Below are 57671 nucleotides of genomic sequence, written 5' to 3' on the forward strand. Positions count from 1 at the left end.
CCTCGACGCATTCGGCGCCGGAATTGGCGAAGAACGCCTTGTCGAGATAGGGAACGTATTTCAGGAGGCGCTCGGCCAGCACACCTGCGAGCGTCGAGACGTCGAATTGGACGAGGTTGGGCAGGTCGGCATCGAGCACGCTCTTGAGCGCCTCGCGCATGACCGGATGATTGCGCCCGATCGCAAACACGCCGAAGCCGGACAACAGGTCGAGATAGCGCGCGCCCTCACGGTCGTAGAGATACTGCCCATGCCCCTTCTGAAAGCCGACATCGTAGCCGATGGTCTTGAGAACCCGGACGAACTGCTCGTTCAGATACCGGTTATGCAGGGTGCTGCGCTGGGCCTGACGGTCCGCGAATAGCTGAGACATGTCTGGATTTGGGCTGTGCATCCGCTACATACTTCGGTTGAGGGCCGTCTCGTCAACTGAAAACGGACCGTTACTGAAAACGGTCTGTGCGGCCTTTTGCCCTTTTTCGGACCATCTTCGCAAGCACAGCTTTAGACCATGTTGCACTGCCAAGGAACACACATGCGTTTGGCCCTTTACACCGGACTAATACTGGCTGGCGGTTACGCCGGCCTGACGCCGGCGCTCGCCGCGGATCCGACCGGCGACTGGCGGGTCGCCGACGGCGTTGCTAACATTCGCGTCGCCCAATGCTATGGCAGCATGTGGGGCGCGGTTTCCTGGGAAAAACAGCCCGGCGGACGCGACGAGAACAATCCCGACGCCTCGAAAAAGAACAGGCCGACACTCGGCATGGCAACCCTGATCGACATGAAGAAGAAGCCCGGCGTCGATCAGTGGGAAGGACAGGTCTACAACGCCAAGGACGGCCAGCTCTACAGCGCGACCATCACGCCGGCCGGTCCCGACCAGCTCGAGATCAAGGGCTGCGTCATGGGCTTCCTCTGCGGCGGCGAAACCTGGACCCGGGTCGGCCCGCCGATCCCTTCGAGCCCTGCCAACGCCATGGCCAAGGGCGCAGCGAAATCCAGCGGCACTGCGCCGAAGCCCCAAGGGGGGCAAGCGGGGCAAGGGCCCCAAGCAGCCCAAGCCGGGAGCGGCACCACCACGCCTGCGCCCGCAGCTCCCAAGGCCGCCGGCGCAGCCAAGCCCGGTCAGAAGGGCGCCGCCGACCCGGTCGGCGACATCTGCCTACTCGCTGAGATTGCGGGGTTTGCCCATTAGGGCCGGCTGGAACAGCAGCACGGCGGCGAGCGTCGTCACCAGCGACAGTGCCAGCAGCTTGCCCATGCTGGACGTGCCGGGATGGCTCGACAGCCACAGGCTGCCGAACGCGGTCGCGGTCGTCAGCGCGCTGAAAAAGATCGCGCGCGTCAGGCTGGTCTGGAGCAGGTTCGTCCTGCCCGAGCGCCAGGCCACGACATAATAGATCTTGAAGGCGACGCCGACGCCGAGCAGCAGCGGAAGCGCGACGATGTTGGCGAAGTTGAGCGGCAGGCCGATCAACACGCAGATCTCGAGCGTCACCGCGCCGGCAACCAGCAGCGGCACCAGCGTCATCAGCACGTCGACGAAGCGGCGCAGCGTGATCCACAGCAGCAGCCCGATCACCAGCAGCGCATAGATGCCGGCGTGGATGAACGCCTTCACAACGGTGTCACCGGATTTCAGGATCGAGACCGGACCGCCGATCGCAGTCGGCTCCGCCTGGAGAACCGCCGCCGCGAATTTGCGCAGCGTATCGTTGTCGTTGGGATCGCCCTTGGGCAGCGCCTCGACGCGGATGATGCCGTCCTTGCTCTTCCAGGCGCTGACGAGATCGGGCGGCAGCGAGCTCAGGGTGACGGGACCTGCCTGCATCGCGTTCCTGAGCTGGTCGAACACGATCTTCAATGGCGCGACGAACACGTCCTGCGCCTTGTTGCGCGTGGCCTCGTCGCCGTTGGCGAGCTTCTCGAGCGCGTCGGCAAGACGGCGCGAGGCAACAGCGCCCGGGCCCTTCGCGTCGCCCGCGGTCCGGCGCAGATTGTCGACCGACGATTTCAGCGATTCGACATTCTCCTGGTCCGTCGGCGCCGCGTCGATCTGATCGGGGTTGAGCGCCGGATTCAGCACCTTGGCGCCCTGCGCGATGAGCTTCAGCTTCGGCGGCTGGTCCTGCGGCACGAAGCTGTCGAGCGACATCACCCTGAGCACCTCGGGCACCTTCTCCAGCTTCGCCTCGACCTGCCTTGCCTGCTCCTCGGACGTGGTCATCACGTTGATGGCATTGGCACCAGTATTGGGGTCCTTGCGCAGATCGAGGAAGGTGGCGATCGACTCGGCGTGCGGATTGCGCAGGTTCATCGGGTTGAAGTCGAACTTCATGAAGTAGAGCAGCGGCAGGCCGCCGAGCGCGAGCAGCAGCGTGCCGCCGACGATCAGCACCCGATGCTTTTCCAGGAAGTGATCGAGCGGCGCCAGGAAGGCGTACCCGACAGGCTCCGGCTCGCCGGGCGGGTTCAGAAGCTTGAGCAGTGCCGGCAGAACGGTGATCGACGAGATGAACGCCACCAGCATGCCGACGCCGGCGATCTGGCCGAGCTCTGCGATGCCCTTGTAGTCGGTCGGCATGAAGCAGAGGAAGCCCGCGGCCGTCGCCATCGCCGCCAGCGACAGCGGCACCGCCGAGCGCTTGGCTGCCAGCACCAGCGCGCCCGCGAGATCATCGTGCTTGTAGCGCTCCGAGCGGTAGCGGACGCTGTACTGGATGCCGAAGTCGACCCCTAAGCCGACGAACAGCACCGCGAACGCGATCGACAGCAGGTTGAACGATCCGACCATCATCAGGCCGGCCGCTGTCGTGATCGCCAGGCCGACGAACAGATTGACGAACACCGCGAAGATGATCTTCGACGAATGCAGTGCGAGCCACAGGATGACCAGCACGACGAGAATCGTGCCGACGGCGTTGACGACCGCGCCCTCCTGAACGGTGGCGTATTCCTCATTGGCGATCGGCACCGGACCGGTCAGCCGCACCCGCGCCTGGTATTTGCCGGCAAAATCCAGATCCGCAGCGGCCTTGCGGATCGCGTCAGTCGCATCCTTGCCAGGCTCCAGCGCGTTGTAGTCGAGAATCGGCTTGAACTCGATGAAGGTGCGCTTGTCGGAATCCTTGAGCGGCTCGTCGCTGACGAGTTCGCGCCAGGAGAAGCTGGCGTTGCCCTTGTTGAGCACGGTCTCGACTGTCTGCGCGATCAGGTTGAAGGGCCGCTCGGTGCTGTCGAGCTTGACCTGGCCCCGCTTGACGCCGGCAAGGCCGGTCTCCAGCGCCCCGGTCAGGCCGCGGATCGAGGGATCGCCGGCCATGATCTCGATCAGCGGCGCGGCGGCTTCGAACTGGCCGGTGATCTTGCCGACCTCCTCGGTCGGCAGGAACAACAGGCCGTTCCGCTCGAAGAACGCGCCGCTGCCGAGCTGCTGCATCGAGTGGAAGTTGGTCCTGTCGTCCTTCAGCCTGGCATAGAGCGCGTCTGCCGCGGCGCTCGCCATTTCCGGCGTCCTGGCCTCGACCACAGCGAGGATCATTTCGTTCTGATCGAACGCCTTGTCGAATTGCTGGTCACGCTGCCGCCAGTCCAGATTCTGGGCAATCAGCGAGTTGATATCGGTGTTGATGGCGAAGTGGCGCGCAGCGTAATAGCCCGCCCCCACCGACAGCAGGAGCCCGAGAACGACGACGAGGGAGGCAAACCGGGTGCAGGCCCTGACGATGGCAACGACGACGCTTTGCAGCACTTCTTTTCTTTCTGCGGTTAACAGCTTGCCGGAAACGCCCGCTGTTTATCGGAGTTCCCGGCCGAAACCTATTGCTGTTTTGGGTGGTTCTCGCCGCCAGAAGGTTCGAGGTAAACGGAGGGAGACCGTGGCAAAATCATGCGGGGCGGCCGGTATAGGCAGGGAGTTGAGGCGGGAACGTGACGAAGGACTATGCAGGAATGTCGCGCACGCAGGCACACCGCAATCCCTACTAAAATACCTCATAGACGCCTCCCTCCGCGGTTCCACCTTCCCCTACCGCCGATTTTTTGACACAAAGTATTGCGCCTCCATGCGCCGGAGCCGTCCACAGGGGTGGGTGGCTACCGCAGGCGCGAACCAATGGTGCGGATATTGCAACTCATTGGTCAGTATCGGAGTGCCGCTTGGGGACTGCAAAGAGCGGATTGGTGCAACTTGCGTGATGGGCGTCCAATGGAAGTTTATCTGGCGCAACCGCGCGGCTTCTGCGCGGGGGTGGTACGAGCAATCGAAATCGTGGAGCGGGCGCTGGAGAAGTACGGCCCGCCCGTCTACGTGCGCCATGAGATCGTGCACAACAAATACGTCGTCGAGAGCCTGAAGGCCAAAGGAGCCATCTTCGTCGAGGAACTCTCCGAGGTACCGCCGAAGGCGGTGACGGTGTTCAGCGCGCATGGCGTCGCCCGCAGCGTCGAGGAAGAGGCCGTCGCGCGCGACCTTCCGGTGCTCAATGCCACCTGCCCGCTGGTCACGAAAGTTCACAATCAGGGGAAGCGCTACATCGGCAAGGGCCGCACCCTGATCCTGATCGGCCACGCCGGCCATCCCGAGGTCGAGGGCACGATGGGCCAGGTCCCGGGGCCGGTGCAGCTTGTCCAGAGCGTTGAAGAGGTTAAGGCGCTGACCCTGCCGGCGGATACGCCAGTGGCCTACATCACCCAGACCACCCTGTCGGTCGACGACACCAAGGACATCATCGCGGCCCTTCAGGCCCGCTTTACAGACATTCAAGGTCCGGATATCCGGGATATCTGCTATGCGACACAGAACCGCCAATCTGCGGTAAGGGACTTGAGCAAGCTGGTCGACGTGATCTTGGTGGTGGGCGCTGCCAACAGCTCGAACTCGAACCGGCTCCGCGAAATCGGCACTGAGGCCGGGGTCGCGAGTTATTTGATTGCCGACGGCAGCGAGCTCAATCCGGAGTGGTTGAAGGATGCCAGGACCGTCGGCGTCACGGCCGGCGCTTCGGCGCCCGAGGTACTCGTGGATGACGTGATCGAAGCGATGCGGCGGATCGGACCGGTAAAGGTCTCGGTGTTGCCGGGCCGCGAGGAAAACATCGAATTCCGGCTCCCGGCCCAACTGGCCGCGAGCTGACCCACCCGAATTGAAAAGCCCAGAAAGAAACCTGTAATGGCTATCCCGTTCTTCAAGGAAATGCGTATCGGCGGCTATTTGCTCAAGCAGAAACTGCTTGGCCGCAAGCGCTATCCGCTCGTGCTGATGCTGGAGCCGCTGTTCCGCTGCAACCTCGCCTGCGTCGGCTGCGGCAAGATCGATTATCCCGATGCGATCCTCAACCGCCGCATGACGGCGCAGGAGTGCTGGGACGCCGCCGACGAGTGCGGCGCGCCGATGGTCGCCATTCCCGGCGGCGAGCCGCTGATCCACAAGGAGATCGGCGAGATCGTGCGCGGCCTCGTCGCGCGCAAGAAGTTCGTCTCGCTCTGCACCAACGCGCTGCTGCTGGAGAAGAAGCTCGATCTGTTCGAGCCCTCGCCCTATCTGTTCTTCTCGGTGCATCTCGACGGCCTGCGCGACCACCACGACAAGGCCGTGTCGCAGAAGGGCGTGTTCGACCGCGCGGTGTCGGCGATCAAGGCGGCCAAGGCGCGCGGCTTCACCGTCAACGTCAACGCCACCATCTTCGACGGCCACCCGGCCGAGGAGATCGCCAAATTCCTCGACCTCACCACCGAGCTCGGCGTCGGCGTCTCGATGTCCCCGGGCTACGCCTATGAGCGCGCGCCGGACCAGGAGCACTTCCTCAACCGCACCAAGACCAAGAAGCTATTCCGCGACGTCTTTGCGATGGGCAAGGGCAAGAAGTGGAATTTCATGCATTCCGGACTGTTCCTGGACTTCCTCGCCGGCAACCAGGAATACGAATGCACCCCGTGGGGCATGCCCGCGCGCAACATCTTCGGTTGGCAGAAGCCCTGCTACCTGCTCGGTGAAGGCTACGCGAAAACCTTCAAGGAGCTGATGGAGACCACAGACTGGGATTCCTACGGCACCGGCAAGTACGAGAAGTGTGCCGACTGCATGGCCCATTGCGGCTACGAGCCCACGGCCGCGACCGCAGCGCTCAACAACCCGCTGAAGGCGACGTGGGTCGCGCTGCGCGGCGTGCGGACGAGCGGCCCGATGGCGCCGGAGATCGACCTCTCCAAGCAGCGCCCGGCGCAGTACATCTTCTCCGAGCAGGTCCAGAAGAAGCTCTCGGAGATCCGCAAGGACGAAGCCGCTGCCGCACAGGCAAAGGCCGCGCAAAAGGCTTCGACGGCGGCGTAAAGCGCAGAGCCCGTAGCCCGGATGGAGCGCAAGCGAAATCCGGGATGGTCTCTCCAAGGCCCCGGATTACGCTTCGCTCCGTCCGGGCTACGAACGTCGAAACAAAAAGGCCCGGACGCCAATGGCGACCGGGCCCTTTCTTTATTCTCAGATCGAAGCCCCCGCTCACGCCGCCTTCGACACCAAGGCCTCGCTCTCGACGAACTCCGTCCCGATCAGATAATCGCGGCAGCCGCGCAACGACCGCAGGGCGCGGTTGAAGTCGATGCCGGTCGAGACCAGGGCATGCAGCGTTGCCGGATTGCGCACGATGCCGCGCAGCACGGCTCCGAGGTCGATCTGGCCGTTCGGCTTGATCGCGGCGCGGGCCAGCGCCGGCAGCGCGCGGTGGGCGGGGTCGCTGATGACGCGGACGGCGGCGAAGGGCAGCCCGGCGTCGGCGGCGTAGGCCGCGGCGATGTGGCTTTCCATGTCGACCGCGGCGGCCCCCGTCTCGGAGTGCAGGGCCGCCTTGCAGGAGCGCTTCGTGACCACTTCCTCGGCACCGGCGAGACTACCGCGCACGACGCGGCGGCGGCCGGACGTCAGGCGATCGATCAGATCGTCGCCGAGCGACAGGCCGGCGGCCCAGCGGGTGTCGCCGGAGAGCACCTCGGTCGCCAGCACGACGTCGCCGGAGCGCAAGCTCGGATCGAGCCCGCCGGCCACGCCGAACGAGATCACACCGCGAATCGTCTCAGGATCCACCACCGTCAGAAGCGCCCGCAACTGGGTCGGGCTGCTGGATGAACAGATGACCGCCATTCCGGGCCCGGCCGCGATGCGGGCCTCCTGAACCAATCCGGTCACGATCAGTATCGGCCGCGGGTCGATTGCCTGACCCGCGGTAACATAGTCCCCCGTCCCCAAAGTCACATTCCGACCCCTACCACCCTGCTGTTGGTGTTCCGCAAGTTCCGATACCGCGCCAACGCCCACAGCGGAAAGAACTTTGGGTAACCATGATAACGTAGATAGAACACGCGGGGGAAGCCTGTGGCGGTGTACCGCTGCTCGTCCCACAGTCCTTTTTTGTCTTGTGTTGCAATCAGGTACTCCACCCCGCGGGCAACGGCCGGGTGATCAACCTCGCCTGCCGCCATCAGGGCAAGCAAGGCCCATGCCGTTTGCGAGGCGGTCGAGGGGGCGGCCTCCCAGCCCTTGTAGTCGAGCCGGTAGCTGACGGCATCCTCGCCCCAGCCGCCGTCGTCGTTCTGGATCGAGGTCAGCCAGGCCGCCGCCTTGCGGATCATGGGGTCCTTGTGGTCGACGCCGGCCATGTTGAGGGCGCACAGCACCGACCAGGTTCCATAGATGAAGTTCATACCCCAGCGGCCGTACCAGGACCCCTCCGGGTGCTGGGTCTTCCGCAAATAGGCGACGCCGGCGGCCACCTGCTTGCTGGTCTTGGCGGTCTCACCGAGCTGGGCCAGCATCGAGATGCATCGCGCCGTGACGTCCTCAGTCGGCGGATCGAGCAGCGCGCCATGGTCCGAGAACGGGATGTTGTTGAGGTAATATTCGAGGTTGTTGACGTCGAAGGCGGCCCAGCCACCGTCGTCGCTCTGCATGCCCTCGATCCACTCCCGGCCGCGGGCGATCGCATCGTCATAGCCGGTCGCGCCGTGCTCCCGGCGCATGCGGTCCATCGACATCACCACCACGGCGGTGTCGTCGAGATCGGGGTAATGGGCATTGTTGTACTGGAAGGCCCAGCCGCCCGGGCGCACGTCGGGCCGCTTCACCGCCCAGTCGCCCTTCACCTCGAGCTCCTGCCTCGGAATCAGCCAGTCGAGGCCCTGCTTGGCGGCCGGCACCGCCTTGTCACCGCCGGCCTCCAGCAGCGCATGCGCGGTGAGCGTCGTGTCCCACACCGGAGAGACGCAGGGCTGGCAATAAGCTTCGTCGTCCTTGATGACGAGCAACTTGTCGATGCCCCGGCGCGTGATCGCGCGTGGCGGGAAGTTCTCGTCCTTGCCGAGGGCGTCGTACATCATGACGATGTTGGCCATGGGCGGGTAGATCGCGCCCATGCCGTCCTCGCCGTTGAGCCGTTCTTCGGTGAAGGCGAGCGCGGCGTCGATCGCGCGCTTGCGCAGACTCTTCGGAAACAGCGGCTCGATCACGCGCAGGATCGCATCGAGCGAACGAAACAACAGAAACCAGGCCATGCTCTGGTGCGGCGCCTTGGCGGTCATGCCGATCGAGCGCGGATCCTGCAGGAACAATTCGTCGATGCCGACGCCCTTCGGATTCCTCGCGCGCGGCTTCAGCGCGGCGATCACCATCAGCGGCACCATCGTGGTGCGCGCCCAGTAGGAGATCTTGTTGAGGTGGAACGGCGACCAGAAGGGCAGCAATACGATCTCGATCGGCAGCACCGGCACCGCGCGCCAGGTCACGACGCCGAAGGTTGCGAGCAGGAAGCGGGTGAAGACGTTGCTGTTGATCGCACCGCCGCGGGCGTGGATCGCCTCGCGCGCCCGCACCATGTGCGGCGCGTCGATGGAATCGCCGATCATCTTCAGCGCGAAGTACGCCTTCACGCTGGCGCTCATGTCGAACTCGCCGTCATGCACCAGCGGCCAGCCGCCATGGGCGCCCTGGATGCGGCGCAGGTAATTGCCGATCTTGGCCTCGAGGACGGTATCGACTGGCTCGGCGAGATAATGGCGCAGCAGAACGTATTCGGCCGGAATCGTGCAGTCGGCCTCGAGCTCGAACACCCAATGGCCATCGGATTGCTGGAAGCCGAGGAGGCCCTGGGTGGCCGACGCAATGCTCGATTCCAAAGCTTCGCGGCTGGTCGCGGTCACGGAATCCATGTCGCTCGATTGCTCCGATAGTCGGTTGAAAGTTGACCGGGAGAATTGCCCGTCGGGCCGCCTTTCAGGATCCTTTGGCGGCCAGAACCAGATCGGCGGCGCGGTCACCCGACCGGACCGATCCCTCGATGGTTGCTGGCAATCCCGTAGCAGTCCAGTCGCCGGCGAGGAACAGGTTTTTCAGCGCAGTGACCGGCCCGGGACGCAGGGCGTTCTGGGCCGGCGTCGCCGCAAATGTGGCGCGGCGCTCGCGCACGATCTGCCAAGGAGGCAGCTCACCGGATACACCTCCCGCCTGGCAGACCTCGTTCCAGATCGTCTGCGCCAGTTCCTCGCGCGGCATATCGACCAGGCGGTCGCCATTGCTGATGGTCACCGAGAGCCGGTTCGGGAACGCGAACAGCCATTCCACCACGCCGCCGATCACGCCGAGGATGGGCGCCGAGCCCGGCGGCGGCTCAAAGCGGAAATGCGCGTTCACAATGGCGCGGAATTCGGTCGGCGTCTTCAGCCCCGGGAGCAGGCTAGCGGCCGCGCGCGGCGGCACCGCCATCACGACGACATCGCCCGCACCGAGCTGGATCAAATCCTCGCCGCCGAAATTCAGCGCGGTCACCTTGCCGTCCGTGCTGACGAACGAGCGCAGCTCGTGGCCGAGCTGAACGCTGTGACCACGCTCCTGCAGAAACTTCACGGCGGGTTCGATCAGAACCGCGCTGAGACCGTCGCGCGCGATCAGCGGACGACAGGCCTGCCCGCCCGCAAGCAGCGTCTCCCGCACGATCGCGCCGGCGAGCCCGGCCGAGCCCTCGGGCGGATCGACGTTGAGAGCTGCCAGCAGCAGCGGCTGCACCAGGCGCTGATAGAGGATGCCCTCGGTCGGAATCGACTTGCCGACCAGCGTCTCCTCCGACGCCCAGATCAGTGGCGCCAGCTTGAGATAATCGGAAAGGCCGGTGTCGGGCACGCGGCGGCTTTCGTCGAGCACCCAGGTCGGCCACCGGCCATCGCCGAGATCGATCTGCCAGCGCTGCCCGGTTTTGACATCGACGAACGGAAATTGCGCCCGCTCGGGGCCGACCAGGCCCGCCTCGGTGCCGATCGCGCGCGCATAGGCGCGCGCATGGCTGTTGCCCGACAGCAGCAGATGATTGCCGTTGTCGATGGTGAGATTGGTGGCGCCGTCGAAATAGGACCGGCAGCGGCCGCCGGCCTGGTGCGTCGCCTCGTGCACGGCGACCTTGAAGCCGGCATTGGCGAGCCGCACGGCGGCGGAGAGGCCGGAAATTCCAGCGCCGATGATGTGAGCTGTGTTTTGCATCAGATGAAAGCGTAACGGAGCAGGATCAGGATGCGCGTGATCTTCGACACACGGACCGGCTCGCGCGGCGCGGTGAAGCCGCGCGCGATCAGGAGGTCCAGAATGGAATGGTAGTATTTCGACATGATCCGCGGCGCGCGCACGGCGCGGCGCCTGTTGCGGTTCATGATCTCGTCCGACTTCTCGAAGTGCACCTTGGCGCGCTGCGCCAGCGGCATGCAGACCTTCGGCAGCGCGCGCTCGGCGATCACGCGGTTCGGATCATCAGAGGTGATGCCGGCATGCAGCAGCGCCTCGCGCGGCAGATAGAGCCGGCCAAGGCCGGCGTCCTCGTCGATGTCGCGCAGGATGTTGGTGAGCTGCAGCGCGCGGCCGAGGTGGTGCGCGAGCAGGATGCCGTCTTCCTCGGGCATGCCGAACACGCGCACCGACAGCCGCCCCACGGCGCTGGCGACGCGGTCGCAATACAGATCCAGCGTCGCCATGTCGGGCGCACGGATGTCCTGCGGCACGTCCATCTCCATGCCGTCGACGATGGCGAGGAAATCCTCGCGCTTGAGCCCGAAGGTCTTCACCGAGGCGACGTAGTCCTTCAGCCGCGGCGGCGGATGGCCCTGATAGAGCGCGTCAATATCGTTGCGCCATTCCTGAAGTGCGGCGAGCCGCTCGTCGCGCGGGCCGTCGGAATCGGCGATGTCGTCGACCTGGCGGCAGAAGCTGTAGATCTGAAACATCGCTTCGCGCTGATCACGCGGCAGGATGCGCATCGCGGCATAGAACGAGCTGCCGGATGCGGTCGAGCCGTAATTGGCGCCGGGCGTGGTCGCCTCAAGCGTCATGGGCAGTCCCCGGTCTGGAAATGGCCTTGCGACGGATCGCACGGCGGCCAACTTCGCCGATGATCCCGGCGAGGCTGAAGGCGAGCAGCTCGAATTTGTTCAGATGCACGCGCTCCCGCAAGGGATCGCGTACCTTGAGCAAGCGCACGATGCGGTCGGCATAGGCCTGGATGACGGAGACGTCGACGCCGAGACGGAAATCCCGGATCTCGGCTGCGAGCGACCTGCCCTCTCCGAGCAGCACCTCGTTGCGTGCGGCGAGCGACTGCAGGCAGGCCAGCATCGCCGGCGGCGACTGCGCGAGACCGAGTTGCTCGACGGAGGCGCCGTGCGCTGCCAGCGCATCGCGCGGCAGATAGACGCGGTTGAGCTCGCGATAATCCTTGCCGCAATCCTGCAGGTGATTGTTGATCTGAAGGCCCGCGCAGAGCGCGTCCGAGGCGGCCCATGTCGAGGTGCTCTCGCCGTGAACGTCGAGCATGAAGCGGCCGACCGGCATCGCCGAGTAGCGGCAATAATGGATGACCTCGTCCCAGGTCTCATAGCGCAGCTTGGTCACGTCCATGCGGAAGGCGATCAGCACGTCGAGCGCATGACGTGGCGCCATGCCGCGCTCGGCCAGCGCGCGGCGCAAGCTCACGGCCTCAGGCTGGGTGTCACCCTTGCCGAGCAGTTCCGCCTCGAGCAGATCGAGATAAGCGAGCTTCTGGTCGGGGGGGAGCGTGGCGTGATCGGCGATGTCGTCCGCGGTGCGGACGAAATTGTAATAGGCCAGGATCAGGGCGCGATGACGCGGATGAATGATCCAGGACGCGACGGGAAAATTCTCGTCGCGGTCACCCTTGCCGGATCGCAATTCGCTCGCAGAGGTCATCGAGGGCTGGTTTACAATCGTTTGGACAGGAAGGGCTTTTTCGCTCGGGCGGGCTCACGCCGGCGACGCCGCCGCGGCCCCCATATAGGGGAATACGGCCGCAAAACCAATCCTGTCCGTCGATGGCTGCCCCTTCGAATTGGGCCCGGAAAAGCGGCCGAGGGCCGCCTTTCTAGGCCAATGGCCGAGTTTATTGATTGTGGTTCTTCAGCACCTGGTCGCAGGCCTGCGAGATCTTGGCCCGGTTCTCCTTGAGGCAGGCCAGGATGGTGAAATCGCCCTGGTCGATGACCGGGCGGCAGAACTTCTGCACATCGCGGGTGCAGGCCTTCTGCTCGGCGTCCGTGCCACGCCCTTGTTGGGCGAACGCCGCCGTCGAAAGGGAGGCCGACAGCAGGGTGAGAGCGACGAGAAGATTGCGCATTGTATTCCTTCATTCTGACGGCAGAATCGCACCGATCCCGGACTGCGCAGGGCGGATGGCCGGAACGGATTGGTTCTGATGGCAAGTCGCCGCTTGTAGCGGCCTCAGGGAAGGCACAAGCACTGGCAAATGCGGCCAAATTGGCGCCGCCCCACCGAATCAGGTCTTCCCCGCGCCTTCATTGACAGATGTAAGGGCTTGATACTACATCGCAATTCGGGAGCATTGCGCTTTAATGCAGACCTGTTGCCGCGCTGCATCTCTTCGCCCGTCCTCGGCTGCCGGAAACATGACGAAGCGCGGCAAATCGCGGCCCCTGGAAGCACGGCGCGGCCGCGTGAACCGCCGTCTCTGGCCGCCGGGCTTTGAACCTGCGACTTGCTCGGAGCACTAAACTTTCGATGTGGCGAGACGTTCTCGATCGAAGCGAACGTCGTTCCAAAGCGGGATATTCGAGATGACATTCTTTTGGCGATCTGGACTGGCAATCAGGGCGGCCGGCATCGGGGTGGCGCTGCTCTTCTCGGCATCGGCAAGCCACGCGCAGTCGTCCGGACCGTTTGCCGGTTTCGACGGCGCGTGGACCGGAACCGGCACGGTGTCGCTGTCCGACGGCTCCACCGAGCGCATTCGCTGCAAAGCGGACTATAAGGTCGCCGGCAGCGGCCTCAACCTGAAGCAGGCGCTGAGCTGCGCCTCCGACAGCTACAAGTTCAACCTCACCAGCGACGTGACGAGCCAGGGCGACCGCATCTCCGGCAACTGGAGCGAGTCCAGCCGCAACATCTTCGGCAATCTCCAGGGCACCGCCGGCGGCGGCCAGATCGAGGTCTTCGTCGAGGCCAACGGCTTTGCCGCCAACCTGTCGCTGCGCACCAACGGCACCAAGCAGACGGTGCAGATCTCGTCCAAGGGCGAGATCCGCGGCGTCAACATCACGATGACGAAGGGCTGAAGGCCTTTCGCACGCAATGAGGAACATGCCCCCGGTTCTCGCGAGCCGGGGGCTTTTTGCTGACACGAACTGACCGGCTGGATTTGCTGAGATGGACCCGATCCGCAGACATCTGCTGAAGGCCGCCGGGCTCTTCGTGGCCAGCCGCGCCTTCGCCAGCGATCAGCAGGGAGCGAACATGCAGCCTTCGTCCGTGAAGCCGCGTCACGTGCTCTGCTTCCTCGGCAAGAATGAAATCCTGCTGCATCCGCCCAAGGCGGTGGCGAAGACGATCGCCGATTTCGGCTTCGAGATCGACCGCACCTATTCGCAAGCCAAACCCGATCCGCACATGGAGCGCTCTTTCGGTGTGTGCTGGGACCGCGTCTTTCCGAAAGCGTGGTCCGAGGCGGACGAAATGGCCGTACTCAATCACAAAGCGGTCCTCTACGTGCTGAGCCCGCCGATGGAGCAGCACAAGACGGTCGCCTATTCAGCTGCCGCCTTGCGAATTGTCGAGGAGATGATCGAGGCCGGCGCCACGGCCGTGAAAGGAGAAAGCGCGGGCGTTGCCCACGGACTCACGCGATGGCGGCAACTGGCCCGCGAGTGCAAGGCCGCCGCAAACACGAACCAGGGCCTTACCGTCACGCCAGCGATGGGCCGATCCTGTCGCCTCGCCTTCGCCAAGCGTCCGCTTGCCGGCGACACCTACAACGAAAGCGTCGGCTTCCACCTCGTCGGACTGCCGGAAATCTATGTCGCGCGATCGCGCGGCAGCGACCGGAACGCAGCGAATCTGATGGACGAAATCGCGGACGCAATGGCCGAGCGCGGCATCGAGGCAACGCTGCGCGACCGCAAGCTCGCGCTGTCGCGGGAGCAGGACTACGCCGAGGGCGACTTCAAGTTCAATCCTTACGGAATCGTTCGTATCGGCGCGTGAGGGCGGTCCGGCGCCGGCCCCTCAGATCGCCTGCTTGTCCGCGCCATGCAGCTTGGCGTGCAGATTGATCAGCCACATCGCCGTCGGCCGGAGGATGAAAAGATCAGCGACCAATGCCATCACCATCGAGAAGGCGCTGAGCCAGCCGAACAGACGCAGCGATGGCAGGTCGGAGAACACGGTGACGACGAGGCCGCAGGCCAGCACCACCGTGGTCAGGATCAGCGCAGGTCCCACCAGCACGGTGGCCCGCTCCACCGCGAGCGCCGAGCCGACACCCGGCTTGTTCTCGAGCCGCAGGCGGTTGAGGAAGTGGATGGTAGCGGAAAGGCCGAGGCCGAACGAGACCGTGAGCGCAACGACGCTGGCGAATTGCAGCCCCTCGCCCATCGCCCACAGCACCGTGCCCGACATCACCACCGGGAAGATGCCCGGCAGGATGCAGGCGAGTGTCACCACCCAGGAGCGGAAGGCGAGGCCGATGAAGATCGCGACCAGCGCGAATTCGATCGTGAGGCCGTGGTTCAGCTTCTCGATCATGTTGGCCGAGTTACGCGCGGCGATAGCGGCGAGACCCGTCACGGCGATCTCATAGCCCGGATGCTTCTTGCGGACGGCGTCGAGCTCCGAATCGAGCTTGTCGACGATCGGCAGGAGCTGGCTGGAATCCTTGTCCGGCACGCGGCCGGCCACCACGACAGCGTCCTGCTCGGCGTCGATGAAGCGGCGCACCAGGTGCTCGGGGATGACGCTGACATATTCCTTCAGCGTCGCGACGTCGGCACTGCCGGCCTTCTCCGCCAGCCAGCGGCGCAGCGTCTCCAGCGACCACACGTTGCCGACCCCTGCGGATTTCTCGACTGTCGCGTGCACCTCGGCGATCGTCTGGAGCGTCTGCGGCGAATAAAGCGATTCACCCTTCGGGAACACGATCAGCACGTTGACGGGATTGGCGCCGGTCAGCTTGGCGTCTAACCGGTCGCTGGCGGCAACCGCCTGGCGCTTGTCCGGCACCTGGTCGGCGAGCCGGTAGCGCGGCTCCAGATTGGCATAGATGACGCCGAGGCCGCCGACGAACAGCACCGCCAGCAGGCTGAACAGGCCGGGCCGGCCGACCATGCGCACCGCAATCCAGTAGCAGAAATTGCGCAGCGCCTGTACGCCGGCATCAGCGCCCTGGAACTTGACCGCGAAGACCTTCTCGTTGCGCACGAACAGCACGCCGAAGACAGGCACCAGCGACAGCACCGCGACCAGCGCGATGATGGTGGCGGCAAGGCCCGCCTCGCCGAACTTGCGGATCAGATCGGAGTCGGAGAATTGCAGCGCGATGAAGGAGATGCCGGCGGTGCCATGCGTCAGCACGCAGGCCGGGCCCACCACCAGCACCGCGTTCTTGAACGCGGTGAACTTGTCCTGGCCCGCGATCAGCCTATCGCGCGCGGCGAAGGTCAGCTGCATCGAGTCGGAGAAGCTGATCACCATGATGAGCGGCGTCATCACGTTCAGGAACATGTTGAGGTTGAAATTGGCCCAGCCGAGCGCGCCTAGCGCCAGCAGGATAGCGATCATCGGCGGGAATGCCGCCGCGATCATGAACGAGATCTTGCGGAAGAAGATGATGGCGATGATGCAGCCGGCGAGGATGCCGAGGATGTTGTAGGTCAGCCCGTCGCGCTCAACCGCGTTGCGGATCTCGAGCTGCATCACCGGGACGCCGGAGAGCTGCACGTTGAGGCCGGTGTCCCCGAGCGTCTCCTTCATCAGCGCACGGATGTCGGCGACGGTCTTGGTCAACTTGTTGGAAGCGACCACCTCCGGATCGAGCGACAGCACGACCAGCGCCAATGTGCCGTCCTCCGACAGCAGCTTGCCGCGGATGATCTCGTTGTTCTTGACGGTCTCGATGAACTTGTCATAGGCCGCGCCCTCCGGTAGCTCGGGCGGGAACAGGGCCGCCGGCAGCTTGCCGGGGGCCGGCGCCTGGCGCGCCGAGAACAGCGAGACCAGCCCGCGCGTGCCTTCGACCAGCTGCAGGTCGGTGACGAAGTCGCGCAGCTTCTCGAGGTTGCTGCGTTCCAGGAGGGTCTTGCCCTCGACCACGACGAGGACGTCGAACTCCTCCGCCGGGAATTTCTTGGTGACCTCTTCGTACTGGCGGAACTCGCGGGTGTCGGAGCGGAACAGCTGCGACAGCGAATCGTCGATCTTGATCCGGTAGATGCCGAACACCGCGCCGACGATCAGCGCGAGCAGGACGATGCAGGAGACGATCGGGGCCCGAACGGCGATCAGCCCGAGACGCTCCAGCCCGAAGGCGATGGAGGACGTAGATCCCTGCTCGACCTTGTCGACATGAACCTCACTCTCGCTGTGCTTTTCGAGCATGCCTTGTCCAGTTCCTAAATCGGCTCGGGCTGTGAGCTTATCGCGCCGCGCGAACGGCTTGAAAACGCCATACCAATGGGAGGCTTGCCCTTTGAAAATGCGCGGAAAATCGCCGGCAGCGGTTTAGCAGGTCAACAGGTCTTTTCGCAAGCAGGCCCGGCGCGGCCGAATCGATCAGAAAAGTGGCGATCCGGGCGTGGAATGACCGTCATCCCGGCGAGGATGTGCCAATCTGGCGCGGCGCGCGGTCCGCGCTCTCGTCCTTCAGCGCCACGCCGGTGATCTCCCGGGCCAGCCCCTCGCGGACCAGCCAGGCGATCTTGAACGCCGCCTCCTCGTGGCTCAACCCGGCGTGGTGGATGTTGGAGACGCAATTGCGCTCGGCATCGGCGCGGCCGGGCCTCGGCGCAAAGGTCAGATAGGCGCCGAGGCTGTCGGGCGCGGACAGGCCGGGCCGCTCGCCGATCAGCATCACGACCATGCGCGCACCGAGAATGGCGCCGATCTCGTCGCCGAGCGCGACGCGCGCGCCCGAGGCGACGACGACATGGCGAACCGCGACAGCATCCCCCTGTGCAAGCGATTGCAACAGGCGCCTTACCACGATCGCCGCATGGCTATGGACCGCCGCCGCGGACAGGCCGTCTCCGATCACGACCGCCAGCTGGCACGGCGCCGAGATGCTTCGTGCCAGACGCTGAGCCGAGCCGGGGTCGAGCTGTCGTCCCAGATCCGGCCGCCGCAGATAGTCGCCGCGATCGACCGCCCGGCTCCTGACCTCGGTCACCGCAACACCGAGTGCGTCGAGATCGGCGATAAGACGCGGCGTGTCGAAGGCCGCATGCACAGCATCGCGCGCGCGGGCATGGTCCAGCGTGAAATCGAGCAACGCTCTCGTCGGCAGGCTCGCGGCGCTGCGCCCCAGCGCGACGCGCGCAGGCGTAAACGAGCGCAAATCGAGGGTCGGACGGCGCGGCAGGGCCGGGTCAGACATGTGGCATCATTCGGCGGGCACGGCGGCCTCGCGCAGCCGGATCGAATAGTTCGAGGCGTTCTGCTTGCCGCTGGAGGCCGCGCGCGCAAAGGTGATGAGATGGTGCGCGACCAGCGTGCAGCCGATCAGGCCTTCGATGTCGCCGCGCTTGATGCGGCCCAGCGCGAACTTCCAGAACACGCGCCTATAATCGCCGAGCACGCCGACCTTCCAGAAGATGTTGCGCAGCATGACGAGGCCGCGCCGGATGCTGCGCCAGGTCTTCATCTCGTCCGGCACCGGTACCTTGAGCCGGTTCACATAGACGTGGTCGCATTGGTGCTGATAGCGCGCGTAGACCTTGTCGGGCGCGTAAGCGACTGCCATGGCGTGCTTCCAGGACGCGACGACCTCGTCATAGGGCAGCAGGAAGTCGACGTTGGAATCGCGGCCATCGTCCTCGACCAGCCGCCCCTCGCGCTCAAGCCGGTCCCATAGCGGCGTCTTCGGCAGCGCCTGCAGCAGATTGATGGTGAGCAGCGGAATCCGGGACTCCTCGACGAAGGCGAGCAGCGCCTCCGAGGTGTTCGGCTTGTCGGTGTCGAGCCCCATGATGATGCCCGAGACCACCTCCATGCCGTAGGAGTTAATGGTGCGCACGCCCTCCAGGATCGGGACCATCATGTTGTGGTCCTTCTGCATCGCCTTCAACGCGTCGGGATCCGGCGTCTCGATGCCGCAGAAGATGGTGATGAAATAGGCCTCGCGCATCTTCTCGAGGATCTCGGGGCGCTTGGCGATGTTGAGCGTCGCCTCGCAGGCGAGCCGCACCACGTAGCCGGTCCGCTTCTGCCACTCGATCAGGTGCGGCAGCAGGTCCATGGCCGCCTTGCGGTTGCCGATGAAATTGTCGTCGACGAAATAGACCGTGTCGGTCATGCCGCATTCGCGCAGGCGGTCGAGCTCGGCGATGATCTGCTGCGGCGTCTTGATGCGCGGATTGCGGCCGTAAAGGCCGGGGATGTCGCAGAACTCGCACTGGTAGGGACAGCCGCTGGAATATTGGATGCTGCCGAGGAAGTACTTCTTCACGTCGGCGAGCTCGTAGGCCGGGATCGGAAACTCCGTCATCGGCACGCGGTCCTTGGTCGTGAGCACGACCTGCTGTTCGGGCCGCGAGGTGCCGCGCGACAGGATCTCGATCAGCTGGTTGGTGGCATCGCCGAGCTCGCCGACATGCAGATAATCGAAGGACGGGTAATAGTCGGGACAGGCGCTGACAGAAGGCCCGCCGAGCGCGACCGGCAGATCGAACTCATGGGCGCGGCGGCAGATGTCGTTCATCTGCTGGCGCTGGATGTGCATGCCGCTGACGAAGACGGCTTCCGCCCATTCGAACTCCTCCCTCGTCGTGCGGCGCAGGTTCTCGTCGACGAATTTGACCTGCCATTCCTTCGGAAGATAGGCGGAGATCAGCAGCAGCCCTTGCGGCGGCATGAAGGCGCGGACGCCATCGGTCAGGGGATAGGAATGCTCGAACGTGCCGAAGGACGAGGTGTAGCGCGGAAACACGCAGAGAATCCGCCGGGACGTTCCGTTACTTTCAGCTCGCATCAAAGCTCCCCCGCCACACTCAACCGATGGTGCGGAAATTGCCAGCCCGACACATAGCGTAATGCTGTCGGCGGAATTTCTCAATATTGTGGCGTAAGCATAATTCCGAGAGGCGCCGATGGTTTCCCAACCGAGTTGACCTTCCGCCTCATGCGATCAGCCGCGCGGCAAAATCGGGCAGCAGGCCTGCATCGCCGGCAATCCGGAAATCGGCACCTGCAATGCCCGAGCGCGCCAGCCAGTCGTCGAATTCCGGCGCGCGGCGCAGCGCGAAGACGTCCCTGACATAGAGCGCGTCGTGAAAAGACGTCGACTGGTAGTTCAGCATGACGTCGTCGGCACCGGGAACACCCATGATGAAGGTGACGCCGGCGGCGGCGAGCAGCGTCAGGAGATTGTCCATGTCGTCCTGATCTGCCTCGGCGTGGTTGGTGTAGCAGATGTCGACCCCGAGCGGCAGGCCGAGCAGCTTGCCACAGAAATGATCCTCCAGCCCCGCGCGGATGATTTCCTTGCCGTCATAGAGATATTCCGGGCCGATGAAGCCGACCACGCTGTTGACCAGCAGCGGAGCGAAGGCGCGGGCGACCGCATAGGCGCGCGCCTCGCAGGTCTGCTGGTCGACGCCGTGATGGGCGCCCGCCGACAGCGCCGAGCCCTGGCCGGTCTCGAAATACATCAGGTTCCGCCCGACCGTGCCGCGCGACTGCGACAGCCCGGCCTCTTGCGCCTCCTTCAACAGTGCGAGGTCGATGCCGAAGCTGCGGTTGGCGGCCTCGGTGCCCGCGACCGACTGGAAGACGAGGTCGACCGGCACGCCCTGCCCGATCAGCGACAGCGTCGTCGTGACATGGGTCAGGACGCAGCCTTGCGTCGGGATCTGCAGCCGCGCGATGATCTCGTCGAGCAGCCGCAGCAATTGCGCGATGACGGCGGGGTCGTCGCTGGCGGGATTGATGCCGATGCAGGCATCGCCCGCCCCCAGCAGGATGCCGTCGAGGATTGAGGCGGTGATGCCCCTTGCATCGTCGAAGGGATGGTTCGGCTGCAGGCGTGTGCTCATCCGCCCCCTCAGGCCGATAGTGTTGCGAAAGGCGGTGGTGACCTCGCATTTCCGCGCCGCCAGGATCAGATCCTGGTTGCGCATCAGCTTCGACACCGCGGCCGCCATCTCCGGCGTGATGCCGGGCGCCAGCTTGCGCAGGATCTCGGGCGTTGCGGCGTCCGACAGCAGCCAGTCGCGGAAGGCGCCGACCGTCAGCGATGCCACCGGCGCGAACGCCCTGGCGTCATGGCTGTCGATGACGAGGCGGGTGACCTCGTCGGCCTCGTAGGGAACGACGGCTTCCTGCAGGAACTGGCCGAGCGGCACATTGGCGAGCGCCATCCGCGCGGCGATCATCTGCTCGGAGCTGGCAGCGGCAATGCCGGCCAGCCGGTCGCCGGAGCGCGGGGGTGTCGCCTTGGCGAGCAGGTCGCGCAGGTCAGGGAAGCTGTAGGTCGTGGCGTCGATGCTGTGGCGGTAGACCAAGGGTCTCTCCGGGGTTGCTCGGCCAACGGCCGACTCCAAGACTATCCCAAAAGACTATCCTGAAACTAAACCTTCGGATCAAGACGCTGAAATGACTTGCCTTTCCTTCGACCAAGGACGGAGGCGGCCAGGCCGCGCGTTAACGAGGCGTCCATCTTCGTTCTGCATAGTTTTGCAACAATTTGCCTGACCCCGTTCACCGGCCGGTCAGGCCAATCCGGGCTCCTTGAACATCATGACATCCGACCGATCTGGGAATGCCGCCAAGCCGGCAGGCCGCTTCACGCTTGCCAGCAAGCTCTATGCGATCTTCGCGCTGTTCGCGCTGCTCACGGCAGCGATCGCGATCTTGTCCGACTACAACAGCCGCCGCAGCGCGGACCTCGCAGTCGCGATTGAGACGGCCAATGCCGCCGCGCTGAACGTCGAGCGGGTCAACTCCCTCGTCTATGCGGTGGTGATGGAATCGCGCGGCATCTACATGTCGACCGAGCCGGCCGTGGTGAAGAAATACGGCGACGGCCTGCTCAAGTTCAACGCCCAGATCGTCGACGTCGTGAAGCGCTGGGAGACCATCGTCAAGGCCGACGATGCCGAGCAGTTCGCGACCTTCAAGAAGCGCATCGAGCAGTTCGTCGAGTTCCGCAAGGAGCTGGTGCGGCGCGGCGTCGAGATCAACGCGGCAGCGGGCCGCGAATGGGGCGACAACGACGCCAACCGCAGCGTCCGCTCGGCGCTGAACAAGGACCTCGAGGCGCTGTCCAAGGTCTATGCCGAGCGCGGCAGGCAGATCGCGCAGCAGACCGAGACCGCCCGCACATTGTCGTTCATCCTCACCTGCCTCGGCGGCGTGGCGCTGGCCCTCGTCGTCGCTGGCATCGTCATCATTGCCCGCTCGATCGCCCGGCCGCTCGCCGCGATCACCGCAACCATCAAGCAGGTCGCCGACGGCGCCGCCGATGTCGTGGTGCCGCACTCCGACCGCGCCGACGAGATCGGCGCGCTGGCCCGCGCCATCCAGGTGTTCCAGGACTCGATGGGGCGCAACCGCAATCTCGCCTCGCAAGTGTCGCAGGACGCCGCCGCGCGCGAGGAGCGCGCCCGTCACGTCGAGCGGTCCGTCGAGCAATTTCGCGAGGCGATCGGCGCGATCATGCGCGGCCTCAGCGACAACGCCTCCGTCATGCGCGAGACCGCGCAGACCATCACGCGTGTCACTGCGGATGCGAGCAGCCGCGCCGGCACCGCGGCGAACGCCACCGAGCAGGCCTCGCACAACGTCACCGCGGTGGCGGGCGCGGCCGAGGAGCTTTCGGCCTCGGTGGTGGAGATCGGCCGCCAGGTGCGACAGAGCGCCGGCGCGGTCGAGCAGACCGGCCAGCGCACCGAGAAGTCGATCTCCGAGATCGAGAGCCTCGCTGCAGCCACGCAACGCATCGACGGCGTGCTCAACCTGATCCAGGCGATCGCCGAGCAGACCAACCTGCTCGCGTTGAACGCCACCATCGAGGCGGCGCGCGCCGGCGATGCCGGCCGCGGCTTTGCCGTCGTCGCCCACGAGGTGAAGGCGCTCGCGGGCCAGACCGCCAAGGCCACGGCCGAGATCAGCGAGAACGTCGCAATGATCCAGGCCTCGACGCGGAACGCCGTCGACGCCGTGCGCGAGATCGGCGGGGCGGTGCGCGAGATCAACGAGGTCACGTCCGCGATTGCCGGCGCCGTCAGTCAGCAGGACCAGGCCACGCGCGAGATCTCCTCCAACGCGCAAAGCGCTGCCCAAGGCAACGAGACGCTGGTGGCGAACATCACCTCGCTGCGCGATGCCATCGGCGAGACCGATACCGCGGCGGCTTCGGTGTTCACCGCAGCCAGCAGCCTGACCGAGACGGCGCAGACGCTGTCGCGGGAGGTGGAGACGTTCTTCCAGAACCTGCGCGCGGGGTCGGCGGACGGTCGCATCGCCAAGGCGGGGTAGCGGCCCGCCTGGCGCCGCGAAAACGGTCGCTCCAGCAAAAACGGAAAAACAACCCCATGCACAGTAGACGGGGGTCAGCTTTTTCAATGGCTTGGCGGCCCGGCGCGAAGCCCTGCTGTTTTTACGGACCGATTTTGACTCGTCGGGCAAAACAGGGGCATGATGTCAGCATGCCGAGCGTGGCGCCTGTGCCGCGGCTGGCAACCGAACGGGGTTACCGCTCCGAACCCGATCGAGCGACCAAGATCCGGACGCGGCCGCCGGCATCCTCGAGCTCGCGGTAACGACTTAGCTCGGCCTGGAGCTCCGGATCGGACCTTGCCCAGGCCAGCCAGTCGAACGGGACCGCGCTCAGCAGCCGGGTATCCACGAGGATCACATCCGGTCGACCGGCGCGCAGGTCCGCGAGCAAGTGCCGTCGCTCGAAATCGATGATGCTGTCCCGTCTTGCGCGCTCGCCTTCGGTTGGCGTCGTCGTCTTCTGAAGCATCATCGCGCCGCCCGCCAACAGCTGCGTGCAGGAGCTGCCCTCCCAGGTCCCGTTGGCCTCGCGGACGAGCGGATGCCCCAGCGCGACGTGATCGCCGATCGTGATCAGCCGCGGATCCTTTGCGAGGGCCAGGATGCGCTCCTTGAGCGGCGGAGCCCATACTGCATCGCGACTTACCCCATCACCCCGCCGCGCCTGATCAGCTCCTTCCCGACGGCCGCGAGATGCACTTGGTCCGGCCCGTCGCCGATGCGGATGAAGCGGGCGTAGACGTAAGCCCGCGCGAGGAACGTGTCCTGCGAGACACCGGCGGCGCCGTGAATCTGGATGGCGCGGTCGATGACGCGGGCGGCCATGCTGGGGACCACGATCTTGGCCGCGGCGATCAGGTCGCGCGCGGCCTTGTTGCCCTCGCGGTCCATCTTGTCGGCGGCCTGCAAGGTAAGCAGGCGGGCTTGCGCGATCTCGCAGAAGGAATGCGCGATGTCCTCGCGCACCGAGCCCTGCTCTGCGAGCGGCTTACCGAAGGCGACGCGCGAGACCGCGCGCTGGCACATCAGTTCGAGCGCACGCTGGGCGCAGCCGATCAGGCGCATGCAATGGTGGATGCGGCCGGGGCCGAGCCGGCCTTGCGCGATCTCGAAGCCGCGGCCCTCGCCGAGCAAAACGTTCTCGGCGGGCACGCGGACGTTGTCATAGACGATCTCGGGATGGCCGACCGGCGCATCGTCATAGCCGTAGGTGAGCATGTCGCGGACGATGCGCACCCCACGCGTATTCTTCGGCACCAGGATCATGGATTGCTGGCGATGGCGGTCGGGATGGTCGGGTGCGGTCTTGCCCATCACGATCAGGATCTCGCAATCCTCGTTCATCGCGCCCGAGGTGAACCATTTGCGGCCGTTGATCACGTAGTCGTCGCCGTCACGCCGGATCTCGCACTGGATGTTGGTGGCGTCGCTGGAGGCGACCTGCGGCTCCGTCATCGAGAAGCCGGAGCGGATGCGCCCCTCGAGGAGCGGCTTCAGCCAGCGCTCCTGCTGCGCCTTGGTGCCGTAGTTTGCGAGCACCTCCATGTTGCCGACATCGGGCGCGGAGCAGTTGAAGACCTCGGGCGCCCAGAGGATGCGGCCCATGATCTCCTTCACCGGCGCGTATTCGAGATTGGTCAGACCCGGCCCGTGCTCGCCGGACAGGAACAGGTTCCAGAGCCCCTGCTCGCGCGCCCGCCGCTTCAGATCCTGAAGGATTTGCGGAGTCTTGTAGCGTGAAGCTTCCGGCTTGACCTGCTCGTAGTAGAGCTCCTCGACCGGCTCGACATGGGCCTGCATGAACTGGCGAACGCGGTCCTGGAGCTCCAGCGAACGGGCGGAGTGGTGAAAGTCCATGGTGGTCTCCTGTTCGCCAAGTATATTGCGCTCGATGAGGGCGCTTCTTCCCTTCTCCCCTTGTGGGAGAAGGTGGCGCGAAGCGCCGGATGAGGGGTTGTCTCCGCAAGCACAACAGACAGCTTCGCACGCGGAGAGAAACCCCTCACCCGGCTGCGCTTCGCGCATCCACCCTCTCCCACAAGGGGAGAGGGTGCACCGCCGTGTGGCCGCTATTTCATGCCTCACGTCCCGCGCAACAGCTCGCTTGCCACCACCCAGTCGTTGCCGTCGAACTGGAGCATGTAGCCGTCCTTGATCGGGCGGAAATCCTGCGGCGTGGTGTTGAGGGTGATGCCGGGCATCAGGAGCGACAGCGGCACGTTCTTCAGATTCGCGGCCTGCGCCATGATGTTCTCGCGCGTCAGATTGTCCTTGCACTGCTTCAGCAGCGCCACCAGCGCCTCGGCGACGGTGTAGCCGTAGAGGCCGGCGACGTTGTTGATGTCGGCATTGGGCAGGCGCTTCTTCATGAAGTCGATATAGGCCGTCATCGCCGGATCGTCCTTCGGCGCCTCGACGAACGGCTTGAGCGCGCCGAGCGACAGCACACCCTTGCCGGCCTCCAGGCCAGCGGGCGCCATCACGGTAGCCTTGTTGGCGCAGCCGGAGGCCAGAAAGCGCGTCGGCTGCCAGCCGACCTCGTGCGCCTTGCGGATCGCCTGCGCGCAGGCGCGCGGCGTCACCGAATAGATCATGAAGACGTCGGCCTTGGTATTGGCGAGCGTCAGGACCTGGGAATCGACGGTGGGATCGGCGACCTCGAAGCTCGAGGCCATCGCGATCGCCTTGTCGGCGTCGGCACCGAGCGCCTCCTTGACGCCGCGAAGATATTCCTTGCCGGCGTCGTCGTTCTGGTAGAGCACCGCAAAGCGCGCATTCGGGTTCCTGGCGCGGGCATAGGCGACGTCGATCGCAGCCTCGCTGGTGTAGTTCGGCGCCCAGGGCAGCGCGATCGACCAAGGCATGTTGGCGGGATCGTTCCACTTCGAGGCCGAGCTGATCAGGAAGATCTGCGGCACCTTGTTGCTGTTGAGATATTTTGCGATCGCCGAGCTCGGCGCCGTGCCCATGGTGGCGAAGATGAAGGCGACGCCGTCGCCTTCGACGAGGCGCCGCGCGGCTTCCATGGTCTTGGGCGGCGAGAAGGCATCGTCGAGCGAGATCAGGTTGAGCTTGCGGCCGCCAACGCCGCCCTTCTCGTTGATCTCGTCGAAATAGGCGGAGATCACCCGTCCCGTGATGCTGAGCGGCGATGCCGGGCCGCTATAGGGCATGGTGTTGCCGATCTTGATCTCGGTGTCGCTAACTCCAGGACCGTAGGATTTTTGCGCGGAGACAGGAGCGGACAAGCAGGCGGCAGCCAGCGCTGCGGCCAGGGCCAAAGCGGCTTTCATGGTTTCTCCCCGATGATTGTCGCCGCGGCGAAACGACCGCGCGGCGCGCTGCTTCTTGTCAGCGCGTCAGATCAGCGGAGTTCATCAAGATGGTCTTGCGTCGAGTTGCTGATGGCATCGCCTGAAGCGCGACGAGATTTTGATGAATCGTCATCGTGCGTCAGGTTGTTCTTGACGCATGAGCTTTCCGGAAAACCGCTTCGGCACTTTTCCGGATCATGCTTTAGCCGCGCCGCTTCAAGGCGAAGCCCAAGCTGACCCATCCGGCACCGGCCATGATCAGGTCGATGCCGAGGAACAGGCCGAGGATGTAGACGCTGTTCACCGGCCAGCGCACCAGGATCAGCAGCCCGAGCAGCAGCGTGACGACGGCCGACACCGCCACCCAGCCCCACGGGCTTTCGCGCTTCATGCTGAAGGCGAGAAACAGCCTGACCGCTCCGGAGGCCAGCAGCGAGGCGCCGAGGAACAGCGTGAGCAGAACCGCGGCGAAGAGCGGGTTCGCGAAGGTGAGGAAGCCGGCAACGATGTAGAGCACACCGAGCAAGGCCCAGATCAGGAACTTTCCCCAGCTCTTCATCTGGAATGCGCCGATCACCTCGGTGACGCCGGCGACGATCATCATTGCGCCGACCACGATCACGCTCGCCACCGTTGCCATCACCATGCTGCCGAGCGCGACGAAGCCGGCAATCAGGTAGACGACGCCGAGCGCGACGATCCAGCCCCATTTGGCGTGTAGCGCAGCCATTCCCGAGCCGAGACCGGACGGATGAGACGTATCTGACGCAGTTGTCATGGGCCACTCCTGCATGCGAAGCCCCCGGGCACACGCCATGATAGCACGCACCCGACCGAGACAACACCCAGCAGAGCAGACCTCGCCTGCCGCAACCTTGACGCAAATCAAGATCGAATGCGGCGGGTCAGCGCCGAGCGCAGGTCAATCGTCCGAATTGGCGAGCCCCAGCAGTTCCTGGCGCGTCAGCGCATTGTCGCGGAACACACCCAGCATACGGCTGGTGACGAGATCGGTCCCGGGCTTGTGCGCGCCGCGCGTGGTCATGCAGTGATGTGTCGCCTTGATGATGACCCCGACGCCTTCGGGCTTGAGCACATCGTTGATGGTATTGGCGATTTGCGCGGTCATCTTCTCCTGGATCTGGAGCCGTTTTGCGTAGACGTCCACCACGCGTGCGAGCTTGGAGATGCCGACCACGCGCCCTTGCGGAATATAGGCGACCCAGGCGCGGCCGACGATCGGCGCCATGTGGTGCTCGCAATGGCTCTCGAAGCGAACGCCGCGCAGCACGATCATCTCGTCATAGCCTTCGATTTCCTCGAAAGTCTTCTGCAGAATTTCGGTCGGGTCCTGCGCGTACCCCGAAAAATACTCCTCGAAAGCGCGTGCGACGCGATCAGGTGTCTCGCGCAGACCGTCGCGCGCGGGATCATCGCCGGCCCAGCGGATCATGGTCCGGATCGCCTGTTCGACCTCCGCCCTGTCAGGCCGATCGGTCGGCGTCTGCGCCACGGCGACACGTTCCAGCTTGCGCACTTGTGACTTCATCAAGCTTCTCCCCTGCAACGAGCCCGCATATGGAAGCGGGCCCACAGCTTGGACGGCCGCAATCGGAAAAGGTTCCCGAAAGTCGGGGAAATTTGGGGAACGGATGGATGGCCTAGTGCCGACCCGCCAATCCCCTCATGATGAGGTGCCCCGAGGGCGCCTCGGGGCCGCCTATGACGCAGCCGCTTTCCGCACGTCGATCACGGCCTGAGCCCATTCGGCCGGCCGCTCCTGCGGCAGATTATGACCGGCATCGGTGAAGACGCGCCGCTCGAAAAATGCCTCGAACTTGCGCGCGTGGTGGGCGGTGCCGGAATTGACGCCGTCGCTGTCGCCGTCGACCGCGATCGTCGGGACACGGATCGGCGGCTGCGCGGCGAGCTTTGCCTCGATCCCCGCATAGGCGGGATCGCCGGCCACGAGCGCGTAGCGATGGCGGTAGGAATGGATCACGACATCGACGAAATCGGGATTGTCGAAGGACACGGCGCTTGTCTCGAACGTCGCGTCGTCGAAGGCCCATTTCGGCGACCACATCGTCCAGAGCTGACGGGCAAAGCCGCGGCGGTTGCGCTGCAGCGCGCGGCGGCCGCGCTCGTTGTGGAATAAATATTGATACCAGAACGCCGCCTCCTCCGGCGGCGAAGCCGGCTCCATGGCGAGGGCGATGTTCTGGATATTGTAGGAATTGCCGGAGACGAGACCGACCACGCGCTCCGGATAGAGCGCCGAGACCACACAGGCGGCACGCCCGCCCCAATCGTAGCCGCCGACGACGGCGCGCCTGATACCGAGCGCATCCATGAAGGCCAGGAGATCGGCACCTAACGCCGCCTGCTCGCCGGAGCGCAGCGTCTCAGCGAAGCGAAACCGCGTCGGCCCGTACCCGCGCAGCCAGGGCACCAGCACGCGTGCGCCGGCCTCGGCGAGGATCGGCGCGGTCTCGGCATAGGCGTTCGCGTCATAGGGAAAGCCATGCCCCATGACGCAGGGCCAGCCGTCCGGCGCACCGTATTCGCGATAAGCGATGTCGAGGATATCAGTGGTGATGGTTTTTTGTTGCATGATTTGCTCACGGATGATCTCGTTGCGCAGAGCTCTTGTAGCCCGCATGGAGCGAAGCGCAATGCGGGGACGCCTGTATCCGCGAATCCCGGATTTCGCTTACGCTCCGTCCGGGCTACGAGGCTACAAGGCGCCTATTTCTGCGGACCGGACAGCGAGATGTCACGTTCGGCGCGGAACACGTTGCTGTAGAGGTTGGCGATCCATTGGCGGCCGATCTCGGTCTTGTTGAGATAACCGATCTCGGTCTGGATGTGCGGAGCAACGCTGTTCCAATAGAATTGCGGGTAGCGGTTCACGATGTCGGCGGGCGAGTCGTAGCCGAGCTGGCGGTTGATGCCGACCTCCTCGAACTCGTAATAGAGCGCGTTGGCCTTGCGCAGATAGTTGGGATCGCCGAGCTGGCCGATGAAGTCGGCCGCACGCAGGATCGAGGCTTCGTCGTCGTATTCCTGGCCTTCACGGGCGGGAAAGCGCGTCCCCTCGATGGCGCGGGCAACGCGCTCCGGATCGACTCCCGGGATATGCCGCAGCCTCCGCGTCACGTACAGCTTCGAACGATCGACATGATACATCATCAGGCTCGCGTCCGACGCGCCGCGCGGCAACGAGATTTTGGTTTCGGCCGCATCGATGACGAAACCGTCGGCGTCGTCCTCCTCGAACAGCCCGCGGACATAGCCGATGTCGTGGGCGAGGCAGGCGATCAGGACATGAACGTAATCTTCCGCCGAAAGATGGGTATGAAGGCTTCGGCCGCGGAGGATCGCCTGGGCGGCCAGGGTCACCAGCATCGTATGCTCGATATTGTGGTAGAGCGCATCGCTGTTGCCGATGCATTCCATCGCGGTACGGGTTGCGCTGGCAACGATGCTTGCGGAAGTCTCATCGTACCGGCGGCGCATGAAGTTGCCGAGGAACTGCTCCAGCGATTCAGCTGCCAGTCTGGGTAAGGTTATCATGGACGCAGCCCCGTCCGCCGCTGGTATCCCATGCCATCTCCCGACGTCTCATTCTTGTCGTCGACGCAGCGGGGAGCATAGCCCATCTTGGGCCGGGTAACCAAACTTCGGGGACGGAAAATACGCAAATACCTTACCGTCCCGCTGCGCAACATCACGGTTGCCGTCACAGTTCAGCACAACCCAAAGCGGCGGGAAGGCGGCCGCCGCTCAGGGCGCAGCCAGGATATCGGCGCCGTCGGCCGGGCGCGAAAGGCTTCGGGCCAGGTAGAACAGCTCGACCAGCTTGCCGCGCTTGCCCGCCAGCGAGAAGATGTATTCGGGCGACTCCGCCTCGATTTCCGCGATCGCCACCTTCGCGATCCGGTCGATGCGGCTCGAGCCGTGCTCCCAGACGAAGCCGACGCCAAGCCGGTTGGCGACCGCCTCCAGCATCCCCTCGCGCGTATTGACGATGATCGCCGGACTGGCACGCAGGTTGAGGGCGCGAAACGCCCGGTCGACGGCGCGCTGGGTCGCGGAATCCCGGGTCCGGAACACCAGCGGATATTGCACGAGGCCGGCGATGGACACGCGCGACTGGCGGCTGAGGTCGTGAACGGGATGGCAGATCGCAACGACGCGTTGCTGCACGCAGGGCTCGCGCCGGAAGCGGTTGTCCTGCGGCACCTCCGGCAGTACGGCGACGTCGACGCGCTGGTCGACCACCGCGGCCATGATCGCCGACCAGCTGCCGATCTCGATGTTGATCTGGATCTTCGGATAGAGATTGCGGAACGCCGCGATCAACGCCATGCCGGGCATGGCGTTGCCGAGCCCGATGCGAAGCTCACCCCCCGTGAGCTCGTCGCGCTGCTGCAGGATGGCGAGCGCATCGGCTTCGACCGCCTGCATGCGGCTCGTTGCGGCATAGAGCCGCCGGCACAGCGACGTCGCGATCAGGGTCTGGCCGTGCCGGTCGAACAGCGCCACCCCGAACTCGGCCTCCAGATCCCGCACCAGCTGCGCAACGGCCGGCTGCGACACCCCGAGCCGCCTTGCCGCAGCGGCAAAGCTGCCGGTCTCGAACACCGCATTGACCGCCCGGACACGCGACGACGTCAACGCCACAACAAGCAACCCAAGATCGTTCTTCCCCGTCTTCCGGACCTGAAAGCAAAACTTGGGACGACCATAAGCCGGGCCATTGACCGTTATGTGAATGTCAGACGCGCTTCCTACTCCTCGTGCGCCGCAAACGGGCCAGCAGGGGATCAGCGCGCATGGCGCAAATCGAACTTTCCGCAATCCGCAAGTCCTTTGACGGCACCGACGTCCTGAAAGGCATCGATTTCCGCATCGCCGACGGCGAATTCATCTCGCTGGTCGGCCCGTCCGGCTGCGGCAAGTCGACCCTGCTTCGCATCATTGCCGGGCTCGAGCCGCAAGATTCCGGCGAGGTCCACATCGACGGCCGCCCCGTGGACGGCATTCGCCCGAGCGCGCGAAACCTCGCGATGGTGTTCCAATCCTATGCGCTTTATCCGCATTTGAGCGCCTTCGACAATATCGCGGTGCCGCTGCGGATGCGGCGCCTCTCCGCGATCGAGCGACTGCCACTGCTGGGTGCGCTGCTGCCGGGCCGGCGCGCCAAGGAACGGCACATTCGCGCCGACATCGAAGGCATCGCCGAGCAGCTCGACATCAGCCCATTGCTGCGGCGCAAGCCCGGACAATTGTCCGGCGGACAGCGGCAGCGCGTCGCGGTCGGACGCGCCATGGTGCGATAGCCGGTGGCCTTCCTGTTCGACGAACCGCTCTCCAATCTCGACGCCAAGCTGCGCGTCCACATGCGCGCAGAGCTCGCCGAGCTGCATCGCCGCCTCAAGGCAACGTTCGTCTACGTCACGCACGACCAGGCCGAGGCGATGACGATGTCGAGCCGGATCGCCGTCATGATGGGCGGTGAGCTGATCCAGGCCGGCACGCCGGCCGAGATCTACAACGAGCCCGGCGACATCCGCGTTGCCGAATTCATCGGCAGCCCCAAGATCAACGTCCTCCCCGGCCGGATCCGCAAGGACGGCGGCGTCGATGTGCTGGGGACCGCCTTGAAACTTACGTGCAATGCGGCGGCCGGCGATTGCCGCATCGGGGTCCGCCCGGAGCGGGTCGAGCTCGGCACCGGGCCGTTCTCCGGAACCGTCGTCCATCTGGAGAATCTCGGCGCCGAGGCCTTCGTGCATCTGGCGGTCGAAGGCACCGGGTCGCGCCTGATCGCGCGGCTCGCGGACGTCAAGCATTTGCCGGCGATGGCAAGCTCCGTCGCCTTCGGCTTCGCACCAGACGCGGTGCGGATGTTCGATCCGGCCGGGAAACGGATCGAGCTCAGAGTGGAGCAGGCCGAGCGCATCCGTGAGCCCGCCCATGTCTGACGGCTCCATGACGATCGGGGCCGCCGGCGCTCCCGCGGGCACGACGAGGCGCACGCTGCCGGCCCATGGCAGCAGGCGGAGCCATGCCGCCTACGCGCTGGTGACGCCGGCCGCCGCGCTCATGCTGGTCATGCTGCTCGGCCCGCTCGCCGGCGTGATCGCCCTCTCCTTCACCGACTATCAGCTCGGCGCGCCGCATTTCTCCTGGATCGGGCTCGCCAACTACCAGGACCTGTTCGCCGACAAGGTGTTCTGGACCGCGCTGCGCAACACGCTGACTTACGTCGTGATCGTGGTGCCCGGCGCCGTGATCGCCGGCCTTGCGATCGCGCTGCTGATCCAGAGCGGCACCAGCCTGCGCAGCCTCTACCGGACGATCTATTTCCTGCCAGTCATGGCGACCCTGATCGCGATGGCGGTGGTGTGGGAATTCATGCTGCATCCGCAATTCGGCCTGGTGAACGGGCTTCTCCGCGGCGCGGGCCTGCCGGCCTTCGCATGGCTCCAGGACCGCAGCACCGCCCTCTATGCGCTGTGCGCGATCGGCATCTGGCAGGCCGTCGGCTTCAACATGGTGCTGTTCCTCGCCGGCCTCGTCTCCATTCCCAAGCAGCTCTACGAGGCGGCCGAGATCGACGGCGCCTCGAGCGGCTGGGCACGCTTCCGCCTCGTGACCTGGCCGATGCTGGGGCCGGTCACGACCTTCGTCGTCGTGATCTCCGGCATCCGCTCGTTCCAGGTGTTCGACACCGTGCACGTCTTGACCAAGGGCGGCCCGTCGAAATCCACCGAGGTTCTGATCCACACGATGTACACGGAAGGCTTCGAATTCTTCCGCTCGGGCTATGCCGCGGCCATCACCGTCGTCTTCCTGGTCTTCGTCCTCGCGCTCACCCTGATCAAATCGAGGCTCGCCGATCGCGGCGTGCACTACACATGAGCAACGCGCATCCCATCCCAGTCCGGGCGATCCTCCGCCACGTGCTGCTGATCGCGGGCGCCGCGCTCATGCTGGCCCCCTTCATCTGGATGATCTCGACCGCATCCAAGCCGCAGACCGAGATCTTCTCCAGCGAATTGCACCTGATCCCGCACCAGTTCGCGCTTGTCGAGAATCTGCGCGAGGCCTTCGCCAAGGCCAATCTGCTGCGCTTCCTGCTCAACGGAATCATCGTCACGGTCTCGATCTTCGTGTTGCAGGTGATGGTGGCGCTGCCGGCGGCCTACGCGCTGGCAAAACTTCGCTTCCTCGGCCGCGAGACGCTGTTCGCGCTGGTGCTGTTCGGGATCCTGATCCCGCCGCAGGCGACCGCGATCCCGGTCTTCCTGCTGCTGCACAAGATCGGCCTGCTCGACAGCTATGCCGCGCTGGTGCTGCCCTTCACGATCTCGGTGTTCGGCATCTTCCTGATGCGCCAGTTCTTCAAGACCGTGCCCGACGATCTCGTCGACGCCGCGCGCATGGACGGCATCTCCGAATTCGGCATCGTCTGGCGGGTGATGCTGCCGGCCGCGATTCCCGCAGTGACCGCCTTCGGCATCTTCTCCGTGGTCGCGCATTGGAACGACTATTTCTGGCCGCTGATCGTGCTCAACAGCGAGCATTTGCGCACGCCGCCGCTCGCGGTCGCCCATTTCCGCAACAGCGAGGCCGGCACCAGCTACGGCCCGCTGATGGCGGCGGCGATGGTGATCATCGCGCCGCTCGTCATCGCTTTCCTCTTTGCCCAGCGCCGTTTCATCGAGGGCATCACCCTCACCGGGATCAAGTAGCCACGTCACCTCAAACAAGGAGTCTATCATGCTGAAGACCATCATCGCCGCGGCGGCTCTGTCGCTTGCGGCCGGATCTGCGCTCGCGCAGACAAAGACCGAGATCGTGATGCAATATCCCTATCCGGAGCTGTTCACCGAGACGCACAAGCGCATCGCCGAGGAATTCGCCAAGGTGCGCCCGGAGATCAAGATCACGATGCGGGCGCCTTACGAATCCTACGAGGACGGCACCCAGAAGGTGCTGCGCGAGGCCGTGACCAATCAGATGCCTGACGTCTCGTTCCAGGGCTTGAACCGCATCCGCGTCCTGGTCGACAAGAACATCCCGGCCGAGCTCGACGGCTACATCGCCGCGGAGAAGGATTTCGACAAGCAGGGCTTCCACCAGGCGATGTTCGACATCGGCACCGCCAGCGGCAAGGTCTACGCCCTGCCCTTCGCGATCTCGCTGCCGATCGTCTACGTCAACCTCGACCTGGTCAAGCAGGCCGGCGGCGACGTGAACAATCTGCCGAAGAGCTGGGACGAGCTGATCGCGCTGGCCAAGAAGATCAAGGCGCTCGGCAACGACACCAACGGCGTCACCTATGCCTGGGACATCACCGGCAACTGGCTGTGGCAAGCGCCGGTGTTCGCGCGCGGCGGCACCATGCTCAATGCCGACGAGACCAAGGTCGCGTTCGACGGAGCGGAAGGCAAGTTCGCCATCAATACGATCGCGCGGCTCGTCAACGAGGCCGGCATGCCCAATCTCGACCAGCCGTCGATGCGCGCGGCGTTCGCGGCCGGCAAGACCGGCTTCCACGTCACCTCGACCTCGGACCTCAACAAGGTCACGCAGATGACCGGCGGCAAGTTCGCGCTGAAGACGATTCCGTTCCCGGACGTCGCCTCCACCAAGGGCAGGCTGCCGGCCGGCGGCAACGTCGTGCTGATCCTCGCCAAGGACAAGGCCAAGCGCGATGCCGCCTGGGAAGCGGTGAAATTCTGGACCGGCCCCAAGGGCGCCGCGATCATGGCGGAGACCACCGGTTACATGCCGCCGAACAAGGTCGCCAACGAGGTCTATCTGAAGGACTTCTACGTCAAGAACCCCAACAACTACACCGCGGTCAGCCAGCTCGCGCTGCTCACCAAATGGTACGCCTTCCCCGGCGACAACGGCCTGAAGATCACCGACGTGATCAAGGATCATCTCAATTCGATCATCTCGGGCGCCCGCGCAAAGGAGCCGGAGGCCGTCCTCGCCGACATGACGGCTGACGTGCAGAAGCTGCTGCCGAAGACCACAGGCGCGGCGCGCTGACCATCCTCACATCCCCCGGCACGGGACGCCCTCGGCGTCCCGTGCCGCCTCGATGACCGGAGCTGGCGATGAAACTGCTGCATCTGAGCGACATTCACCTGACGGCGCCCGGTGCGACCATCGGCGGCCGCGATCCGCGCGTCAATTTCGAGCGGGCGCTGGCGCATGCGCTGCACGATCATCACGACGCCGAATTGATGGTGATCACCGGCGACCTCTCGGATTGGGGCGATCTCGCCGATTATCAATGGCTCAAGCAGCGCCTCGACGCATATCCGCTGCCGGTGCGGCTGTGCATCGGCAACCACGACCGGCGCGCCGCCTTCCTGAGCGTGTTCCCCGACCTCGCCGACGAGAACGGCTTCGTCCAGGGCATCCACGATACGGCTGCCGGCCGCTGCCTGTTCCTCGACACCGCCCATCCGGAAACGCACGCCGGCCGCTATTGCGACGATCGTCTCGGCTGGCTCGAGGCCCGGCTTACCGAGCATGACGGGCCGTTCCTGCTTTTCATGCACCATAACCCGATGCCTGTGCATCTCGTCCCGTTCGACCAGATCGGCCTGCTCGACGAGGCTCCAATCCGGCATCTCGTCAGTCGCCACCGGGCCAAGATCCGCCACGTATTCTTCGGGCATTGCCACTTGCCTCTCGCAGGCTCGATTGCAGGCGTCCCCGTCTCGTCGCTGCGCGGCACCAACCATGCGAGCTTTCCGCTGTTCTCCGAGACGAAGCTGCTGAGCGCCTGCGACCTGCCGCAATCCTACGGCGTCGCATTTTTTGGGGAGGACTATGTGACCGTGCACATGGTGGAATACGGCTACGACGGTCCGATCCGCATCCAAGGTTCGCCCGACTACAAGGCCTGGGATCGCGAGACCATGGTGCGGTGACGGCGAGCGCCGACCCTTTCCAGGGGCGCGTATTCATAAGCCCGCGCTGCACTCCTTGGAGAGTCCGCTCCACCTCGATAGCAGCGCGCTGGCGTCCTCGCCCGGGTCGGAGATGGGCCAGAAGCTGACATCCGATGTGAGGCTACAAGGATCGGCGGAAATTTCGGGGCGTCGTGCCGACAATTCTGCGGAAAGTCTGGGCGAAAGCCGACGGCGTTGAATATCCGACTGCGAGCGCAACTTCACTGATCGATAGATTTGGATCATTCAGCAGGCGTTGCGCAAGCAACATGCGTTGCCGAGTTAGCCAGACATGCGGCGTCAATCCTGTCGAGAGACGGAACGCCGAGCAAAAATGATAGCGGCTGCGGCCGACCAGGGACGCAAGTTCGTCAAGGCCGATCGGCTTGTCGAGATGCGCCAGCATGTATTCGGTCACACGCCTGAGCTGCCAGCGCGCGAGCCCGCCGCGAGTATAAGCGAGGCTCTGCGGCATCTGCACTATGCTGTGCGAACGCAATAGCTGGATGCAGAGTAGGTCAACCGCGCGATCGACCAGCAACTTTGCCGAAGGATCGACAATGACGTCGGGGTCGCTGAGGATTGCAAGAAGCTGTGAGGTCACAGCGTCTTCGCTGCCGACGCGTGGCGCCAGCTCTACCTTGCCTCGCCCACCGATGAGTGTTCGGCAATGCTCCAGTCGTTCGTTGGTGAGATAGACATGGGACACGTGGAGCGGTCCTTCAACTTCCCAATCTCCATCATGCCGGTCGGGAATCACAGTGATAGAATTCGGCCGCAGCGGGGCAGAGAGCCGCCGTCGCTCAACCGTCCACGCACTGTGCTGAGGCTCTCCATAGTAGGTGCCGACAAGGTGTCCGGGCATGCCTGGGGCATAGCCATAACGCGTGCCGCGAACAAAACGATGAGTGAGTTGTGTGCCGCAGTTTAACTGGATGGGTGCCAAAGGCGGCGGGGCTTCCGATAGCAGCCGGACCATCGTCTGAAAAGGATTTCGATCAGGCATCGCTTTGGTTATGTCATATTTGGCCGCACCCGCGACAGGCGCTTCATCGACATACCATGTTTCACGACATGGCGGGAATGGAAGCTGCGGTCGAAATGTCGCAATGTCTGGCTGATTGCACAAATAGTGCGCATGATTGACTTCGCGGTATCGAGACAACTCCGATGGCAAGTGGCACGTGGGTTGGGCTTGATCTCATTGCGCCCGGTCTACCACTCACAGCTGGGCTGCCTTGGCCGCGATGGGCGAGAAGCAGAGTCCACAGGCGCGGGCGCCAATTCGTCGCAAGATTGCGATAGTCGCCGCAATATCGGAACGGTGCGTCCGTCGGGATCATGGCCTACTAGGCCGGATCGTCCGAGGGGATCCCGACCACCATGACAAACCAAGAACCGTTCGCCGCCGCCGGTGCTGAGAGCGAAACCACGCGGGAAGGAGTATCGCGCCGTTCGGTCCTGCTGACCGTCGGGGGAGCGGCTTCCATGGCGGTGGTGCCCGAACTCGCCGTACAATCGGCATCGGCCAGCAGGCTATCCGCATCAACGTCACGGGTTCGCCTGGCAGTGAACGGGATGCGGCACGAGCTCGACTTGGATACGCGGCAATCCCTGCTCGACCTTCTGCGCGAAGATCTCGGTCTCACCGGTACGAAGAAGGGCTGCAATCAGGGCGCCTGCGGCGCTTGCACCATCCTTCTCAACGGCAGGCGGGTCGTGTCGTGTCTGACGCTGGCTGCGATGCATGACGGGGCCATTGTCGAGACGATCGAGGGTCTCGAGAAGAATGGTGAGCTTCATCCGCTCCAGAGCGCGTTCGTCGAGCACGACGGCTTGCAGTGCGGCTTCTGTACCCCCGGGCAGATCATGTCGGCCGTCGGCTGCATCGCCGAAGGCCATGCGGGCTCGCCAGAGGACATTCGGTTCTGGATGAGCGGCAATATCTGTCGCTGCGGGGCGTATCCCGGGATCGTCGCCGCCGTTGCCGACGCCGCCAAGAGGGTCTGACCATGCTCCCGTTCACGATCGAGAAGGTGACCTCCATCGAGGCCGCCGTCGCCGCCGCATCCTCCGGAGGCCGCCTCATCGCCGGCGGCACGACATTGGTCGATCTCATGCGCGACGAGGTGGAGCAGCCACAGCAGCTCGTCGACATCAACGCGCTTCCCCTGTCCGGTATTCGCGTCGACCGGTCCGACCTCGTCATCGGCGCGCTCGCGCGGATGGCCGACATCGCCGCCCATTCCGATGTTCAGCGTCTTTACCCGCTGATCTCCGAGAGCCTGATCGAGGGCGCCTCGCCGCAACTGCGCAACATGGCCTCGATCGGCGGCAACCTGCTCCAGCGCGTGCGCTGCCCCTACTTTCGGATGCTCGACGCATCCTGCAACAAGCGCAGCCCTGGCTCGGGTTGCGCCGCACGCGACGGCCTGAATGCCGGTCACGCCATTCTCGGCACCAGCGATCACTGCGTGGCGACGCACCCCTCGGACGTTGCGGTCGCGCTGGTCGCGCTCGATGCCACTATGCGGGTCAGGGGGCCGAAGGGCGAGCGCACTTTCCCGGTCGAGGAGCTGTTTCGCTTGCCCGGCGACACTCCCCATCTCGAACACACGCTGCTGCCGGGCGAGCTCATCGTTGAAGTGCGGGTCCCCGGGGGGCCTGATAGCCGCCGGGCGCGCTATCTCAAGGTGCGCGACCGCGCGTCCTACGAATTTGCGCTGGTCTCCGCGGCAGCGGCGCTCGACGTCGTGGACGGCGTGATCCGCGGCGCGCGGCTCGCGGTTGGCGGGGTCGGCACCCGACCTTGGCGCATGCGCGCGGTGGAAGCGGCGCTGATCGGCAAGGTACCGGGCCGGCAGGTGTTTGAGGCGGCCGCCCGATCGGCGTTGGAAGGGGCCCGCCCGCTGTCCGGCAATCATTACAAACTCGAACTCCTGCCGCGGACGATCGTCCGCGCCTTCGAAATGACGGGAGGAATTGCATGACCATCACCGTCATCGGACAGCCGCTGCCCCGTGTGGATGGCCGTGCCAAGGTCACGGGCTCCGCGCGGTACGCGGCCGATTTTAATCAGCCCGGCCAGGCCTATGCCGTGATCGTCAGCGCCACAATAGGGCTTGGACAAGTGACCGGCGTGGACAGCGCGGCGGTCGAGAAGATGCCGGGCGTTCTCGCCGTCCTCTCGCATCTCAACGCGCCACGCCTGGCGTACCGCCCGCACAAGAGCTACATCGATCCGGCGACGGGCGAGCGGCTGCATATGCTGCAGGACGACCATGTGCGCTTCCACGGACAGCCGGTGGCGCTCGTCGTTGCCGCAACCATTGCGCAGGCGGAGCGCGCCGCCGCGGCGCTGCGCCTCACCTACAAGGCCGAGCGGCCAATCATCGATTCCGCAGGTCCCGAAGCCCGTCCCATCGTGCCGGAGGCTGGCAAACAGCCGGACGCCCGGCTGCCCGCCGACAAGGCGCGCGGAAGTGCGGATAAGGCCCTGGCCGACGCGCCGGTGAAGGTCGATGAGACCTATGACATCGCGCGCGAGAACCACAATCCGATGGAGCCGCATGCGACGATCGCCAGCTGGAACGGCGACCGCCTGACGCTTTGGAGCAAGAGCCAGTTCGTCGTCAACGAGCAGGCCGAGATCGCGGCGATCTTCGGTCTGTCGCCCGAAAAAGTGACGGTGATCTGCCCGTTCATCGGCGGGGCCTTCGGGACCTCGCTCAGAACCTGGCCCCATGTGACGCTCGCGGCCATGGCCGCCCGGCACGTGGGGCGCCCGGTGAAGCTCGTCCTGACGCGCAAGCAGATGTTCTTCACCACCGGACATCGGCCGCGCACGGTGCAGAGGATCGCTCTCGGCGCCACGGCGGACGGAACGCTCATCAGCGTGGTGCACGAAGGCACGGGCGAGACCAGTCGCTACGAAGAATTCATGGAAGCTCTGACCTCGGTCACGACGTTCCTCTACTCCTCGCCCAACGTGCGGACGCGCTACCGTCTGGTCCCGCTCGATACCGGAACGCCAAACCACATGCGTGGCCCTGGCGAGGCCAGCGGCGTTTTCGCGCTCGAATGCGCCATGGACGAGTTGGCTTATAAGCTTCGCCTGGATCCGATCGATCTGCGGCGCCGGAACGAGCCGGAGATCGACGAGGGAGAAAACAAGCCCTTCTCCAGCCGATCGCTGATGAAATGCTACGATCTCGGGGCCGAACGGTTCGGCTGGTCGCGCCGTACGCCCGAACCGCGCTCGATGCGCGACGGCCGCCTGCTGATCGGGATGGGAGTAGCCTCGGCAAGCTATCCCGCCTTTCACGCACCGGCCACTGCGCGGGCGCGGCTGCTTCGCGACGGGACAGCCGAGGTCGAGATCGCGGCCAGCGACATGGGTCCGGGCACCTATACGTCGATGACGCAGGTCGCCGCCGAGACTCTCGGGCTCCCTGTCGAAAAGGTGCGCTTCAGCCTTGGTCGCTCCGATTATCCGCCTGCCCCATCCCACGGCGGCTCTTGGACCATGGCCTCGGTGGGCTCCGCGATCCGCGCTGCCTGCATCGCCGTGCGAGAACAGGCCGCGAAGAGCCGGAACGATCGGCCGATCGAAGCCACGGCGTCGTCTAAACGGGATCCCGAGGCTGCCGCCAGGTTCTCGATGCACTCGTTCGGCGCCGTCTTCGTCGAGGTCGCCGTCGATCCCGACGTCGGCACGATCCGCGTTCGCCGCGCGGTCGGCGCCTATGGCATCGGCCGCGTCGTCAACCCGCGTCTCGCCCACAGCCAATGCACCGGCGGCATGGTCGGCGGCATCGGTATGGCGCTGATGGAGCGCACCGTTCTCGACGCGCGCGACGGCCGGCCGGTCAACGCTCACATGGCCGACTACCTGATGCCCGTCAACCTGGACATTCCCCAGATCGAAGCGCACTTCGTCGAGGAGGCTGATCCGCACGTCAATGAACTCGGGGTCAAGGGTCTCGGCGAAATCGCCCTGGTCGGTATCGCCCCCGCGATCGCAAACGCCGTCTTTCATGCGACCGGCAAGCGCGTCCGCACCCTGCCGATCCGGATCGAAGACGTGCTGACCGCTTAGCGCTGTAAAGAGGGTGGCATACGCCACTCCTGGGCATGTGGTTGTGCTGCATCGAAGAGGCTGACGTACCCACCCTACGCCACCAGCAGCACGTCGACGGCGACGCCGAGCTTCTGCTTGGGCGAGCCGACGATGATGCCGTCGACCGGCGAGACGTCGGAAAAATCGCGTCCCATTGCGAGCACGATGTGATCGTTGCCGATGAGGAGATCGTTGGTCGGATCGAGATCGACCCAGCCAAGCTCGGCCCCGCACCAGAGAGACACCCAGGCATGGGTGGCGTCGGCCCCTTGCAGCCGCGGCTGGCCCGGCGGCGGAATGGTGCGCAGATAGCCGCTGACATAGGCCGCCGGCAGGCCGAGCCCGCGCAGCCCGGCAATCATGACATGGGCAAAGTCCTGGCAGACGCCGTGACGCTTGTCGAAGACTTCGTCGAGCGGCGTCGAGATCACGGTCGCCTTCGGATCGTAGCGGAATTCGCCGCGGATGCGTCGCATCAGGTCGACGGCGCCGGTGAGGATGCCCACGCCGGGCGGAAAGCTCACCCCGGCATAGGCGCTGACCGGGCGCAGCACCGGCACCAGGGGGCTGGCAAAGACATAACCGACCGGCGAGGACGGCCCGAGGCTGGTGGCTTCAAACGCGATGTCGCGGACGCTCTCCCAGGGCGGGCTGACCGCATCGCGCGCCGGCGGTCGGCGCGAGATCGAAACCCGGGAGCGCGAGTCGATGCGCAGATTGCGATGCGCGGCTTCGATCGTCACGCTCTCGGTCAGCGTGCCGAAGAAGTCGCGCCGCACATTGCGCTCGGCCGGGCGCGGTTGGATCTCGACCTCGTGCGAGATCAGCTCCTGGCCGACGCCGATTCTGGGCTCCAGCCGCAGCGTGCAGCGGGCGAAGCTGACGGGATTCTCGTACTCGTAGGTGGTGACGTGACGGATGTCGTAGATCACGCCAGCCCCGTCAGCTTTTCCGGCCGGCTGGCATTGGGACCGTGCGGGAAGTAGTGCTGCCCGATCGCCTCGCCGAGGCTGAGCAGATCCTGCTCCAGGGCGAACAGCGTCTTGACCTCGAGCTTCTCGGCCTCGGCGGTCGCGAGCATCGCCTGCATCGCCACGGCGAGACGCTGCGGTTTCTCGATCAGGCCATGCTCCTTCAGGCTCGGCAGCGCCGCAATGTGCTCGTTCAGCGTCGTCACCTGAAACGCCACCGAACGCGGATTGTAGCCGTCGAGCACCGCGAGGTCGCGCACCGGGGCCAGAATGGGCGCCAGCAGATAACGCGAGCGGTAGGTGATCTGGCAATCCACCAGCGTCAGCAGGATGTCGAGATCCTCGTCGCCGGCCTCGTCATAGGCGAACTGGCGGGTGAAGCGCGTGGTGTTGATGGCGCGCTCGATGCGGCGGCCGATGTCGAGGAAGCGCCAGCCCGCGGCGCGGTTCATGTTCTCCTGCGCGAGCCCTGCGAAGCTCGCCAGCTCCTGCAAGGTCAGCTCGGCGGCGCTCAGCACGCTGTCGTCGTCCTCCACCTCGATGGCGAGGCGCTCGGCCATCTCGGTGATCACCTGCCAGGCATCGGGCGACAGCCGCTCGCGCAAGGAGGTCGCCGTGCGCTGCGCCGCCCTCACCAGCGACAGGGCCGAGCCGAAACGCTCCGCGCCCTGCAGCGCTTCGGCGACGATACGCCCCGCGGCCGTGCGCGAGGATTGCGAGACCGCGCCCCAGGCGACAAGGAGGCGCTGGATGCGTTCGGCCGATTGCACCGAGGCCGCCGTGCCCTTGTTCGGCCCGCTCGGCGAGCCCAAAGCGCGCACCAGCCGCAGCGTCGCCTCGGCGCGCTCGAGATAGCGGCCGAGCCAGAACAGATTGTCGGCGGCGCGGCTCGGCAGCACGCCAGCGATGCGGCGGATGCGCACCTTGTCGGTCGCCGGCAGGAGCGTCGCGGTCGCGACCTGCTTGTCGGAGACGACCCAGACGTCGGCGGCGCGCGCGCCGTCGCCCATCGACACCGCGCGCGCGTCCGGCTGCTCGGCGATGCGGCAGAAGCCGCCGGGCATGATGGCCCAGCCGTCCGGCGTGGCGGCGGCGAACACGCGCAGGACGAAGGGCCGCGGCGTGAGCTGCCCGTGCTCCCACACCGGCATGGTCGAGAGCCGCACCACCTCCTGGCCGACATAGTCCATGCCGCGCGCGCTGATCGCATCGATCAGGCGCTGCCGTCCGCTGGCGTCGAGCTCGCTCGCGAGCACCGGACCATTGCTGTCGAAACCGGGAACGCCGCGCCGATAGGCGCCTTCGATCGCGACCTCGTCGAGCCGCGCCAGCACCTCGTCGCGCGCCACGCGCTGGCCGCACCACCAGGTCGCGATGTGCGGCATCTTCAGGTCTTCGCCGAGCAGGCGGCGGCTCAGGGCCGGCAGGAAGCCGAGCAGCGCCCGCGCCTCCAAAACGCCCGAGCCCGGCATGTTGGCGACGACGACGCCGTCCTTGCGCAGCACGTCGATCAGGCCGGGCACACCGAGCCGGGAGGAGGCATCGAGCTCGAGGGGGTCGAGCGAGTTGGAATCGACCCGGCGCAAGAGCACATCCAGCCGCTTCAGGCCGGCGACGGTGCGGATGTGGACGCGGTCGTCGCTGACCGCGAGATCGTCGCCCTCGACCAGGAGGAAGCCGAGATAGCGCGCCAGCGTCGCGTGCTCGAAATAGGTCTCGCTGAAGCTGCCGGGGGTGAGCACGCCGATCCTGGGCTCGTCGCGATCGGCGCGCGCGCGCAAGCTGTCGCGGAACGCCTCGAAGAACGGCGCGACGCGCGGCACGTTCATCGACTTGTAGAGATCGGAGAAGGCGCGCGACAGCACCAGGCGGTTCTCCAGCGCGTAGCCCGCACCCGATGGCGCCTGGGTGCGGTCGCCGAGCACCCACCAGCGGCCGTCGGGCCCGCGGCCGACATCGGCGGCATAGATCGAGAGATAACGTCCGCCGGGCGGCGGCACGCCGCAGACCGGACGGAGATATTCGGGACTGCCGGCGATCGCCGCGGCCGGGAGCGCGCCTTCGGCCACGAGGCGCCCCTCGCCATAAATGTCGCGCAGCACGCGCTCGAGCAGCTCGGCGCGCTGGGTGATGCCGGCGCAAAGCTGCTGCCAGTCGGCCTCGTCGATCAAAAGCGGCAGATGGCTGATCGACCAGGGCCGGTCGGCGCTATCGCCGGGCGCGCGGTAGGTGACGCCGGCCTCGCGGAGATGGCGATCGGCCATGCCGAAGCGGCGCTCGATCTCGTCGGGCGCCAGCGCGCCGAAGGCGTCGAAGAAGCGGCTCCAGACCGCGCGCGGCGCACCGTCGGGCCCCAGGAACTCGTCGGGGATGCCGGGCAGGCGGCTATAGTCGCGGACCCACTGCGCAATCCGCTGCTGGGCATTTGCCCTGCCCGCCTGGTCGTTGTCTTCGGCTGCGCCCTCGCCCATGGGCCTTTCCCTCCCCCACCATCATACTCATTGCAGGAGCGGGGTCCGCAAGTCGAGGGTCAGCGGAAATTCATTTGTGCGTTCCTCAGGCGGCGGCTGCATCGGACCCGGGGTGTGGCCGTGGTCCTGGAAGCGCGCCAGCCGCCGGGCCTCGGCCTCGTAGGTATTGACCGGCTTGGTGTCGTAGTTGCGCCCGCCAGGATGGGCGACGTGGTAGACGCAGCCGCCGAGCGAGCGGCCGTTCCAGGTATCGATCAGGTCAAAGGTCAGCGGCGCGTGCACGGGGATGGTCGGGTGCAGGCCGGAGGCCGGCTGCCAGGCCTTGAAGCGGACGGCAGCCACAGCCTCGCCGGAGCGGCCGGTCGGGGTCATCGGCAGGCGGCGGCCGTTGCAGGTGACGACGTGGCGGCCCTCGACGAAGCCTTCGGCCTTGACCTGGAGCCGCTCGACCGAGCTATCGACATAGCGCACGGTGCCGCCGGCCGAGCCCTCCTCACCGAGCACGTGCCAGGGCTCCAGCGCCTGCCGCAGCTCCAGCGTCACGCCGCCATGGTGGATGCGGCCGAAAGCGGGGAAGCGGAATTCGAGCTGGGCCAGATACCATTCCGGCTCGAACGGATAGCCCGATTGCTTGAGCTCGCCGAGCACGTCGAGAAAATCTTCCCAGATGAAATGCGGCAGCATGAAGCGGTCGTGCAGCGCGGTACCCCAGCGCACGAACTTGCCACTCAGCGGCTCGCGCCAGAACTTTGCGATCAGCGCGCGGATCAGGAGCTGCTGCGCCAGCGACATGCGCGGATCCGGCGGCATTTCGAGCGCGCGGAATTCGACGAGGCCGAGCCGGCCCGCGGGCCCTTCCGGCGAATAGAGCTTGTCAATGCAGATCTCGGCGCGGTGGGTGTTACCGGTGATGTCGACCAATAGATGCCGGAACAGCCGGTCCACCAGCCAGAGCGGCGTCTGGTAGCTGGGCGGCGGCACGTGCGAGAGCGCGATCTCGAGCTCGTAGATGCTGTCGTGGCGCGCCTCGTCGATGCGCGGCGCCTGGCTGGTCGGGCCGATGAAAAGACCGGAGAAGAAATAGGACAGCGCCGGATGGCGCTGCCAATACAGCACCAGGCTCTTCAGAAGATCGGGCCGGCGCAGGAACGGCGAGTCCTGCGGTGAGGAGCCGCCGACCACGACGTGATTGCCGCCCCCGGTGCCGGTGTGACGGCCGTCGACCAGGAAACGGTTGGCGCCGAGGCGGACCTTGGCCGCATCCTCGTAGAGGCCGGTGGTGATCTCGACCGCATCGCGCCAGCTCTTGGCCGGCTGGATGTTGATCTCGATGACACCGGGGTCGGGCGTCACCTTGATCACCTCGATCCGCGGATCGAACGGCGGCGGATAACCCTCGACATGAACCGGAAGCTGCATCTCCTCCGCGGTGTCCTCGAGCGCCGAGATCAGCTCGAGATAATCCTCGATGCGCTCGACCGGCGGCATGAAGGCGCAGATTACGCCGTCGCGGATCTCCACGGCCATCGCCGTGCGCACGGGTATAGCGGTGTTGAGATGCTCGGGGGCCGTACGCGGCGGCGATGGCGGACGCGCCATGCGGGTGAACACCGGCAGCCTGCCCCGCGGCTCCATCGGGTCCTGCTCGACGATGTAGGGATATTGGTTGGGCGGGACGTGACCGAGCGAGCCGATCGGCAGGCGCAGGCCGAGCGGTGAATCGCCCGGCGTCAGGAACAGATGATTGCGCCGCAGCGGCCAGCGTTCGCTGCGCCAGCGCGGCGGCGCATTCCAGCGCTGGATCGGCAGCACGAAGCCGCGCGGCGTATTCAGACCCTGATCGAACACCCGCGCCATCCGTGCGCGCGCTTCGGGATCGGACAGCTTGGAATCGGTGGGATCGACGTTGACCGGAAGCTCCGCTTCCTTCTGCAGCCAATAGGCGGGATCCTCATAGGCCGGCATGATGTAGCCGAGGTCGACGCCGAGCCGCGCCGCCGTGCCTTCCATGAAGGCCTCGGCATCCTTGACCTCCGGTCTCCTGGGCTTCTCGATTCTGGCGATGAGGTCGGCGTTCTTCCAGATCGGCACGCCGTCCTTGCGCCAATAGAGGCCGAAGGCCCAGCGCGGCAGGCTCTCGCCCGGATACCATTTGCCCTGGCCGTAATGCAGCAGCCCGCCCGGCGCGAAGCGCGTGCGCAGGCGGCGGATCAGATCGTCGCCGAGCGCGCGCTTGGTCGGGCCGACGGCCTCCGTATTCCACTCGCCGGCCTCGAGATCGTCGACCGAGACGAAAGTCGGCTCGCCGCCCATGGTGAGGCGCACGTCCGCGCTGGCGAGATCGCCATCGACCTGCTCGCCGAGATCGTTGAGGCGCGCCCAGGATTCGTCGGAGAACGGCTTTGTGATGCGCGGCGCCTCGCGGATGCGCTTCACGCTCATGTCGAAGGAAAACTCGACCTCGGCAAAGCCGGCCCCGCCGGAGATCGGCGCCGCCGAACGGTAGTGCGGCGTGGCTGCGACCGGGATGTGCCCCTCGCCTGCGAGCATGCCCGAGGTCGCGTCGAATCCGATCCAGCCGGCGCCCGGCAGATAGACCTCGGCCCAGGCGTGCAGATCGGTAAAATCGTTCTCGACTTCCGGCGGCCCCTCGATCGGATCGATGTCGGGACGGATCTGGACCAGATAGCCCGAGACGAAGCGGGCGGCGAGCCCGAGATGGCGCAAGGTCTGGATCAAGAGCCAGGCGGAGTCGCGGCATGAGCCTGCGCCGGAGACAAGCGTCTCCTCCGGCGTCTGCACGCCCGGCTCCATGCGGATGATGTAACGGACCTTCTTCTGGATCTCGCGATTGAGGTCGACCAGGAAATTGACGGTGTTCGGGGCCTCGTGCGGGATGGTGTCGAGGAACTTGGCGAACAGGCGATCGGGCTTGATGGTCTCGAGATACGGCGCGAGCTCCGTCTTCAGATCCTTGGGATAGTCGAACGGGAAGCTGTCGGCATAGGGCTCGACGAAGAAGTCGAACGGGTTGACCACCGTCATCTGCGCCGTGAAGTCGACCTCGAATTTCAGCTCGGTGGTCTTCTCCGGAAAGACGTAGCGCGCCAGCCAGTTGCCCTGCGGGTCCTGCTGCCAGTTCACGAAATGATTGGAAGGCGTGACCTTGAGCGAATAGCTCAGGATCGGCGTGCGCGTATGCGGGGCCGGCCGCAGCCGGATGGTCTGCGGGCCAAGGTCGATCGGACGGTCGTATTTGTAGTGCGTGACGTGGTGTAGCGCGACGTAGATCGACACGGGTTGCGGTGCTCCAGCAGCTTTTTTGAGCAGAACACCTGAGGTGAACGCGATCAAGCACTAACAACGGGCACGGGGTGCCTAGGTAAGATGCGGAGCGGGGGATGGTGAGACGCTTTCTTCCTTCTCCCCTTGCGGGAGAAGGTGGCGCGAAGCGCCGGATGAGGGGTCTCTCTCAACCCGCAAAACCGCTCGTGAGGATAGAGACCCCTCACCCGGCTTCGCTTTCAGCGAAGCCACCCTCTCCCACAAGGGGAGAGGGTTTGAAAGCCCTACGCCGCCGAGGTCAGCCTTTGCAGGAATTGGGTCACTTCGCGGCGGAGCGTCTCGACTTCGCCGTGGACGCGTTCGGAGGCGTGGTTGACGCGTGCAGCGACGCGGCCGGTGTCGGCGGCGGCCTCGCTGATGCCCGTCACGTTGGAGGAGACCTGCGAGGTGCCGGCGGAGGCTTCGTGAACGTTGCGGGCGATCTCGCGCGTCGCGGCGCCCTGCTGCTCGATCGAGGCGGCAATCGAGGCGGTGATGCCGTTGATCTCGGCGATGGTCTGCGCGATCGCCTCGACGGCCGCGACCGAATTGGTGGTCGATTGCTGCATCTCGCCAACCTTGGCGCTGATCTCTTCGGTCGCCTTCGCGGTCTGGTTGGCGAGGCTCTTGACCTCGGAGGCCACCACCGCGAAACCGCGGCCGGCGTCGCCCGCACGGGCCGCCTCGATGGTGGCGTTGAGCGCGAGCAGATTGGTCTGGGAGGCGATCTCGCTGATAAGCTTGACGACGTCGCCGATCTGCATCGCGGCGTCCGCAAGGCTCCGGATCTCGCTGCCGGCGCGATTGGCTTCGTTCACCGCCCGTCCCGTGCTCGCGGTCGAGCCGGCCACCTGGCGATTGATCTCGGCGATCGACGATGCGAGCTGCTCGGCGGCGCTGGCGACAGTGGCGACGTTGCGCGAGGCCTGGTCGGACGCGGAGAGCACGCCGGAGGTTTGCAGGCTGGTCTTCTCCGCCGCCGCCGCCATCTGGCCGGCATCGGATTCGAGATCGGTCGCGGCGCCCATCAGCGTGCCCGCAACCTGATCGAGATGCGTGCCGAACCGCCTGGCGAGGTCCGCGATCTCGACGACGCGGCGGCCGAGACTGTCGGTGCCGGCATTGATGACGGTCGCCGAGCGGCGGAACGAGCCGGGCAATCCGCGCGCCAGGATCTTGCGGAAATACTTGCCGCGGCTGGCATACTCCATCGATGCCGAAGCTTCCCGCTGGAACGCATCGGTAATGTCGAGCATGTCGTTGACTGATCTCTGGATGGCGCCGATGCGCCCGGCCTGCCGCTCACTGAGGATGCGCGCCTCGAGATCGCCGCCCGCCGCCTTGCGGCACACAGCGGCGACCTCGTCGACGGCAATCGCGGTGCGGTGCTGGCACCAGACGGCATAGCCGGAGAGCGCGATCGTCGCGCCGAGAGAAGCGGCACTCGCGATCCCGGTCATGCCGAGAAGCGAGAGAACGAACGCAAGGACGGCAAGACCACACGCGAGCGCGGTTGCTCCCTGCGCCTTAGAGAGAGAGCACAAATTCATCGTAACCGACACCCTGTTGCTTGAGCAGCCCGACCATCGCCTCGAAGCTCGCCTGCATGCCCTCCTTGGCATTGGCATGCCGCGCCTCCTCAGTGCACAGCGTCTTGTAGATCGGCTTGATGCGCTCGATCTGCGCGGGATCCGGCTTGCGACGGTTGGAGTGATAGCCGACGATGTTGCCGCGCTCGTCGAATGTCGGCGTGACGTGGGCGAATACCCAATAGTGACTGCCGTCCTTCGCCAGGTTGACGACGTAGGCGAAGATCTCCTGCTTGGACTGCAGCGTGTCCCAGAGCAGCTTGAAGACGGCGCGCGGCATGTCGGGATGGCGGATCAGGCTGTGGGGCGCGCCCATCAGCTCCTTCCACGAGTACTTCGCCATGCGGATGAAGACGGCGTTGGCGTAGGTGATGCGGCCTTTGAGATCGGTCTTCGATACGATCAGCTCCTCCTCACCGAGGAGATTTTCCACCCCAGTGGGACGTATCGCTTGCATCGGCTCGATCCTCAAATCACGCCGGCCCCACCACGCTGTGAAGCCGCATCGCCTCCTGTCTACGGCAACAGTGTTAACCAGGTGTAAGCCGGGAACTTCTCACGGGAGGCGCCCACCTCCGTATCATTACTTAGCGAACGGCCGTTGCATTTCGGATCGCCACACGCACTCCGATTCCGGTTGCGATCATCGGATACCGGCGGCGCTTGATGGGTTGCGCGGCGATGCTCGCGCGACTACATCGTCGCGCCGAGCACCCAGGGCGCGAACTCGGCGCCGCCGAAATCGAAGCTCTCGCTCTTGGTCGGCTTGCCCGAGGCGGTCTTGAGGATGAGATCGAAGATGCGCTGGCCGCATTGTTCGACGCTCTCCTCGCCTTCGAGGATGGTGCCGCAATTGACGTCCATGTCCTCTTCCATGCGCTTGTACATGGGCGTGTTGGTGGCGAGCTTGATCGACGGCGCCGGCTTGCAGCCGAACACACTGCCGCGGCCCGTGGTGAAGCAGACGAGGTTGGCACCTCCTGCGACCTGCCCGGTCGCGGCCACGGGGTCGTAGCCGGGCGTGTCCATGAACACGAACCCCTTCTTGGTGACGGGCTCGGCGTAGCGCAGCACCTCGACGAGGTTGGTGGTGCCGGCCTTGGCCATCGCGCCGAGCGACTTCTCCAGGATGGTGGTGAGGCCGCCGGCCTTGTTGCCGGGGCTGGGATTGGCGTTCATCTCGGCGCCTTCGCGCGTCGTGTATTCGTCCCACCAACGCATCAGGTCGACCAGCTTCTCGCCGACCTCGCGGCTGACCGCGCGGCGCGTCAGCAGGTGCTCGGCGCCGTAGGTCTCCGGCGTCTCCGACAGGATCACGGTGCCGCCGTGACGCACGATGAGGTCGCTGGCTGCGCCGAGCGCAGGATTGGCCGATACGCCGGAATAGCCGTCCGAGCCGCCGCATTGCAGCGCCACGGTGAGCTCGCTCGCCGGCACCGTCTCGCGCTTGACCTTGTTGGCATCGGCGAGCGCCTCGCGCACGAAGGCGATGCCGGCTTCGACCGTCTTGCGGGTGCCGCCGACCTCTTGGATATCCATCGCGCGCAGGCGGCCGGCAAGCTTCTGCTCTTCCATCAGGCCGCCGATCTGGTTCACCTCGCAGCCGAGGCCGAGTACGATGACGTGGGAGAAATTGACGTGCCGCGCATAGCCGCCGAGCGTGCGGCGGAGCAACGCCAGCGGCTCGTTCTGCGTCATGCCGCAGCCGGTCTTGTGGGTCAGCGCGACGACGCCGTCGACGTTGGGGAAGTCGGCGAGCGGATTGTCGCCGGTGAAGGGATTCTTTTTGAAGACGTCGGCGACGAGGCTGGCAACATGCGCGCTGCAATTCACCGAGGTGAGGATGCCGATATAATTGCGTGTGGCGACGCGGCCGTCCGGACGGCGGATGCCTTCGAAGGTCGCCGGCAGGTCGAAGTTCGGCGTGGGCTTGACGTCGGCGCAATAGGCATAGTCCTTGGCGAAATCACCCATTCCGCAATTCTGCACGTGCACGTGCTGGCCCGGCGCAATCGCTTGCGTGGCAAAGCCGATGATCTGGCCGTAGCGCTTGACCGGCTCGCCCACCGCGATCGGCTTGATCGCGACCTTGTGGCCGGAGGGGATGCGGTCGACCGTGGTCACGCCGTCGGCCACCAATGTGCCCGGCGGCAAGCTCGCGCGCGCGATCACCACGCCATCATCGGGATGCAGGCGGATGACGGGGCTGATGGTCATGGGAGTCTCCTTCGGAGGCGAATAGCGAATAGCGAATGGCGAATGGAAAAGGGAGTAGCCCTATTCGCTGCTCCCCATTCGCCATTCGCAAGCTTCTCAGGCCTTGCCGCCCGAATCCTTGCGGGTCGCGTTCACCTGCATCTTGGCGTAGGTCGTCATCAGGCCGACTTCGTTGGACAGTGTCACCAGCTTGAAGCCCATGTTGATGGCGCGCGCTGCGCCTTCGGCGCCGCTGCAATGGATGCCCGGGTTGAGGCCGCGCTTGCCGCATTCCTTGATGATCTTCTCGTAGATCGCGAGAATCTCGGGCTCGCTGCGGTCGAGCTTGGGCTCGAGGCCGTAGGAGAAGCCGAGATCGGACGGGCCGATATAGACGCCGTCGATGCCTTCGACGTCGAGGATCGCTTCCATGTTCTCGACGGCGGTCCGCGTCTCCATCATCGGCAGCAGCACGATCTCGTCGTTGGCCGTCTTCTGATAAGAGCCCGCGGTGCCGTACATGCCGGCGCGGATCGGACCGTTGGAGCGCACGCCCTTGGGCGGATATTTCGAATACGAGACCAGGTTCCGGGCTTCCTGCGGCGTGTTGACCATCGGGCAGATCACGCCATAGGCGCCGCCATCGAGCACCTTGCCGATGATGCCGGGCTCGTTCCAGGGCACGCGGACCATCGGGGTGATCGGATGCTTGTCCATGGCCTGGAAGCACTGCACCATCGAGAGATAGTCCTGCACGCCGTGCTGCATGTCGACGGTGACGCTGTCGAAGCCGCATTGCGCGATCATCTCGGCCGAGAAGCCGGAGGGGATGGCGAGCCACGCGTTGACGACCGCCTTGCCCGACTTCCAGATCTCTTTGACTTTATTCGCCACGTGCCTTTCCTTCCCTGTTGCTCTCACTCGCCGCGGATCGGGTTGGGCCGCACTTTGAGCGAAAAAAAGCGTCAATGTCCATGGCTCTCGCCGCGCACGCACGCATATCAGGGTTCATCCCTCCGCGAGGGTATCATCGGTGCTGCCGAGCCCCGCAAGGCTCCGTTCGAGTTCGCCGAGCATCTCCTGCAATTCGGCGAGCTTGCGGGCGCCGAAACGCCGCGTGATCTCGGCATAGATCGCCTCCGACGTCGGCGCGACCGAGGCCATCAGCTTCAGCCCCTCCTTCGAGATCGAGACCATGCTGCGGCGCTGGTCCGCTTTCGCCGTCTTGCGCTCGATCAGGCTGCGCGCCTCGAGGTCGCGCAGGATGCGCGACAGGCTCGGCCCGAGCAGGAACGCGGTGCGCGCGAGTTCCGTTACCTCGACCGCCTCGATCGCCGCCAGCGCCCGCAGGATGCGCCATTGCTGCTCGGTCAGGCCGTGCTCGCGCAGCGAGGGACGAAACTGCCGCATCACAGCTTCCCGAGCCCGCAGCAGCGACATCGGCAGCGAACGCGAGAAATCGCGCATCGGCACCTGGCGCGTAGCAGGCGGGTGACCGTTGACGGGATCGGCGGATTTCTTCGTCATGACGCCCTTTCAAGCCGCAAAACGTTTGCAGTGCAGCAAGCCGAATTTGTGTTTGACGCATTCACTTAACATGTTAAGTATCTCGCGGCACCACGATTTGTAAGATCACAAATGGCGCTTTCCAACGACGATATCCAAGCTTGTGCGAGGCGTCTGCACCAGGCGGAGAAGACCCGCACGCAGATCCGGCAGCTCTCGCAGGACTTCCCGGACATCAGCATCGCGGAGGCCTACGCGATTCAGAAGGCCTGGGTGGACGTCAAGATCGCCGAGGGGCGCGTGGTCAAAGGCCACAAGATCGGCCTGACCTCGAAGGCGATGCAGAGCGCGCTTGGCATCGACGAGCCGGATTCCGGCGTGCTGCTCGACGACATGTTCTTCGCCGATGGAGGTTTGGTGCCGACCGAGCGCTTCATCGCGACGCGCGTCGAGGCCGAGCTCGCCTTCGTCATGAGCAAGCGCCTTTCTGGGCCCGACTGCACGCTATTCGACGTGCTCAACGCCACCGACTTCGTGGTGCCGGCGCTGGAGATTTTGGATACACGGATCGAGCGCGTCGATCCCAAGACCAAGGCGACGCGAAAGATCTTCGACACCATCGCCGACAATGCGGCGAATGCCGGCATCGTGCTCGGGGGGCGGCCGATCCGCCCGCTGGATGCTGACCTGCGCTGGATCGGAGCGCTGTGCTTCAAGAACGGCCAGCTGGAAGAGACCGGCCTTGCCGCCGGCGTGCTCAACCATCCCGCGACTGCCGTCGCCTGGCTCGCCAACAAGATCGCCCCGCTTGGGCTGGCGCTCGAGCCGGGCCAGGTCGTGCTCGCCGGCTCGTTCATCCGTCCGATCGAGACCCGCAAGGGCGACACAATCCAGGCCGATTATGGCGCCTATGGCTCGGTGAGCTGCTACTTCGCGTAGAACGAACGAAGACAGGGAGTGAAACCGCGATGCCGCATTTCACCATCGAATATTCGGCCAATCTCGACGGCCACCTCGACATCGCCGCGGTGTGCGAGGTCGTGCGCAAGGCAGCTAGCGAGTCCGGTATCTTCCCGCTCGGCGGCATCCGCGTTCGTGCCATCCGCTGCGAGCACTATGCGATTGCGGATGCAAAGCAGGATTACGGCTTTCTCGACATGGTGCTGCGCATCGGCGAGGGCCGCGACCTGCCTACCCGCCAGAAGGCCGGCGAGCACGTCTTCCAGGCGCTCTCGAGACATCTCGATCCCGTCTTCGCCGCCAGCAAGTTCGCCCTGTCGTTCGACATGCAGATCAACGACAAGGACACCAGCTGGAAGCGCAACAACATTCACGACGCCCTGAAAGCGGAGGCCGCTCATGGATAAGCCCACGCCGAAAGCCGATCTGTTCCAGGCCAACCGTGACCGCCTCGCGCCGCTTTTGAAGACTCTACGCGCGGACGGCATTGGCCACATGATCGACGGCAAGACCGTCGCCTCGATCTCCGGCGAGACGTTCGAGACCAGGTCGCCGGTCGATGGTGCCGTGCTCGCCAGTGTCGCGCGGGGCAAGGCCGAGGATATCGACGCGGCGGCGACTGCGGCTGCGCTCGCCTTCAAGTCCTGGCGCGACATGGGTCCGGCCATGCGGAAGAAGCTGCTGCATCGGGTGGCCGACGCCATCGAGGACAACGCCGACGACATCGCCGTGCTCGAATGCATCGACACCGGCCAGGCCTATCGCTTCATGGCCAAGGCCGCGATCCGCGCCGCCGAGAATTTCCGCTTCTTCGCCGACAAATGCGCTGAGGCGCGCGACGGCCTCAACACGCCGAGCGACGAGCATTGGAACGTCTCGACGCGGGTGCCGATCGGCCCGGTCGGCGTGATCACGCCATGGAATACGCCATTCATGCTCTCGACCTGGAAGATAGCGCCAGCGCTGGCGGCCGGCTGCACCGTGGTGCACAAGCCAGCCGAGTGGTCGCCGGTGACGGCCTCCATTCTCGCCAGGCTCGTCAAGGAAGCCGGCGTCCCCGACGGCGTGCTCAACACCGTGCACGGTTTCGGCGAGGAAGCGGGCAAGGCGCTGACCGAGCATCCCGCCATCAAGGCAATCGGCTTCGTCGGCGAGAGCGCGACCGGCTCGGCCATCATGATGCAGGGCGCGCCCACGCTGAAACGCGTGCATTTCGAACTCGGCGGCAAGAATCCGGTGATCGTGTTCGACGATGCCGATCTCGACCGCGCGCTCGATGCCGTCGTGTTCATGATCTACTCGCTCAACGGCGAGCGCTGCACCTCTTCCAGCCGCCTGCTGATCCAGCAGAGCATCGCGAAAGAATTCTTGGAGAAGCTGACGGCGCGGGTGAAGGCGCTCAAGGTCGGCCATCCCCTCGATCCCGCCACCGAGATCGGCCCGCTGATCCACGAGCGGCACTTGGCAAAGGTCTGCTCGTATTTCGACGTGGCGCGCCAGGACGGCGCGACGATCGCGGTCGGCGGCAAGGCCTATGACGGGCCCGGCGGCGGGCATTATGTCGAGCCGACACTGGTGACCGGAGCGCACGGCAAGATGCGGGTGGCGCAGGAGGAGGTGTTCGGGCCGTTCCTCACCGTGCTGCCGTTCCGCGACGAGGCGGACGCGGTCGAGATCGCCAACGACATCCGTTACGGTCTGACCGGCTATGTCTGGACCAATGACATGGGACGCGCGCTGCGCGTTGCCGATGCGCTGGAGGCCGGCATGATCTGGCTGAACTCGGAGAATGTCCGCCACCTGCCGACGCCGTTCGGCGGCATGAAGGCTTCAGGCATCGGGCGCGACGGCGGCGATTATTCGTTCGACTTCTACATGGAAACCAAGCACGTCTCGCTGGCGCGGGGCACGCACAAGATTCAGAAGCTGGGAATTTAGCGGCGGTGTCATTCCGGGGCGGCTCGAAGAGCCGAACCCGGAATCCATCGAGCAGCAGAGTTGGTGGATGAATGGATTCCGGGTTCGTGCTTCGCACGCCCCGGAATGACGAAGCCGAGAGAGGGGAAACGCACATGCCGGTACCGCAACACGTCTTCGAGCCGCCGTTCAACATCATTCGCTCGAGCCACGTCGTGCTCGACGTCACCGATTTGAAGCTGAGCCGCGAGTTCTACGAAAGCATGGTCGGCCTGCATGTCGAGGACGCGGACGACGAGGTCGTGTACCTGCGCGCGGCCGAGGAGCACCAGCATCACTCCCTGGTGCTACGGAAAGCCGCCGCGCCGGCTTGCGCCCGGCTCGGCTTCAAGGTCGGCAACGACAAAGATCTCGACAAGGCCGCCGCGTTCCTGTCCGAGAACGGCCTCGCCTACGCCTTCGTCGACCAGCCGTTCCAGGGCCGCACGCTGCAATTCACCGATCCCTTTGGCTTTAGAATCGAGCTCTACGCGGCGATGGAGCGGCGGCCGCATCTCTTGCGCCGCTACGACCTCTATCGGGGCTGCCACCCGCAGCGGCTCGACCATTTCAACGTCTTCGCCGCCGAAGTGCAGGACACCATGGAATTCTACGCCCGGCTCGGCTTTCGCCTCACCGAATATGCCGAGGAGGACGGGCCGGACGGGCGCATCGCCGCGGCCTGGATGCATCGCAAGGGCAATGTCCACGATTTCGCCATCACCAACGGCAAGGGTCCGCGGCTGCACCATTTCGCCTATTGGACGCCGACGGCGATGAACATCATCCATCTCTGCGACGTCATGGCTTCGCAGGGCTTCGTGAAGAACATCGAACGCGGTCCGGGACGCCACGGCATCTCGAACGCGTTCTTCCTCTATGTGCGCGATCCCGACGGACACCGCCTCGAGCTCTACACCAGCGATTATTTCACCGGGGACCACGACCACGAGCCGCTGCGCTGGTCGCTGCGCGATCCGCGCCGTCAGACGCTGTGGGGCGCCCCTGCCCCGCGTTCCTGGTTCGAGCAGGGCTCGCCGTTCACGGGGCAGGCCGTGCGCGAGCCGAAATTCGTGGCCGATGTGCTGGTGGCGGATTGATGAAGCTGCCTCGTCTCGCCACCTATTCCGTCAAGGGTGATGTCAGCTATGGCGCCGTCCTGGAGGGCGGCATCGTCGATCTCTCCGCGCGTCACGCCAGAGACTATCCCACGCTGCGCGAGGTGATCGCCGCGGGCAAGC

General features: G+C 65.3%; 47 protein-coding genes and 1 pseudogene (2 of these 48 cut by a window edge). 19 read left to right on the plus strand and 29 right to left on the minus strand.

Annotated features, from left to right (window positions below; all coding sequences use genetic code 11):
• On the minus strand, positions 1-394 hold the 5' portion of the coding sequence (gene hpnO, locus XF30_RS27690; protein WP_109144423.1) for an aminobacteriohopanetriol synthase HpnO. The gene continues 998 nt to the left of window position 1, outside the view; the window shows 394 of its 1392 coding nt (coding positions 1-394); the start codon lies at positions 392-394; the stop codon falls past the left edge of the window.
• Between the two features lie 141 nt (positions 395-535).
• Here hpnO and XF30_RS27695 point away from each other — a divergent pair, with 141 nt between their 5' ends.
• Complete coding sequence (locus XF30_RS27695; protein WP_192893272.1) at positions 536-1198, plus strand: DUF2147 domain-containing protein; 663 nt, start codon at positions 536-538, stop codon at positions 1196-1198.
• Here XF30_RS27695 and hpnN read toward each other — a convergent pair.
• The gene (hpnN, locus tag XF30_RS27700; protein WP_109144425.1) at positions 1166-3754 is read right to left on the minus strand and encodes a hopanoid transporter HpnN; all 2589 of its coding nucleotides are present in this window, start codon (positions 3752-3754) and stop codon (positions 1166-1168) included. The two genes, XF30_RS27695 and hpnN, sit on opposite strands and share 33 nt — an antisense overlap.
• Positions 3755-4210: 456 nt before the next feature.
• Here hpnN and ispH point away from each other — a divergent pair, with 456 nt between their 5' ends.
• Entirely contained in the window at positions 4211-5137 is a 927-nt protein-coding gene (gene ispH / locus XF30_RS27705; protein WP_036006084.1) for a 4-hydroxy-3-methylbut-2-enyl diphosphate reductase, read from the plus strand.
• Between the two features lie 36 nt (positions 5138-5173).
• The gene (gene hpnH / locus XF30_RS27710) at positions 5174-6334 is read left to right on the plus strand and encodes an adenosyl-hopene transferase HpnH (protein WP_109144426.1); all 1161 of its coding nucleotides are present in this window, start codon (positions 5174-5176) and stop codon (positions 6332-6334) included.
• A gap of 165 nt (positions 6335-6499) precedes the next feature.
• Here hpnH and XF30_RS27715 read toward each other — a convergent pair whose 3' ends face one another.
• The 6 genes from XF30_RS27715 to XF30_RS27740 form a co-directional block, all read right to left on the minus strand.
• The gene (locus tag XF30_RS27715; RefSeq protein ID WP_036006088.1) at positions 6500-7249 is read right to left on the minus strand and encodes a phosphorylase; all 750 of its coding nucleotides are present in this window, start codon (positions 7247-7249) and stop codon (positions 6500-6502) included.
• Positions 7246-9198, minus strand: a complete 1953-nt coding sequence (gene shc / locus XF30_RS27720) for a squalene--hopene cyclase (RefSeq protein WP_109144427.1) — start codon at positions 9196-9198, stop codon at positions 7246-7248. Before shc ends, XF30_RS27715 begins: the two co-directional genes overlap by 4 nt.
• A gap of 64 nt (positions 9199-9262) precedes the next feature.
• Positions 9263-10519, minus strand: coding sequence for a hydroxysqualene dehydroxylase HpnE (gene hpnE / locus XF30_RS27725; protein WP_109144428.1), 1257 nt, complete (start codon positions 10517-10519; stop codon positions 9263-9265).
• On the minus strand, positions 10519-11358 hold the full coding sequence (gene hpnD, locus XF30_RS27730) for a presqualene diphosphate synthase HpnD (protein ID WP_057027142.1): 840 nt from the start codon (positions 11356-11358) through the stop codon (positions 10519-10521). Before hpnD ends, hpnE begins: the two co-directional genes overlap by 1 nt.
• The gene (gene hpnC / locus XF30_RS27735) at positions 11348-12232 is read right to left on the minus strand and encodes a squalene synthase HpnC (RefSeq protein ID WP_109144429.1); all 885 of its coding nucleotides are present in this window, start codon (positions 12230-12232) and stop codon (positions 11348-11350) included. The genes hpnD and hpnC overlap by 11 nt, the downstream gene beginning before the upstream one ends.
• A 190-nt stretch (positions 12233-12422) precedes the next feature.
• Complete coding sequence (locus XF30_RS27740; protein WP_025035011.1) at positions 12423-12656, minus strand: hypothetical protein; 234 nt, start codon at positions 12654-12656, stop codon at positions 12423-12425.
• 457 nt (positions 12657-13113) lie between these two features.
• Between XF30_RS27740 and XF30_RS27750 the strand changes: the two genes are divergently transcribed.
• Positions 13114-13611: a hypothetical protein gene (locus XF30_RS27750; RefSeq protein WP_036006098.1), complete on the plus strand. Its 498-nt coding sequence runs from the start codon at positions 13114-13116 to the stop codon at positions 13609-13611.
• Positions 13612-13702: 91 nt separating this feature from the next.
• Positions 13703-14536 carry a hypothetical protein gene (locus XF30_RS27755; RefSeq protein ID WP_109144430.1) on the plus strand — a complete coding sequence of 278 codons (834 nt, stop codon included), beginning with the start codon at positions 13703-13705 and terminating at the stop codon, positions 14534-14536.
• Positions 14537-14557: 21 nt separating this feature from the next.
• Here the strand turns inward: XF30_RS27755 and XF30_RS27760 are convergent, their stop codons facing one another.
• The 4 genes from XF30_RS27760 to XF30_RS27775 form a co-directional block, all read right to left on the minus strand.
• Positions 14558-16924: an efflux RND transporter permease subunit gene (locus XF30_RS27760; RefSeq protein ID WP_036023089.1), complete on the minus strand. Its 2367-nt coding sequence runs from the start codon at positions 16922-16924 to the stop codon at positions 14558-14560.
• A 208-nt stretch (positions 16925-17132) separates the two neighbouring features.
• On the minus strand, positions 17133-17918 hold the full coding sequence (gene eutC / locus XF30_RS27765) for an ethanolamine ammonia-lyase subunit EutC (protein ID WP_109144431.1): 786 nt from the start codon (positions 17916-17918) through the stop codon (positions 17133-17135).
• Between the two features lie 6 nt (positions 17919-17924).
• A complete protein-coding gene (locus XF30_RS27770) occupies positions 17925-19511 on the minus strand; it encodes a B12-binding domain-containing radical SAM protein (protein ID WP_109144432.1) in 1587 nt (528 codons plus the stop codon).
• A gap of 148 nt (positions 19512-19659) precedes the next feature.
• On the minus strand, positions 19660-21042 hold the full coding sequence (locus XF30_RS27775; RefSeq protein ID WP_036023084.1) for an ethanolamine ammonia-lyase subunit EutB: 1383 nt from the start codon (positions 21040-21042) through the stop codon (positions 19660-19662).
• Between the two features lie 235 nt (positions 21043-21277).
• Between XF30_RS27775 and XF30_RS27780 the strand changes: the two genes are divergently transcribed.
• Positions 21278-23017, plus strand: coding sequence for a methyl-accepting chemotaxis protein (locus XF30_RS27780; RefSeq protein ID WP_109145876.1), 1740 nt, complete (start codon positions 21278-21280; stop codon positions 23015-23017).
• Between the two features lie 214 nt (positions 23018-23231).
• Here XF30_RS27780 and XF30_RS27785 read toward each other — a convergent pair whose 3' ends face one another.
• The 8 genes from XF30_RS27785 to XF30_RS27820 all read right to left on the minus strand — a co-directional run bounded on the left by XF30_RS27785 (position 23232) and on the right by XF30_RS27820 (position 31038).
• Complete coding sequence (locus XF30_RS27785; RefSeq protein WP_204524529.1) at positions 23232-23507, minus strand: hypothetical protein; 276 nt, start codon at positions 23505-23507, stop codon at positions 23232-23234.
• Between the two features lie 173 nt (positions 23508-23680).
• Positions 23681-24895 carry an acyl-CoA dehydrogenase family protein gene (locus tag XF30_RS27790; RefSeq protein ID WP_109144433.1) on the minus strand — a complete coding sequence of 405 codons (1215 nt, stop codon included), beginning with the start codon at positions 24893-24895 and terminating at the stop codon, positions 23681-23683.
• Positions 24896-25119: 224 nt separating this feature from the next.
• Positions 25120-26331: an ABC transporter substrate-binding protein gene (locus XF30_RS27795; RefSeq protein WP_036006122.1), complete on the minus strand. Its 1212-nt coding sequence runs from the start codon at positions 26329-26331 to the stop codon at positions 25120-25122.
• A 223-nt stretch (positions 26332-26554) separates the two neighbouring features.
• Positions 26555-27130 (minus strand): HdeD family acid-resistance protein, encoded by a 576-nt coding sequence (locus XF30_RS27800; protein WP_036006124.1) that lies wholly within the window; start codon positions 27128-27130, stop codon positions 26555-26557.
• A 144-nt stretch (positions 27131-27274) separates the two neighbouring features.
• On the minus strand, positions 27275-27901 hold the full coding sequence (gene folE, locus XF30_RS27805; RefSeq protein ID WP_109144434.1) for a GTP cyclohydrolase I FolE: 627 nt from the start codon (positions 27899-27901) through the stop codon (positions 27275-27277).
• Positions 27902-28072: 171 nt separating this feature from the next.
• Positions 28073-28966 (minus strand): alpha/beta fold hydrolase, encoded by an 894-nt coding sequence (locus XF30_RS27810; RefSeq protein ID WP_109145877.1) that lies wholly within the window; start codon positions 28964-28966, stop codon positions 28073-28075.
• Between the two features lie 134 nt (positions 28967-29100).
• Complete coding sequence (locus tag XF30_RS27815; protein ID WP_036006127.1) at positions 29101-29928, minus strand: HD domain-containing protein; 828 nt, start codon at positions 29926-29928, stop codon at positions 29101-29103.
• A 210-nt stretch (positions 29929-30138) separates the two neighbouring features.
• Entirely contained in the window at positions 30139-31038 is a 900-nt protein-coding gene (locus XF30_RS27820) for a LysR family transcriptional regulator (RefSeq protein ID WP_109144435.1), read from the minus strand.
• A 152-nt stretch (positions 31039-31190) separates the two neighbouring features.
• Here XF30_RS27820 and XF30_RS40205 point away from each other — a divergent pair.
• The 5 genes and pseudogenes from XF30_RS40205 to XF30_RS27845 all read left to right on the plus strand — a co-directional run bounded on the left by XF30_RS40205 (position 31191) and on the right by XF30_RS27845 (position 36317).
• Positions 31191-32342 (plus strand): annotated as a pseudogene (locus XF30_RS40205) (ABC transporter ATP-binding protein).
• The gene (locus tag XF30_RS27830) at positions 32335-33282 is read left to right on the plus strand and encodes a carbohydrate ABC transporter permease (RefSeq protein WP_057027128.1); all 948 of its coding nucleotides are present in this window, start codon (positions 32335-32337) and stop codon (positions 33280-33282) included. The pseudogene XF30_RS40205 and the gene XF30_RS27830 overlap by 8 nt, the downstream one beginning before the upstream one ends.
• Entirely contained in the window at positions 33279-34115 is an 837-nt protein-coding gene (locus XF30_RS27835) for a carbohydrate ABC transporter permease (protein ID WP_109144436.1), read from the plus strand. The genes XF30_RS27830 and XF30_RS27835 overlap by 4 nt, the downstream gene beginning before the upstream one ends.
• 28 nt (positions 34116-34143) lie before the next feature.
• On the plus strand, positions 34144-35424 hold the full coding sequence (locus XF30_RS27840; protein WP_109144437.1) for an ABC transporter substrate-binding protein: 1281 nt from the start codon (positions 34144-34146) through the stop codon (positions 35422-35424).
• A gap of 68 nt (positions 35425-35492) precedes the next feature.
• Positions 35493-36317: a metallophosphoesterase gene (locus XF30_RS27845; protein WP_109144438.1), complete on the plus strand. Its 825-nt coding sequence runs from the start codon at positions 35493-35495 to the stop codon at positions 36315-36317.
• Between the two features lie 142 nt (positions 36318-36459).
• On the opposite strand, the gene XF30_RS27850 is transcribed toward XF30_RS27845, so the two are convergent.
• Positions 36460-37047 (minus strand): helix-turn-helix domain-containing protein, encoded by a 588-nt coding sequence (locus XF30_RS27850; RefSeq protein WP_158284419.1) that lies wholly within the window; start codon positions 37045-37047, stop codon positions 36460-36462.
• A 674-nt stretch (positions 37048-37721) separates the two neighbouring features.
• Between XF30_RS27850 and XF30_RS27855 the strand changes: the two genes are divergently transcribed.
• The 3 genes from XF30_RS27855 to XF30_RS27865 are packed head-to-tail and all read left to right on the plus strand — an operon-like array spanning position 37722 to position 41436.
• Positions 37722-38348, plus strand: coding sequence for a (2Fe-2S)-binding protein (locus tag XF30_RS27855; protein WP_109144440.1), 627 nt, complete (start codon positions 37722-37724; stop codon positions 38346-38348).
• A gap of 2 nt (positions 38349-38350) precedes the next feature.
• A complete protein-coding gene (locus tag XF30_RS27860; protein ID WP_036006148.1) occupies positions 38351-39328 on the plus strand; it encodes an FAD binding domain-containing protein in 978 nt (325 codons plus the stop codon).
• Complete coding sequence (locus XF30_RS27865) at positions 39325-41436, plus strand: xanthine dehydrogenase family protein molybdopterin-binding subunit (protein WP_109144441.1); 2112 nt, start codon at positions 39325-39327, stop codon at positions 41434-41436. Before XF30_RS27860 ends, XF30_RS27865 begins: the two co-directional genes overlap by 4 nt.
• A 74-nt stretch (positions 41437-41510) precedes the next feature.
• Here the strand turns inward: XF30_RS27865 and XF30_RS27870 are convergent, their stop codons facing one another.
• The 8 genes from XF30_RS27870 to hpaR all read right to left on the minus strand — a co-directional run bounded on the left by XF30_RS27870 (position 41511) and on the right by hpaR (position 53535).
• A complete protein-coding gene (locus XF30_RS27870) occupies positions 41511-42389 on the minus strand; it encodes a transglutaminase family protein (protein ID WP_109144442.1) in 879 nt (292 codons plus the stop codon).
• Positions 42386-44899 carry a circularly permuted type 2 ATP-grasp protein gene (locus tag XF30_RS27875; RefSeq protein ID WP_109144443.1) on the minus strand — a complete coding sequence of 838 codons (2514 nt, stop codon included), beginning with the start codon at positions 44897-44899 and terminating at the stop codon, positions 42386-42388. The genes XF30_RS27870 and XF30_RS27875 overlap by 4 nt, the downstream gene beginning before the upstream one ends.
• 27 nt (positions 44900-44926) lie before the next feature.
• On the minus strand, positions 44927-48196 hold the full coding sequence (locus tag XF30_RS27880; RefSeq protein WP_109144444.1) for a transglutaminase family protein: 3270 nt from the start codon (positions 48194-48196) through the stop codon (positions 44927-44929).
• 272 nt (positions 48197-48468) lie between these two features.
• Positions 48469-49773 carry a methyl-accepting chemotaxis protein gene (locus XF30_RS27885; RefSeq protein ID WP_192893274.1) on the minus strand — a complete coding sequence of 435 codons (1305 nt, stop codon included), beginning with the start codon at positions 49771-49773 and terminating at the stop codon, positions 48469-48471.
• On the minus strand, positions 49751-50269 hold the full coding sequence (locus XF30_RS27890) for a PAS domain-containing protein (protein ID WP_109144446.1): 519 nt from the start codon (positions 50267-50269) through the stop codon (positions 49751-49753). Before XF30_RS27890 ends, XF30_RS27885 begins: the two co-directional genes overlap by 23 nt.
• Before the next feature lie 236 nt (positions 50270-50505).
• Positions 50506-52029: a UxaA family hydrolase gene (locus XF30_RS27895; protein WP_109144447.1), complete on the minus strand. Its 1524-nt coding sequence runs from the start codon at positions 52027-52029 to the stop codon at positions 50506-50508.
• Positions 52030-52125: 96 nt separating this feature from the next.
• Positions 52126-52902, minus strand: a complete 777-nt coding sequence (locus XF30_RS27900) for an HpcH/HpaI aldolase family protein (RefSeq protein WP_061020197.1) — start codon at positions 52900-52902, stop codon at positions 52126-52128.
• 114 nt (positions 52903-53016) lie between these two features.
• Entirely contained in the window at positions 53017-53535 is a 519-nt protein-coding gene (gene hpaR / locus XF30_RS27905) for a homoprotocatechuate degradation operon regulator HpaR (RefSeq protein WP_057027114.1), read from the minus strand.
• A gap of 111 nt (positions 53536-53646) precedes the next feature.
• Here hpaR and hpaH point away from each other — a divergent pair, with 111 nt between their 5' ends.
• The 5 genes from hpaH to XF30_RS27930 form a co-directional block, all read left to right on the plus strand.
• Complete coding sequence (gene hpaH, locus XF30_RS27910) at positions 53647-54453, plus strand: 2-oxo-hept-4-ene-1,7-dioate hydratase (RefSeq protein ID WP_036006171.1); 807 nt, start codon at positions 53647-53649, stop codon at positions 54451-54453.
• Between the two features lie 29 nt (positions 54454-54482).
• Complete coding sequence (locus tag XF30_RS27915; protein WP_109144448.1) at positions 54483-54881, plus strand: 5-carboxymethyl-2-hydroxymuconate Delta-isomerase; 399 nt, start codon at positions 54483-54485, stop codon at positions 54879-54881.
• Entirely contained in the window at positions 54874-56412 is a 1539-nt protein-coding gene (gene hpaE / locus XF30_RS27920) for a 5-carboxymethyl-2-hydroxymuconate semialdehyde dehydrogenase (protein WP_109144449.1), read from the plus strand. Before XF30_RS27915 ends, hpaE begins: the two co-directional genes overlap by 8 nt.
• Positions 56413-56546: 134 nt before the next feature.
• Positions 56547-57530 (plus strand): 3,4-dihydroxyphenylacetate 2,3-dioxygenase, encoded by a 984-nt coding sequence (gene hpaD / locus XF30_RS27925; RefSeq protein ID WP_109144450.1) that lies wholly within the window; start codon positions 56547-56549, stop codon positions 57528-57530.
• Positions 57530-57671, plus strand: partial view of a fumarylacetoacetate hydrolase family protein gene (locus XF30_RS27930; RefSeq protein WP_036023034.1) — the 5' portion only. Its footprint extends 728 nt past the window's final position; 142 of the gene's 870 nt are visible here — the first part of the coding sequence; the start codon lies at positions 57530-57532; its stop codon lies beyond the right edge, outside the window. Before hpaD ends, XF30_RS27930 begins: the two co-directional genes overlap by 1 nt.

Source organism: Bradyrhizobium sp. SUTN9-2 (assembly GCF_003122645.1).
Taxonomy (GTDB): domain Bacteria; phylum Pseudomonadota; class Alphaproteobacteria; order Rhizobiales; family Xanthobacteraceae; genus Bradyrhizobium; species Bradyrhizobium yuanmingense.

Excerpts from the sequence above, each read along its gene's own strand:
- XF30_RS27695 (WP_192893272.1), top strand. The coding sequence starts at position 536 with ATGCGTTTGGCCCTTTACACCGGACTAATACTGGCTGGCGGTTACGCC.
- ispH (WP_036006084.1), top strand. The coding sequence starts at position 4,211 with ATGGAAGTTTATCTGGCGCAACCGCGCGGCTTCTGCGCGGGGGTGGTA.
- hpnH (WP_109144426.1), top strand. The coding sequence starts at position 5,174 with ATGGCTATCCCGTTCTTCAAGGAAATGCGTATCGGCGGCTATTTGCTC.
- shc (WP_109144427.1), bottom strand. The coding sequence starts at position 9,198 with ATGGATTCCGTGACCGCGACCAGCCGCGAAGCTTTGGAATCGAGCATT.
- hpnE (WP_109144428.1), bottom strand. The coding sequence starts at position 10,519 with ATGCAAAACACAGCTCACATCATCGGCGCTGGAATTTCCGGCCTCTCC.
- hpnD (WP_057027142.1), bottom strand. The coding sequence starts at position 11,358 with ATGACGCTTGAGGCGACCACGCCCGGCGCCAATTACGGCTCGACCGCA.
- hpnC (WP_109144429.1), bottom strand. The coding sequence starts at position 12,232 with ATGACCTCTGCGAGCGAATTGCGATCCGGCAAGGGTGACCGCGACGAG.
- XF30_RS27740 (WP_025035011.1), bottom strand. The coding sequence starts at position 12,656 with ATGCGCAATCTTCTCGTCGCTCTCACCCTGCTGTCGGCCTCCCTTTCG.
- XF30_RS27750 (WP_036006098.1), top strand. The coding sequence starts at position 13,114 with ATGACATTCTTTTGGCGATCTGGACTGGCAATCAGGGCGGCCGGCATC.
- XF30_RS27755 (WP_109144430.1), top strand. The coding sequence starts at position 13,703 with ATGGACCCGATCCGCAGACATCTGCTGAAGGCCGCCGGGCTCTTCGTG.
- XF30_RS27760 (WP_036023089.1), bottom strand. The coding sequence starts at position 16,924 with ATGCTCGAAAAGCACAGCGAGAGTGAGGTTCATGTCGACAAGGTCGAG.
- eutC (WP_109144431.1), bottom strand. The coding sequence starts at position 17,918 with ATGTCTGACCCGGCCCTGCCGCGCCGTCCGACCCTCGATTTGCGCTCG.
- XF30_RS27770 (WP_109144432.1), bottom strand. The coding sequence starts at position 19,511 with ATGCGAGCTGAAAGTAACGGAACGTCCCGGCGGATTCTCTGCGTGTTT.
- XF30_RS27780 (WP_109145876.1), top strand. The coding sequence starts at position 21,278 with ATGACATCCGACCGATCTGGGAATGCCGCCAAGCCGGCAGGCCGCTTC.
- XF30_RS27785 (WP_204524529.1), bottom strand. The coding sequence starts at position 23,507 with ATGCTTCAGAAGACGACGACGCCAACCGAAGGCGAGCGCGCAAGACGG.
- XF30_RS27790 (WP_109144433.1), bottom strand. The coding sequence starts at position 24,895 with ATGGACTTTCACCACTCCGCCCGTTCGCTGGAGCTCCAGGACCGCGTT.
- XF30_RS27795 (WP_036006122.1), bottom strand. The coding sequence starts at position 26,331 with ATGAAAGCCGCTTTGGCCCTGGCCGCAGCGCTGGCTGCCGCCTGCTTG.
- XF30_RS27800 (WP_036006124.1), bottom strand. The coding sequence starts at position 27,130 with ATGACAACTGCGTCAGATACGTCTCATCCGTCCGGTCTCGGCTCGGGA.
- folE (WP_109144434.1), bottom strand. The coding sequence starts at position 27,901 with ATGAAGTCACAAGTGCGCAAGCTGGAACGTGTCGCCGTGGCGCAGACG.
- XF30_RS27810 (WP_109145877.1), bottom strand. The coding sequence starts at position 28,966 with ATGCAACAAAAAACCATCACCACTGATATCCTCGACATCGCTTATCGC.
- XF30_RS27815 (WP_036006127.1), bottom strand. The coding sequence starts at position 29,928 with ATGATAACCTTACCCAGACTGGCAGCTGAATCGCTGGAGCAGTTCCTC.
- XF30_RS27830 (WP_057027128.1), top strand. The coding sequence starts at position 32,335 with ATGTCTGACGGCTCCATGACGATCGGGGCCGCCGGCGCTCCCGCGGGC.
- XF30_RS27835 (WP_109144436.1), top strand. The coding sequence starts at position 33,279 with ATGAGCAACGCGCATCCCATCCCAGTCCGGGCGATCCTCCGCCACGTG.
- XF30_RS27840 (WP_109144437.1), top strand. The coding sequence starts at position 34,144 with ATGCTGAAGACCATCATCGCCGCGGCGGCTCTGTCGCTTGCGGCCGGA.
- XF30_RS27845 (WP_109144438.1), top strand. The coding sequence starts at position 35,493 with ATGAAACTGCTGCATCTGAGCGACATTCACCTGACGGCGCCCGGTGCG.
- XF30_RS27855 (WP_109144440.1), top strand. The coding sequence starts at position 37,722 with ATGACAAACCAAGAACCGTTCGCCGCCGCCGGTGCTGAGAGCGAAACC.
- XF30_RS27860 (WP_036006148.1), top strand. The coding sequence starts at position 38,351 with ATGCTCCCGTTCACGATCGAGAAGGTGACCTCCATCGAGGCCGCCGTC.
- XF30_RS27865 (WP_109144441.1), top strand. The coding sequence starts at position 39,325 with ATGACCATCACCGTCATCGGACAGCCGCTGCCCCGTGTGGATGGCCGT.
- XF30_RS27875 (WP_109144443.1), bottom strand. The coding sequence starts at position 44,899 with ATGGGCGAGGGCGCAGCCGAAGACAACGACCAGGCGGGCAGGGCAAAT.
- XF30_RS27885 (WP_192893274.1), bottom strand. The coding sequence starts at position 49,773 with ATGAATTTGTGCTCTCTCTCTAAGGCGCAGGGAGCAACCGCGCTCGCG.
- XF30_RS27890 (WP_109144446.1), bottom strand. The coding sequence starts at position 50,269 with ATGCAAGCGATACGTCCCACTGGGGTGGAAAATCTCCTCGGTGAGGAG.
- XF30_RS27895 (WP_109144447.1), bottom strand. The coding sequence starts at position 52,029 with ATGACCATCAGCCCCGTCATCCGCCTGCATCCCGATGATGGCGTGGTG.
- hpaR (WP_057027114.1), bottom strand. The coding sequence starts at position 53,535 with ATGACGAAGAAATCCGCCGATCCCGTCAACGGTCACCCGCCTGCTACG.
- hpaH (WP_036006171.1), top strand. The coding sequence starts at position 53,647 with ATGGCGCTTTCCAACGACGATATCCAAGCTTGTGCGAGGCGTCTGCAC.
- XF30_RS27915 (WP_109144448.1), top strand. The coding sequence starts at position 54,483 with ATGCCGCATTTCACCATCGAATATTCGGCCAATCTCGACGGCCACCTC.
- hpaE (WP_109144449.1), top strand. The coding sequence starts at position 54,874 with ATGGATAAGCCCACGCCGAAAGCCGATCTGTTCCAGGCCAACCGTGAC.
- hpaD (WP_109144450.1), top strand. The coding sequence starts at position 56,547 with ATGCCGGTACCGCAACACGTCTTCGAGCCGCCGTTCAACATCATTCGC.